General features: G+C 60.3%; 43 protein-coding genes and 9 pseudogenes. 35 read left to right on the top strand and 17 right to left on the bottom strand.

Annotation, left to right across the window (positions count from 1 at the left end; translation table 11 throughout):
- From J6497_RS41385 to J6497_RS32695, 3 genes are all read left to right on the top strand, one after another.
- A partial coding sequence (locus J6497_RS41385) for an amino acid adenylation domain-containing protein (protein WP_283845501.1) occupies positions 1–2196 on the top strand: 2196 nt, incomplete at its 5' end.
- A gap of 537 nt (positions 2197–2733) precedes the next feature.
- Positions 2734–3975 (top strand): cytochrome P450, encoded by a 1242-nt coding sequence (locus J6497_RS32700; RefSeq protein ID WP_225708328.1) that lies wholly within the window; start codon positions 2734–2736, stop codon positions 3973–3975.
- Positions 3976–4954: 979 nt separating this feature from the next.
- Positions 4955–5152: a hypothetical protein gene (locus J6497_RS32695; protein WP_225708327.1), complete on the top strand. Its 198-nt coding sequence runs from the start codon at positions 4955–4957 to the stop codon at positions 5150–5152.
- 146 nt (positions 5153–5298) lie between these two features.
- Here J6497_RS32695 and J6497_RS32690 read toward each other — a convergent pair whose 3' ends face one another.
- The 4 genes and pseudogenes from J6497_RS32690 to J6497_RS32675 form a co-directional block, all read right to left on the bottom strand.
- Positions 5299–6045 (bottom strand): hypothetical protein, encoded by a 747-nt coding sequence (locus tag J6497_RS32690; protein WP_225708326.1) that lies wholly within the window; start codon positions 6043–6045, stop codon positions 5299–5301.
- A 76-nt stretch (positions 6046–6121) separates the two neighbouring features.
- A complete protein-coding gene (locus tag J6497_RS32685) occupies positions 6122–6262 on the bottom strand; it encodes a hypothetical protein (RefSeq protein ID WP_225708325.1) in 141 nt (46 codons plus the stop codon).
- A gap of 292 nt (positions 6263–6554) precedes the next feature.
- Positions 6555–6889 (bottom strand): annotated as a pseudogene (locus tag J6497_RS32680) (hypothetical protein).
- Positions 6889–7975: pseudogene (locus tag J6497_RS32675) on the bottom strand (IS5 family transposase). The pseudogenes J6497_RS32680 and J6497_RS32675 overlap by 1 nt, the downstream one beginning before the upstream one ends.
- A gap of 911 nt (positions 7976–8886) precedes the next feature.
- Here J6497_RS32675 and glmS point away from each other — a divergent pair.
- The 7 genes from glmS to J6497_RS32635 all read left to right on the top strand — a co-directional run bounded on the left by glmS (position 8887) and on the right by J6497_RS32635 (position 16600).
- Positions 8887–10713, top strand: a complete 1827-nt coding sequence (glmS, locus tag J6497_RS32670; protein ID WP_225708324.1) for a glutamine--fructose-6-phosphate transaminase (isomerizing) — start codon at positions 8887–8889, stop codon at positions 10711–10713.
- Positions 10714–11422: 709 nt separating this feature from the next.
- The gene (locus tag J6497_RS32665; RefSeq protein WP_225708323.1) at positions 11423–11620 is read left to right on the top strand and encodes a hypothetical protein; all 198 of its coding nucleotides are present in this window, start codon (positions 11423–11425) and stop codon (positions 11618–11620) included.
- 619 nt (positions 11621–12239) lie between these two features.
- Positions 12240–12389, top strand: a complete 150-nt coding sequence (locus tag J6497_RS32660) for a hypothetical protein (RefSeq protein WP_225708322.1) — start codon at positions 12240–12242, stop codon at positions 12387–12389.
- 833 nt (positions 12390–13222) lie between these two features.
- On the top strand, positions 13223–13849 hold the full coding sequence (locus J6497_RS32650; protein WP_225708334.1) for a DUF2285 domain-containing protein: 627 nt from the start codon (positions 13223–13225) through the stop codon (positions 13847–13849).
- Between the two features lie 153 nt (positions 13850–14002).
- The gene (locus tag J6497_RS32645) at positions 14003–14221 is read left to right on the top strand and encodes a helix-turn-helix domain-containing protein (protein WP_225708321.1); all 219 of its coding nucleotides are present in this window, start codon (positions 14003–14005) and stop codon (positions 14219–14221) included.
- Complete coding sequence (locus tag J6497_RS32640; RefSeq protein ID WP_225708320.1) at positions 14211–14750, top strand: S26 family signal peptidase; 540 nt, start codon at positions 14211–14213, stop codon at positions 14748–14750. The genes J6497_RS32645 and J6497_RS32640 overlap by 11 nt, the downstream gene beginning before the upstream one ends.
- Positions 14751–15073: 323 nt before the next feature.
- Positions 15074–16600, top strand: coding sequence for a Fic family protein (locus J6497_RS32635; protein WP_225708319.1), 1527 nt, complete (start codon positions 15074–15076; stop codon positions 16598–16600).
- 53 nt (positions 16601–16653) lie between these two features.
- On the opposite strand, the gene J6497_RS32630 is transcribed toward J6497_RS32635, so the two are convergent.
- Positions 16654–16788 (bottom strand): helix-turn-helix domain-containing protein, encoded by a 135-nt coding sequence (locus J6497_RS32630; protein ID WP_225708333.1) that lies wholly within the window; start codon positions 16786–16788, stop codon positions 16654–16656.
- Positions 16725–17063 carry a LysR family transcriptional regulator gene (locus J6497_RS41725; protein WP_225708318.1) on the bottom strand — a complete coding sequence of 113 codons (339 nt, stop codon included), beginning with the start codon at positions 17061–17063 and terminating at the stop codon, positions 16725–16727. The genes J6497_RS32630 and J6497_RS41725 overlap by 64 nt, the downstream gene beginning before the upstream one ends.
- Before the next feature lie 402 nt (positions 17064–17465).
- Here J6497_RS41725 and J6497_RS32620 point away from each other — a divergent pair.
- Positions 17466–17585 (top strand): annotated as a pseudogene (locus J6497_RS32620) (nitroreductase family protein); the annotation flags it as partial.
- A gap of 73 nt (positions 17586–17658) precedes the next feature.
- On the opposite strand, the gene J6497_RS32615 reads toward J6497_RS32620, so the two are convergent.
- Positions 17659–18597, bottom strand: a complete 939-nt coding sequence (locus J6497_RS32615; protein WP_225708317.1) for a class I SAM-dependent methyltransferase — start codon at positions 18595–18597, stop codon at positions 17659–17661.
- An 851-nt stretch (positions 18598–19448) separates the two neighbouring features.
- On the opposite strand from J6497_RS32615, the gene J6497_RS32610 reads away from it, so the two are divergent.
- The 10 genes from J6497_RS32610 (at position 19449) to J6497_RS32570 (ending at position 32514) form a co-directional block, all read left to right on the top strand.
- Positions 19449–20399, top strand: coding sequence for an ArdC family protein (locus tag J6497_RS32610; RefSeq protein WP_225708316.1), 951 nt, complete (start codon positions 19449–19451; stop codon positions 20397–20399).
- 127 nt (positions 20400–20526) lie between these two features.
- A complete protein-coding gene (locus tag J6497_RS32605; protein ID WP_376708307.1) occupies positions 20527–22386 on the top strand; it encodes a ParB/RepB/Spo0J family partition protein in 1860 nt (619 codons plus the stop codon).
- The gene (locus J6497_RS42225) at positions 22316–22642 is read left to right on the top strand and encodes a hypothetical protein (protein WP_376708306.1); all 327 of its coding nucleotides are present in this window, start codon (positions 22316–22318) and stop codon (positions 22640–22642) included. The genes J6497_RS32605 and J6497_RS42225 overlap by 71 nt, the downstream gene beginning before the upstream one ends.
- A gap of 98 nt (positions 22643–22740) precedes the next feature.
- Entirely contained in the window at positions 22741–23214 is a 474-nt protein-coding gene (locus J6497_RS32600; RefSeq protein ID WP_225708332.1) for a UCP036055 family protein, read from the top strand.
- A 289-nt stretch (positions 23215–23503) separates the two neighbouring features.
- On the top strand, positions 23504–27835 hold the full coding sequence (locus J6497_RS32595; RefSeq protein WP_225708315.1) for a strawberry notch-like NTP hydrolase domain-containing protein: 4332 nt from the start codon (positions 23504–23506) through the stop codon (positions 27833–27835).
- The gene (locus J6497_RS32590; protein WP_225708314.1) at positions 27835–28881 is read left to right on the top strand and encodes a DUF7146 domain-containing protein; all 1047 of its coding nucleotides are present in this window, start codon (positions 27835–27837) and stop codon (positions 28879–28881) included. The genes J6497_RS32595 and J6497_RS32590 overlap by 1 nt, the downstream gene beginning before the upstream one ends.
- A 306-nt stretch (positions 28882–29187) precedes the next feature.
- A complete protein-coding gene (locus J6497_RS32585; protein ID WP_225708331.1) occupies positions 29188–30120 on the top strand; it encodes a DUF2493 domain-containing protein in 933 nt (310 codons plus the stop codon).
- A 204-nt stretch (positions 30121–30324) separates the two neighbouring features.
- Complete coding sequence (locus tag J6497_RS32580) at positions 30325–30876, top strand: hypothetical protein (RefSeq protein ID WP_225708313.1); 552 nt, start codon at positions 30325–30327, stop codon at positions 30874–30876.
- A 463-nt stretch (positions 30877–31339) separates the two neighbouring features.
- Positions 31340–31660, top strand: a complete 321-nt coding sequence (locus tag J6497_RS32575) for a DUF736 domain-containing protein (protein WP_225708312.1) — start codon at positions 31340–31342, stop codon at positions 31658–31660.
- 335 nt (positions 31661–31995) lie between these two features.
- Positions 31996–32514 carry a hypothetical protein gene (locus J6497_RS32570; protein ID WP_225708311.1) on the top strand — a complete coding sequence of 173 codons (519 nt, stop codon included), beginning with the start codon at positions 31996–31998 and terminating at the stop codon, positions 32512–32514.
- A 45-nt stretch (positions 32515–32559) separates the two neighbouring features.
- On the opposite strand, the gene J6497_RS32565 is transcribed toward J6497_RS32570, so the two are convergent.
- Complete coding sequence (locus J6497_RS32565; RefSeq protein ID WP_225708310.1) at positions 32560–32799, bottom strand: hypothetical protein; 240 nt, start codon at positions 32797–32799, stop codon at positions 32560–32562.
- A 107-nt stretch (positions 32800–32906) separates the two neighbouring features.
- Here J6497_RS32565 and J6497_RS32560 point away from each other — a divergent pair, with 107 nt between their 5' ends.
- On the top strand, positions 32907–33101 hold the full coding sequence (locus J6497_RS32560) for a hypothetical protein (RefSeq protein ID WP_225708309.1): 195 nt from the start codon (positions 32907–32909) through the stop codon (positions 33099–33101).
- A gap of 284 nt (positions 33102–33385) precedes the next feature.
- Here J6497_RS32560 and J6497_RS32555 read toward each other — a convergent pair whose 3' ends face one another.
- Positions 33386–34612 carry a type II toxin-antitoxin system HipA family toxin gene (locus tag J6497_RS32555; protein WP_225708308.1) on the bottom strand — a complete coding sequence of 409 codons (1227 nt, stop codon included), beginning with the start codon at positions 34610–34612 and terminating at the stop codon, positions 33386–33388.
- Positions 34605–35189, bottom strand: a complete 585-nt coding sequence (locus J6497_RS32550) for a helix-turn-helix domain-containing protein (protein WP_225708307.1) — start codon at positions 35187–35189, stop codon at positions 34605–34607. Before J6497_RS32550 ends, J6497_RS32555 begins: the two co-directional genes overlap by 8 nt.
- A 485-nt stretch (positions 35190–35674) precedes the next feature.
- On the opposite strand from J6497_RS32550, the gene J6497_RS32545 reads away from it, so the two are divergent.
- Both J6497_RS32545 and J6497_RS32540 read left to right on the top strand, forming a co-directional pair.
- Positions 35675–36037, top strand: a complete 363-nt coding sequence (locus tag J6497_RS32545) for a phosphoglycerate kinase (protein ID WP_225708306.1) — start codon at positions 35675–35677, stop codon at positions 36035–36037.
- A gap of 79 nt (positions 36038–36116) precedes the next feature.
- Positions 36117–36464, top strand: coding sequence for a hypothetical protein (locus J6497_RS32540; RefSeq protein WP_225708305.1), 348 nt, complete (start codon positions 36117–36119; stop codon positions 36462–36464).
- Between the two features lie 89 nt (positions 36465–36553).
- On the opposite strand, the pseudogene J6497_RS42220 reads toward J6497_RS32540, so the two are convergent.
- From J6497_RS42220 to J6497_RS32525, 3 pseudogenes are all read right to left on the bottom strand, one after another.
- Positions 36554–36667, bottom strand: a pseudogene (locus J6497_RS42220) (HNH endonuclease); the annotation flags it as partial.
- Between the two features lie 32 nt (positions 36668–36699).
- Positions 36700–36849, bottom strand: a pseudogene (locus J6497_RS32530) (metal ABC transporter permease); the annotation flags it as partial.
- Positions 36846–37472 (bottom strand): annotated as a pseudogene (locus J6497_RS32525) (metal ABC transporter ATP-binding protein); the annotation flags it as partial. The pseudogenes J6497_RS32530 and J6497_RS32525, both read right to left, overlap by 4 nt.
- A gap of 133 nt (positions 37473–37605) precedes the next feature.
- On the opposite strand from J6497_RS32525, the pseudogene J6497_RS32520 reads away from it, so the two are divergent.
- Together J6497_RS32520 and J6497_RS32515 are read left to right on the top strand one after the other, a co-directional pair.
- Positions 37606–38664, top strand: a pseudogene (locus J6497_RS32520) (DUF7146 domain-containing protein).
- Between the two features lie 334 nt (positions 38665–38998).
- Positions 38999–39346: pseudogene (locus tag J6497_RS32515) on the top strand (hypothetical protein); the annotation flags it as partial.
- Between the two features lie 224 nt (positions 39347–39570).
- Here J6497_RS32515 and J6497_RS41720 read toward each other — a convergent pair.
- Positions 39571–39831, bottom strand: coding sequence for a hypothetical protein (locus J6497_RS41720; protein ID WP_312010406.1), 261 nt, complete (start codon positions 39829–39831; stop codon positions 39571–39573).
- A gap of 822 nt (positions 39832–40653) precedes the next feature.
- Here J6497_RS41720 and J6497_RS32505 point away from each other — a divergent pair.
- From J6497_RS32505 to J6497_RS32485, 6 genes and pseudogenes are all read left to right on the top strand, one after another.
- Positions 40654–40974: a DUF736 domain-containing protein gene (locus J6497_RS32505; protein ID WP_225708303.1), complete on the top strand. Its 321-nt coding sequence runs from the start codon at positions 40654–40656 to the stop codon at positions 40972–40974.
- A gap of 388 nt (positions 40975–41362) precedes the next feature.
- A pseudogene (gene panD, locus J6497_RS32500) lies at positions 41363–41709 on the top strand (aspartate 1-decarboxylase).
- A gap of 335 nt (positions 41710–42044) precedes the next feature.
- A complete protein-coding gene (locus J6497_RS41375) occupies positions 42045–42170 on the top strand; it encodes a hypothetical protein (protein WP_283845489.1) in 126 nt (41 codons plus the stop codon).
- Between the two features lie 19 nt (positions 42171–42189).
- On the top strand, positions 42190–43011 hold the full coding sequence (locus J6497_RS41715; RefSeq protein WP_225708302.1) for a DUF2285 domain-containing protein: 822 nt from the start codon (positions 42190–42192) through the stop codon (positions 43009–43011).
- A 158-nt stretch (positions 43012–43169) separates the two neighbouring features.
- Positions 43170–43388, top strand: coding sequence for a helix-turn-helix domain-containing protein (locus J6497_RS32490; RefSeq protein WP_225708301.1), 219 nt, complete (start codon positions 43170–43172; stop codon positions 43386–43388).
- Between the two features lie 279 nt (positions 43389–43667).
- Positions 43668–43916, top strand: a complete 249-nt coding sequence (locus J6497_RS32485) for a S26 family signal peptidase (RefSeq protein ID WP_312010407.1) — start codon at positions 43668–43670, stop codon at positions 43914–43916.
- Between the two features lie 310 nt (positions 43917–44226).
- Here the strand turns inward: J6497_RS32485 and J6497_RS32480 are convergent, their stop codons facing one another.
- Together J6497_RS32480 and J6497_RS32475 are read right to left on the bottom strand one after the other, a co-directional pair.
- Positions 44227–44676 (bottom strand): transposase, encoded by a 450-nt coding sequence (locus J6497_RS32480; RefSeq protein ID WP_249793851.1) that lies wholly within the window; start codon positions 44674–44676, stop codon positions 44227–44229.
- Positions 44589–45377 carry a DUF3616 domain-containing protein gene (locus tag J6497_RS32475; protein ID WP_225708300.1) on the bottom strand — a complete coding sequence of 263 codons (789 nt, stop codon included), beginning with the start codon at positions 45375–45377 and terminating at the stop codon, positions 44589–44591. Before J6497_RS32475 ends, J6497_RS32480 begins: the two co-directional genes overlap by 88 nt.
- A 632-nt stretch (positions 45378–46009) precedes the next feature.
- Here J6497_RS32475 and J6497_RS32470 point away from each other — a divergent pair.
- From J6497_RS32470 to rlxS, 3 genes are all read left to right on the top strand, one after another.
- A complete protein-coding gene (locus J6497_RS32470; protein ID WP_225708299.1) occupies positions 46010–47149 on the top strand; it encodes a DNA/RNA non-specific endonuclease in 1140 nt (379 codons plus the stop codon).
- A gap of 21 nt (positions 47150–47170) precedes the next feature.
- Positions 47171–47452: a hypothetical protein gene (locus J6497_RS32465; RefSeq protein ID WP_225708298.1), complete on the top strand. Its 282-nt coding sequence runs from the start codon at positions 47171–47173 to the stop codon at positions 47450–47452.
- A gap of 500 nt (positions 47453–47952) precedes the next feature.
- Positions 47953–49920: a relaxase/mobilization nuclease RlxS gene (gene rlxS, locus J6497_RS32460; RefSeq protein WP_225708297.1), complete on the top strand. Its 1968-nt coding sequence runs from the start codon at positions 47953–47955 to the stop codon at positions 49918–49920.
- Between the two features lie 99 nt (positions 49921–50019).
- Here the strand turns inward: rlxS and J6497_RS32455 are convergent.
- Positions 50020–50305: transposase (locus J6497_RS32455; protein ID WP_312010403.1), on the bottom strand; the 286-nt coding region annotated here is incomplete at its 5' end.

Below are 50305 nucleotides of genomic sequence, written 5' to 3'. Positions count from 1 at the left end.
GTGATCTACACCTCGGGATCAACAGGCACGCCAAAAGGGGCGCAGAATGAGCATCGGGCCATTATCAACCGCCTGATCTGGATGCAAAACGCCTACGCTCTCAAGGCAACGGATGTCGTGTTGCAGAAGACGCCATTTGGCTTCGATGTCTCGGCCTGGGAGTTCTTCTGGACCTTGCTTGAAGGCGCGACCCTGGTGCTGGCGCCTCCGGATGCGCACAAAGATCCCGATGCATTGGTGGACTTGATCATCAGCCACCGCATCACCACGGCACACTTCGTACCATCGATGCTGGTCAGCTTTATCGATGCGAAGGGGGTTGATCGCTGCACATCGCTGCGGCGTGTTTTATGCAGCGGTGAGGCGCTCCCTGCCGCCAGTGTGCACAAGGTTCGGCGCGTATTGCCTTGGACGGGCCTGCACAATCTCTACGGTCCGACGGAAGCTGCGATCGACGTGACAGCGTGGAATTGCCCGGCTGATTTTGATGGGACAATTGTCCCGATCGGGCGTCCGATTGCGAACACGCGTGTGTACCTGCTCGACGGTCATGGTGCGCCCGTTCCGTTTGGCGCGGTCGGGGAGCTCTACATCGGTGGGGCGGGGGTGGCGCGCGGCTACCTGAACCGGCCCGAGCTGACGGCGGAGCGGTTCATCGCCAGTCCCTTTGTGGAAGGCGATCGGCTGTACAAGACCGGCGACCTTGCGCGCTATCTGCCGGACGGCAATCTGGCGTTCTTGGGCCGCAACGACGACCAGGTGAAGATCCGCGGCTTCCGGATCGAGCCGGGCGAGATCGCGGCGCGGCTCTCCGAGCACGCGTTGCTGCGCGAGGCGGTGGTGGTGGCGGGCGAGGACCGCGCGGGCGAGACGCGGCTTGTCGGCTATGTGGTGTGCGCGCCCGAGGCAGGATCGGATCGGCTGGATGGAGGTGAGCTTGCTGCCACGTTGCGCGCGCACTTAAGTGCGCGGCTGCCCGAGTACATGGTGCCGGCCGCGTTTGTGCACCTTGCGGCGCTGCCGCTGACGGTGAACGGCAAGCTGGACCGCAAGGGGCTGCCGGCGCTGGAAGATAATGCGTATGCGCGTCGCGCCTACGAGGCGCCACAAGGCGAGATCGAGACGGCGCTGGCGCAGCTCTGGGCCGAGCTTCTGGGGCTGGAGCGGGTCGGACGCCACGACCACTTCTTCCAGCTGGGCGGCCACTCGCTGCTGGTGGTGCGGCTGCTCAGTCGAGCGCTCGACCTTGGGCTGACGTTTAGCGCGGCCGATCTCTTCCAAGCTCCTGTTCTGAAGGAACTTGCATCGAAGATTCATTTGGAGCGACAGCCAAGCAGTCCGGAAGTGATTTCCGTGCTGGCAACGGGATCACAGCCACCGCTCTTCTTTGTTCCCACAGGTTTTGGCGATTGCTCCTATGTCCCCGGTTTGGTGAAGGAAATGGACGTAGACTGTCCGGTCTATGCTCTGCCATGGCCGCCTTTCAATGACGTTTGTCTACCAACTCTTGAAGCCATGGCCGCGGAGGTAATCCTGCAAATTAGAGAGATCCAGCCACAGGGTCCATACCGCTTTGCTGGATACTCATCAGGAGCAATCCTGGCTTACGCAATTGCGGAGCGCTTCCTAAGTCTCGATGAAGCTGTGTCATTCATCGCCTTCAGCGATGTTATCTTACCTGCGAATCGATCAAGCATGTCGGCCATCCAAACGATGCGAGAAGTGCTGCTGGATTCTTTTGAATCCTTAGATGATGAGAGCTTCGAAGTCTTGGCACGCTTTGCTGAGAAAGATTCAGTGGCCGAGCTGCTTGAAAAAGCACAGCAAATTGGAGCGATACCCCAGGATTGTGATCTCCAAGATCTCGTTCTGATGTACGAGAAAACCGCGCGGTTCCAAAAGGCGCTAGACTTATATCAAGTCCCATCTCTGCCAATTGAGATCCATCAGTTTTATGCCAATGGGCCTCTTCGGCGGGTAAGAGCTCGCAAAAATTCAATAGGTCCGGAGGCAAGTTCGCCCTTGCGGGGTTGGGATCGGGTCTTGAGTGCGGGAGCCATTCATGCCGTACCGATTCCAGGCGATCACGTGACGATGATGAACGTTCCAGAGAACCGCCGGGTTCTCGCTCGAGCCATTTCAATGGCCTTAACCAATTCACCGCGAACACCGGGGCAATCGCAGGCGCCACGATAGCGGAACCACCTCGTCGATGCGCTGCTTTCCTGGTCTGGCACTCAGTTCGGAAGCGGATCCCCTACTTGGCAAGATGTGCCTTCTTACGAGCTTGCGGTTGCCTGATCGCCTCGCCAATGTTCGCCGCCAGAAGTTGCGGCCAGCTGACATCCTCTTAGTTGCCAATCGGGCAGCGATGCAGCTGCGACCTGGCGAGAGCCTGTGTGACGAGCAATTATACAAAGTGAAAGCGAACCTTGCGCTCCTCCCGGAAGTGGTAGGGAGCCTCCGATCCGTTTTCGAATATTCTTCGCCAATTCGAATGACAACTGTTCGCAACTAAAACGCCGAAGCAAGCACGAAACCACGGTTCGAGACATCCAGAAATCGTGAGCTCTCCAGAGGCATCTACGCCCAGGGAAATCTCAGAATGTTGCCTATTACTGATGGCCGGCTCAAGTTCTATTAATCGTTCTTTTTCGACGGAGTTGTAGGGAGAATTCTCAAAAAGGGCGCCTAGGGGGCGAAGCAAGAGTTAGAGGCCCAAGGGAGACGATCATGAAAACGTTATTGGCAGAGCGCGGACGCGAGAATGCGTGTGTTATCCCGCTGAGCGATCTGGATGTAAGCGAGACCAAGCGCTTTCAGGATGATAGCATATGGCCTTGCTTCGAGCGGCTGCGAAGGGAAGATCCCGTTCACTACTGTCAAGACAGCCCGTACGGTCCATATTGGTCCATAACAAAGTACCACGATATCATAGCCGTAGATACGAATCATAGAGTATTCTCGTCAGAGCAAGGTGTCACCATCGTCGACTTGCCCGAGGAGCATCGGACTCCGAGTTTCATTAAGATGGGGCCTCCTAAACATGGCGAGCAGCGCAACACCGTAAGTCCGATAGTGGCACCGGCAACTCTGACCGAGCTCGAAGGCTTAATCCGTTGTCGCGTCAAAACGATTCTGGACGGCTTGCCGCGCAATGACACCTTCAACTGGGTCGACAAGGTCTCGATCGAATTAACGACGCAGATGTTGGCCACGTTGTTCGATTTTCCGTTTGAGGATCGGCGACTCCTGACGTATTGGTCGGACGTAGCCATTACAACTCCGCAAATGGGCCACGAGATCGACAGCTGGGACAAGCGAAGCGCAATCCTGTCCGAGTGCTTAGACTATTTCGCACGGCTTTGGCGGGAACGGATAAATGCCGAGCCGCGCGTTGACCTGATTTCGATGATGGCGCATTCACCCGCGACTCGGAATATGGAGCCACGTGAGTTCCTCGGAAACCTCATTCTGCTGATCGTGGGCGGGAGCGACACCACGCGCAATTCGATTAGCGGAGGCCTCTTGTTCATGAACCAGAACCCGTCCGAACTACGAAAGCTACGGGACAATCCCATGCTGGTGTCGAGCGCTGTGTCCGAGATTATTCGATACCAGACGCCCATCGCACACATGCGCCGCGACGCCGTGGCCGATATCATGATAGGTGACAAACAAATCAGGCAAGGCGATAAGGTCGTCATGTGGTACATCTCTGGTAATCGGGACGATGAGGTCATCGAGAACGCCAACAGCTTCGTCATCGATCGCAAGAACGTACGGCAACATCTCTCGTTCGGATTCGGCATCCATCGCTGCGTTGGTAGACATCTTGCGGAGCTGCAGTTGAAGATCCTTTGGGAGGAGATGCTGAATGGACGCCTGGACGTCAAGGTCGTCGGCGAGCCGGAACGAGTCGCGTCTAACTTTGTGCACGGTTATTCCGCACTCCCGGTGCAGATTGTAGCTTAGGTCGTGGTGTCTGAGATGGACTGGAGCCTTGAACTTCCTCCGAATGAGTGGACAGCTGAGTAGGCTCAGAGAGCCCGGAGGTGTCGAATGTCGGCACCCTTCGGACGCCTCCGTTTGCGTCGCGTTGATGCATTTTCCCGGTGCTGCGTTGCAGCTGGGTGGTTCGCATATGCAGGCTGTTTGTCTTCTGTAACGTGCCTCGGATCTCTCTGATGACGCGGATATCGGTGAGCTGGAGGCGACGTTTCAGCTCCATCGCACAAACGCGCAACCGTTGCGCGTTTGGCCCCTCAGCCCCGTAACGCGCTTTGCGTGTAGCCATACCCGGATGTCCTTTGGACCGGACATTACAGATTGTAGCTCGTTCGGTGGCATAACCCGCCGCGACTTTGCCTCTGCCACATCCACGCAAACGAGCTACTCGAGGAGATCAACTTCAATGGCTGCCTGTGAACGGAAGCGACGCAAGGTTCGCATTCCCAACGAACGGTCTCTTCAAATATCTACATGCTGCGTTCCCCCCGCCGATCGTAAGGGGTAGCCCCATGCTGACAAGCAATGCGCTTATTGTTGATGCTTTGCTGACGATTGGGTTCGGGCTCCAGCATTCCTTGATTGCGACGTTCGCAGTAAAGGAGCGGGCTAGTAAGTGGTTCAGAATTGATCCGTTGGGCTGGCGGTCGGGGTCGAATCCCTCACCAACGTTCTCTATATTCTGGGCGCAGCGATGACATGGCAGCCGGTGGATATCGTTGTATGGCGTCTGGAAGGGTCCCGGCGGCGATCATGCGAGTGCTGTGTTGCCTGTCCTGGATTTGGTACTGGCAGCTGCATCTGTTTGCATACAATTGCGGTTTGGCATTCGGCTCGACGACTTTCGTAGTGGCTGAGCGGCACGGCAGGCAAACCGAAGCTGGTGCCCTGGAAGGTCGGAAGCCCGCGCTGGATCAGATTTCCGGTGCACACGGCTTTCTTCGGAATGTTCTTTTTGCTTCCGACCATGAAGCTGGATCTGCTGGTCCTCGCAATCCTTCTCAACATCTACAACGTGATCGGCAGCATTCTCTATGACAAGCGACTGGTAAAGATCGGTGGGAGTGCCTATGCCGACTATCAGGCGGTCACCGGGTTGATCTGGCGCCGATCTATCGCGCGCCCTACGGGGCGTGGATGGTAAAAAGCCTGAGCCGCAGCATTGGCGACGCCCGCAGATGCACTTTATGGGCGTCGTCGTGGGAATCGGGCCGGTCATGTACGAGCCGAAGGAGTAGGCTGGGCGCTCGGCGCCGGAATCACTCCGCAGCGAGTGCGACGGCGTTGAGGTCAACTTGGCCGATGGTTCCGTCCGTCTCGCGCTGCGGTCGTGAGCGGCTTGGCAACATTTCTCAGGATCGTGCCGCGGCAGTTGGCTAGCATCTCCTTCGTGTACTTCTCGCCGAAGTAATCCAGAACGAAGGTGCCGCCATAGTCCGACTCATCGGCGACACCGCTGGTTAGGCCGTCGAGGATTGCACCGACTTCGTGGATGCGATCGGAGTACCGGGCGCGGATAACGTTAACCGCGTTCATCGAGTGAACTGCCTCATCGGCAATCACTTCCTTTAGCCAACGAACGAACCTATTGCTCCCGAGTCCGGCATAAAAACCCTTATCCGCAGCATAGGCGTGGCAGGTGCACATTTCATCAAAGGCGATCATAACCATCACAGAGAATTCCTCTTTCAGGTATTCATTGATCGCATTAAAATTGTGTGATCGAGCGTCCAATCTCCCCCAAAGGTCCTTTTCGGATCCATCAGCGACGAGCTCCATAATCTGGATAAAGCCCTCGGTGTGACGCTCCTCGTCCGCGGCCCAGGCATCAAAGAATGCCGCGGCTTCCTCGCTAGCGATCAAGTTGCGGATGGACAACTCCTTCTTCAGATGCCTCGCGTCATATTCAGTATACAATTCTGGCCATAACTTGTTCCAACGTGCGCGCACAACTGATGGCTCGGCGGTGAACATCACTGGCGTCAGAGCTTTGAACAATTCTTGGGGACTCCAATTCCGTCGAACCGGCGTGATCATTCGACTCCTCCGAATCACGAACGGTGCGAGCGGTCTGGCAGACGCATTTCTTCCCGAACGCTCGCAAAGCACGTTGCTACACACAGAGCATGCTGTCGCCTCCTTGTTTTGGTGGATGCAATTCCTGGCCGCACTCCTTCAGCGTCGCCTGAAGCATCGGGCCTTGGCTCAATAGAAGCCCAGCGCCGCCGTCTTTGATCTCGATCAACTCGATCACCAAGACGAATCCGAGTGTAGTGTCGAGCGCAGCGTCGCATGGCGTTTTTTTCGCAAACCGCTCTCGTCAATTGCTCGGGGGCGCTCCGGGCAGGTATCTTCGATTAAATCAATGCAACGGCACTTCGCAGTGGTGTTGACCCTCGAACGTGCGGGCCTCATCAAGCGCCAACCCGGCTCGCCGCGCAGCATCGAAGTGCTGGTCCTCATGAGCAGCTACCCGTCTTGGAAAGCCCAAATCAATCAGTCAAAACCTCTGCGTCGAGGTACTAGCTAGCAGGCTGTTGAAGAACTCAGCCGCGTTCGCAAACGAAGGCTGAATCGTCGCCATTGTGTATATAGAAATGGCCGATGAGCCTGCCCGCAGTGCCGATCATAGCCCATCCGCAGGTGGGATATTCCCGTGCCCTTCCCACGAGAACTCCGCGCCGGCCGAACCGTCTCGCGTGGCGTAGCGGACGTCGAGAAAGCCCTTCAGCGCACCGAAGGCAATTTCACCGTCGGACATGCTCACGAAGGTGAGATGCGCCTCTTCGACGAGATCGAGGAAGTCGCTGTCCCAGTTGTCCATTTCGACAATGCGCCAGCCGCCGGCAAAGGCCTTGGCGAAGCCGGGCACCTTGGCCATCAGCCGGCCTCCGCTATCAGCTTGGGCAGCCGCACCAGATTGTAGGCGGCGGCAGCGAAGGTAAACGTCCGACACGATCACGGCCACGGAAGCTCGTCTTCTCTTGCCCGGCGACCGTCTTGATCCAGCCGAATGCCTCCTCGATGCGCTTGCGGATGCGCTGGCTGACGGCATAGCCGCCGTGCCGGGTCGTTCGCCCGTCGATCGCAGAGCTGCGGCCACTGGTGTTCTGCGCAACATGCGGCGTCACGTTCATCGAGCGCAGCTCGTTGACGAAGTCTTCTGCGTCGTAGGCTTTGTCGGCGCCAAGCGTGATCGCTGTCGGCCGGTCGGCACGAGGCTCGATCATGTGCAGCGCGGCCACTCGTTCGGCATGCCCGTCAGCCAGCGTCAGGCAGGCGTCGACCAGCATGTGGCGGTTCTCCATCAGCCCATGCCCGATGAAGCATAGCTTCGTCTCCTTGCCTTTACCTTTGCGGTAGAGCCTGGCATCCGGATCGGTGGTCGAAGCATGGGTGTCGTTCGAACGTTTCTGGCCGTGGAAGTTCGCTTCCGTATTGCGCCCGCCGCCTTGAGCCGGCGGCTCGCTAGAGCCGTCCTTCGGCTTGACGCTCTTCATCGAGGCCCAGGCCTCGATCAGCGTGCCATCGACCCAGAAGTGATCGTTCGACAGAAGCTTCTTTACCTTGGACTGCGCCAGCACCGCTGCCAGGAACTTCGCTGCGATGTCGCCTTCCAGCAGCCGGTCGCGGTTCTTCGAGAACACCGAATGGTCCCAGGCCGCGTCGTTGATGCCGATTCCGACGAACCAGCGGAACAGCAGGTCGTATTCCAGCCGCTCCATCAGAAGCCGCTCGGAGCGGATCGAATAAAACGCCTGCAACAGCATCGCTCGCAGCAGCTTCTCCGGCGGGATCGACGGCCGCCCCGATCGGCGAATAGAGCGCGGCAAACTCACGCTCCAGCGCCGATAGCGCCTCGTTCACGATCGTCCGGATCGCTCGCAGCGGAATGATCGCGGCGAACCCGCGCCTCCAGGTCAACGTAGCTGAACAGCTCGCCCGTTCGATTGTCTCGGCCGCGCACGCACCATCTCCGAATCTCGTCGGAGTCAATGAATCACGGACTCCGGTCCGCGGCGAGCGCCTTTTTTCAACAGCCTGCTAGCTAGGCCAGCCCACGAACAACCTGGCGTTCAACTGCGGAACAGGTACCGCAGCTTAGGTGGCAGGGCAAAATGCGCGAGGGTAGTCATGACAAACTGTTTCCGCTAATGGATCGCGCAAGCTGGCCGCGCAAGCGTGGACCGCTGACATCAGTACTAACGGAGGAGGGACGGATCACAAACTTTCGTATAGTTCTCCAAACCCTTTCAATATCGAAGACTTACCTACGTACAATTGAGCCGTCAATCGCAATAGTTTTAGTCTCGTCGAGAATCGGGCCAGAGCGTCCTCAATGGCTCTCGGCGCAGGAAGCAAGACGAGCTGACCGACAATCATGAAGTTTTATCGCAAGACGCCATGCGGTCCGTCGATCTGCAGCGAGTGTCATCGATCCCTTGAATCAGTCTACCGGCGAGATATCTCCACGCGGCAGCCCTATCGCGACTACGATTTGCTCTCTTCGCTACCGGACGAAGAGTCTTCTTGCGCCATGGATCGCTGTCGCACGGACCATGGAACTCGCGCCTGACTATTCGGCTCACCCCGAAACCCTCAGTTCGTTTGCTGCGCTTGCTGCTACTGGTATCGATCGTGCTCGCCAAAGCCGCGCTGCGGTCGGGCGAAACCGATGACGGCTGAAACTTCTAAGACCTAGCTCACGCGCGTGCACGCGGCGAGACTAATTGCTCGGACCGCGAATCCCAGAGTCGAACCGCTAACGATGTCGCAATCCGCAATAAGTATTGAATACCTTCATACGAGTGAATTTGGCTAAGAGACTTCGGCGATTTTGAAGATGATTTCCTTAAAAGCTGGGGGGCATTGATCGGCATGTGCGGGATTGTCGGCATCTTGGGGCGTGGTCCGGTCGCGGAGCAGTTGGTCGAGTCACTCAAACGACTGGAATATCGCGGCTACGACTCCGCAGGCGTCGCGACGCTTGAAGGCGACCATCTCGAGCGCCGACGCGCCGAGGGCAAGCTGAAAAATCTCGAGGCGCGGCTAAGCGGCGATCCGCTGTCAGGTCATACCGGTATCGGTCATACGCGCTGGGCCACCCATGGCAAGCCGACCGAAAGCAATGCCCATCCGCATGCGACGGACAATGTCGCGATCGTCCATAACGGGATCATCGAGAATTTCCGCGAGCTGCGCGCTGAGCTGGAGCAGAATGGCGCTAGCTTCGCCTCCGAGACCGATACCGAGGTGGTGGCGCATCTTGTCGAATCCCATCTAAAGAATGGCTACTCGCCGCAGGACGCAGTGAAAGCGTCGCTGCCGCGGCTGCGCGGCGCGTTCGCGCTGGCATTTTTGTTCAAAGGTCACAACGATCTCATGATCGGCGCGCGCAAGGGGTCGCCGCTTGCGATCGGGCATGGCGACGGCGAAATGTATTTAGGATCGGATGCAATCGCGCTCGCGCCCTTCACCGATACAATCACCTATCTTGAAGACGGCGACTGGGTCGTGCTTACCCGCACGATCGGCGTCATCTATGATTCGAACGGCGCCGTCGCTCACCGGGAAACGCTGAAGTCCGGCGCTTCATCGTTCCTGGTTGACCGGGCGAATTATCGCCACTTCATGGCCAAGGAAATTCACGAACAGACGGAAGTGGTCGGGCAGACGCTGGCGCGTTATGTCGATATGACCGCCAAGCGCATCGCGCTACCGTTCGAACTGCCATTCGACTTCAATGACATTGGGCGCATCTCGATCACGGCTTGCGGCACCGCAAGCTATGCCGGGCACGTCGCGAAGTACTGGTTCGAGCGGCTGGCGCGTATGCCGGTCGAGATCGATGTCGCCTCCGAACTCCGCTACCGCGAGGCGCCTTTGCGCAAGGGGGATCTCGCGATCGTCATCTCGCAGTCCGGCGAGACCGCCGACACGCTGGCCGCGTTGCGCTACGCCAAGGCGCAGGGTCTGCACACAGTTTCTGTGGTCAACGTGCCGACGTCGACGATTGCGCGCGAGAGCGAAACCGTACTGCCGACACTGGCGGGGCCGGAAATCGGTGTCGCCTCGACTAAAGCTTTCACCTGCCAGCTGATGGTGATGGCCGCGCTTGCGATCGCCGCAGGCAAAGAGCGCGGAGAATTGTCCGACATCGATGAAATGAAGTTCGTGGGTGAGCTGATCGAAGTTCCGCGGCTGATCGCTGCGGCGCTCGCGATCGAGCCGCAGATCGAGAAGCTCGCGCTCGACATCGCCAAATCGAGCGCTGTGCTCTATCTCGGCCGCGGCACGTCGTTCCCCTTAGCGCTGGAGGGCGCACTGAAGCTGAAGGAAATCTCCTATATCCACGCCGAGGGCTATGCCGCCGGCGAGCTCAAGCACGGCCCGATTGCGCTCATCGACGAGAGCATGCCGGTGGTGGTGATCGCTCCTTACGACCGGGTTTTCGAAAAAACCGTCTCGAACATGCAGGAAGTTGCCGCTCGTGGTGGCAACATCATCCTGATGACCGATGCGACAGGGGCTTCGGAAGCGACGGTGGATTCGCTCGCGACCATTGTGCTGCCGGACATGGCTTCAACTTTTACGCCCATGGTCTATGCCATTCCGGTGCAGCTTTTAGCCTACCATACCGCTGTCGTGATGGGAACGGACGTCGATCAGCCACGCAATCTCGCGAAGTCGGTGACCGTCGAATAGGCGGGCAGGGCCAAAGTCGCAGCGGTCGTGAGCCTCCAGCCAGTAGGCGTTCGTGTTCGGTTATTAGCCAAAACCAAGCAGATCCTTAGTTTCTCTCCTATCCATGTTGATGCCGATCGTCGCTGCTGCATCGCGGGCATTGCGTCCAGATCGTCTTCCGGACATGAACGGTTCGCATCTCGATATCGCGCCGAATGGCGCCAACCCCCGCACCACCGTCCGGATGCTCGCGTTGACTCGGCCCTGCAGCCGGTGCGGAACTAGTGCATATCCAATGGGGACCTGCTGCACGTTGTAAATCCCTTGGCCAACCGATAGCAGGAACTAGGACAGTCCCACGCATACCACCGCGTCCGCCACGGCTGGGTGAACAGCGACCCAAGCTCATGCCTCCGGCGCTGAGAACTGCTCAGAATCAGGAAAACCTGTGAAAGGGCACTTTCCCATCGTCGGCGGTCATGGTCGATATCCGCCGTGTGCAATCCTACTAGAGGTGCCCCGATCACCCTGGAAGGTGCGGCATCCATTCGTGCTTAGCTCTACGACGAGATCAGGGAATTCCCCGAATTATCGAAGGTCGGAAGGCCAATTGCTCATAACTACCGCCTCGCGACGATTCAGACAGACTCATTGTGCCGCTGGCGCGATTTGAGCGACTCACGCTAGGCTATCATCCTCCAAAAGCCCCCAATGCGAGACGAGAAACGAAATGGTTGCTGCCGCCCGCGAACTGCCCACGTCAGGCTACGCGCTCGAAGTGGATGGTCGATTGAAAGCCGAGTTTATGACCAGAGACGGAGCAAAGGCAGGGGCAGAAGATCTCAAGAAGCGCTTTCCAATGCTTCAGGTCAGAATTTACGATGCGCAGACGATGACTCGAGAAGAGGTATCGCTTCCGCGAGCTTAGGTGCTCATCGAATGGGTTTTTGATGCGCGTGCGGCAGGGGCTGGCTCTGAGCCGCACAACGTTTCGACCCTATGGCTTGGTCCCTCGCGGATTGATCACACATAATGCGTCGTCCATGAAGAACTGTCCAAGCCATTGTGTGGGAGTCGTTTTTTGGAACGGAGCGCGATTTGAGATTGCAAGCTTTTTGGGTTTGAAGGCCGGAAAGCTTGCAATTTCATTTTGCGATTCCCGCGAATCACGGGTCGCAATTCCGTCGTCGCATCGGAGGAGACGATGCGACCCAAGGAACGATGAGACAGCGGACAGGTCGATCTTCTGCGCTCGCGGCTGGTCGCGGCCGCGGAAGAACGGCGACTGAGGTTCTCTCCACCGAGCCCCACCCGATCCCACTCGGGCGGGGGCTTAGCCGTGCGACGGAAGCCGTTAACCTTTTTGTTTACCCGAACTTAGGCCAACCGATTCGGGCGCGGCGTCTCAATTCGTGCCCCCGAGTTTGCCGCAGCCGAATCGGTGAAGAGTCAACCTTACAGGCGACGAATATACTGCATCGCGATCGGCGCGACTCACCCTATTCCTCGGCCACTACAAACGCGTTCACCGCTTCATGGAGCTGACGATGGCGAGTCCGTTCAAGGTGTTTCCCGATCCACAAGCGGTGACGCTCAAGCGCACTTGCCTGGCGCAAATGATCATTAGCCTTGCCGCGCTGATGTCGACCGGCGTCCTGCTATCGAAGGTCGTGACGGTGATAAATGGATTGCATTAGAGGCCTCGGCCAACTCAGGGCAGAGCTGCCGGAAACGACTGTAAGAATTTGAGGCCGGACTGCACGGCGCCCAAGGCGCCATGCGGTCCGGCCCAACCATTGATGCGGTCCATCCAGACCAAAGCGAGGTCGACAAGCGCGAACGTTGCCGCAGCAGGCACCTTGGTCGCAATGAGCAGCAGGCCGTCGAAGACTTACTTCTTCACCTTTTTCTTTTTGGCTTTTTTCGCGGTGGTCTTCTTCGCCTTCTTTGCTTTCTTGGCCATATGGCCCTCCGTTAAATCTCAAATGAGATCGCTTACTGTGCAGACCGGACTCGGCCCGCACACGAGAAAGCGTACCACTGAATTTACAAGATAGACATTGAGACGTCTTGTTCGTGGGGCTACCGCGTTCGAGTCGTTTGTCTGCCGTGGGGCCAGCACGGGAGCGAGAGAAGTGCTCTCGCAACGATGGCCGATTGGCACCGTGTAATCAGGTGTTGGGCGATCCGCAAAGACGCAGCAGAAGCTTGCGCGGGTATGATCTGGACACTGGCGGACTGATGTCAATCGGCGCCCCCGAAAGTACCCGCTGGGCCGTTCTGTTGCCCCATTTGGCCGAAACGATCAGCGTCGGAAGTGCTTTCTAGCTTGGGGCAGGCCCTGAACCATCCCGTCATGTCTTCGCACCGTCGTACGCGCGATGGCGCCGCTCGCCTTGATCCGGCGGGCTATGACGCATGCGACTGGGCGTGGGAGTTCTTGCGCCGGAACAAAGACTATATCGCCGAGTGGCGAGGCTCCGTTCCTCGCCGTCTGCCGTACATCAGACTTAGCGATGGGACGTGGCTGTTGCGGCTAAGGCGACGCTTTCCTCGGGCCGAACGATGGGGACTTTATGCCTTTGCCGACCCCGCGCTATGCGCCCGGCAGGCACCGGTGTTCTGGCACGTCGATGCCCTGAAGCGGGTGATCCGCCTCAACGCCCAAAGGCGAAATGGCGAAAACACGCCGCCGTTCACGCTTGCGGACTTCAAGGTCAATCGAATGGCCGTCGTCGATGTCGACGAGGTCCCGTTGGTGTTGGTGAAGGGAGCGGGCGTTCATGTCCCCCTCGAAATCCGCGGTCTTCCTGTCCTGACTGCGCCCTTCGCGCCGGTCTTTGAGGTCCATGGCCTCGGCGACCTCTCCGCGCAAATCGAGCTTCTGAAGCGCCTGAAGCGTTTCACCGAGCCTGGCCTGAGGACAATTCAAAGGCCGCCGTTTGCAAGCGACGAACGTCTGCATCACGCCCTGATCGCGCTCGATGAAAGCCTGAAGGGCAAGACCTACCGCCAGATCGCAATCACGATCTTCGGGGAGAAAAAAGTTGCGGAGGAATGGCACGGGCATAGTCAATTCTTGAAGGATCGCACGCGACGGCTTGTTGCCAAGGGAACCGAATTGATGAAGGGCGGCTATCGCGATCTCCTGAGCTAGCCGCTTCTTGTCGCGGCTGCTTGACGAGACTTGCTTTCGCAGGATGGCGAAACAGACTCTGCCGCGTTCGCCACTCCCAATCAGGTTGCCGATGTGACGACGCTTCTTCTCACGCCTCGCGTTTGACGAGGTAGGTGACAAGGAGCCTCGGAAATGACGAAGAGTGACGACAAAGAGCCCGATAAGCCGTTTCTCAACACAGTAGAAGCTGCCGCCTGGCTGCGCCTCACCAAGAATACACTTGAGAAGATGCGGGTAAACGGCCGAGGACCCGCCTACCGCAAGCACGGACGCTATGTCCGCTATCACATCGAAGACCTCGTCGAATATTCGCTGGCGAACAAGCGGAGGTCGACCTCCGATGCTGATTGAGCGCGCAAGTCTTTGGCGCCAACTGGCCGTGCTCTCGGCCATGTGCGCCAGCATCATCGCAGTGCTGATTTCCTTCGCGAACGGGATACCGCTTTTGATTTACAATGCCTCGGGCAGCGCGCCACTCGGCTTCTATTACTTGGAGCAACGGCTGCCCGCGCGCGGTGAACTGGCGCTGTTCAGGCCGCCGCCCGCGATCGAGCTGTTGATCGCCGCGCACAAAGTTCTTGCGGTCAAAGTGCCGCTTCTGAAGCAGATTGCCGCAACCGGCGGCGATGAAATCTGCCGCGCCAATGAGCCGGAGGGTACCCTATCGATCAATGGAAAGGTCGTGGCCGAGGTGCTCGCCAAAGATTGGGAAGGGCGGCCACTGCCGGTCTGGGAGGGCTGTTTGAGGCTGGTGGAGGGGGAATTCTTCCTGCTCCAGCCGCATCCGCATTCGTTCGACTCTCGGTATTTCGGTCCGGTGCTTCGATGCGACATTCTCGGCACGGCGCATCCGCTGTGGACCTTTGACCGGCCGGATTAGGCGCGCATCGATAGCCGTCCAGACCCGATCGACCGGCTCTTGCGGCATAGCGCGCGCTACGCCCTGGAGTGGACGCGGCGCTTTTGGAATGGAAATCGACCTTCTGAAGCTGTTTTCGACCTTTTGGTGGGCTTTTCCGCGAGTGTATAAAAGTCAAGGCATTTTTCGACATTGATGACGGTTTTGCTGAGAAATTCGTCGGATTCCATTGATTTTCGACTTTATCTCTTGTACGTTTCTCGACGTAAATCTAATTTTTACGGCAGTTTTCGACGGCCAAGAAGGATTTTCGACCGGTGCGGCTGAATCTATCTGGAACCAGCATGTTTCAGGACAGGCTCCTGAATGACCAGACCAGGCTGGTGGGGCTGGCGGCGCTCGTACACGCCCTGTCGGTCAAAGCACCTGTCCGCCGGCCAAGCGCCGTGTCCGAAAAGCACATCCGCGGCAGCCATCGGGACGAAGGCGGCTGGCGTCTTTACGACAAGAGATATTGGGCCGGCGAGAACTTTGCAGATCATCTCACCTTCGCGTTACGTCACGAGAGCCTCGACCTGCTCGTGCTCAAGCGAATCTTCCAAGCCGTCCCCAAAGCGGAGATCGAAGCCTTCGTCAAAGCTGCTCCGACGGGCGTGCCGACGCGGCGCGTCTGGTTCCTCTACGAGTTTCTGACGGGCGATACGCTCGACGTTTCTGATACGCCGAATGCCGCGGCCGTCGATCTGTTGGACGAAGATGCCTATTTCACCGGCAAGGCGAAGCTGTCCAAACGGCATCGCGTCCGGGACAATCTTCTCGGGACAAACGATTTCACCCCGATGATCAGGAAAACGCCTGCGCTCGTGGCCTTCACCGCAAGTGGCCTTGCCGCCAAGGCCAGTGACACGGTGGGACGTACCGGGGCGCATGTCGTGTCGCGGGCTGCGAACTTCCTTCTGCTCGCAGATAGCCGTGCCAGCTTTGCGATTGAAGGCGAACGCCCGCCCCGAAACCGCCTTGAAAGATGGGGACGTGCCGTCATTCAGGCAGGCAGGCATCCGCTTACGGTCGACGAAATCGTTCGCCTGCACGGCGTTCTGATCGAGGACACCAGGCTGATCCATCCGGGAATACGGCCGGATGGCGTCTTCCTCGGCGAGCGGGACCACGATAACAATCCGCTGCCCGAGTTCATAGGCGCGAGGCCCGATGATCTGGACAGCCTGATGAGAGGTCTGATCAAAGCGAATGCGCGGATGCGTGACGACGGACTCGATCCCGTTCTGCAGGCGGCAGCAACCGCCTTTGGGTTCGTGTACGTCCATCCTTTCCAGGACGGCAATGGCCGCCTGCACCGATGCCTGATCCACCATGTTCTTGCAGAACGCAAGTTCACGCCGCCCGGCATGGTGTTTCCGGTCTCCTCGGTCATGCTCGACCGGATCGACGATTACCGCACCACGTTGCAATCGCATTCGACGCCGCTGATGGAGTTCATCGATTGGCGGCCGACGCCGGACAGAAATGTCGAGGTGCTGAACGACACCGCTGATCTGTATCGCTATTACGACTGCACCGAAGAGGCCGAGTTCCTCTATGGCTGCGTCAAACGGACGGTGGAATACGACCTGCCGCACGAGATCGACTATCTGCGCCGCCACGACGAGGCGCGGCGCAGTATCATGGAGGTGGTCGAAATGCCGGACCGCCTCGCGGACGATTTGCTGCTCTTCATCCGCCAGAATAACGGGACGTTGTCCAGGAAGAGAAGGGAGCGGGAGTTCGAGGCGCTGAGCGACAAGGAGGTCGCGCAGATCGAAAAGGTCGTGCAGGACGCGTTCGACGGATTTGAGACTGCTTCACATGAGTGAATCCATCTCCGAAATCGATGTCCACTGCCAAGAGCTGCACAGGGTTGACGCGGTTAGTGGCGATGACACTCAAAGAGAGTGCCGCCCAACGTGGATTCGAGATTTCGCAGGCAGCGGCTAAGGGTCAATTGCTTGATTGTGAGCGTCTCTGCCGCTTGACGTAGGCTTCGGTGTTGGGACGCGGCGATCGCCCAGCGTAGATCTCGAGTTCCACAGGCGCGGTGGAGGCCCATGGCGAGTTGCCGGTGACCAGATTTTGTCTTGAATGCGTCGCTCCATTTGCTTGCGCTGCTTCAGAATCCTCCAGTTCGGCCCTGAAGCCGACACTGTAGGCGTTGTTGGTCGGATGCGTGCTGCCATTGCTGCGTAAGAATAGGTCCGCGCCGATCTGCTGTTCGATGTACCGAAGACGCCGGCTGAGAGTGGATTGGCGAATGCTGAGGACCCGCACCACTTGCCGCAAGCTGCCGTGCCGTCATGCGATGCCATATCCACCAAGCATTTCCCTCCCGGCATCGTTTGCGACCATTCGATGCATCTAGTCTAACCTGCCGCCGCGACCACTGCATGCAGCGCCGAGTTAGCTTGGCGGCTAGCTCCTCCCTAGTGGCGTCCATAGGGGACGACGAAGTCTCCCGATGGCGTTCGCTCCCAAAGCGCTGATTTCTTCCTAGCCAAGCTTGCCGATCGCGTCGTGGTCAATATTGACGTCTGACGGTGTCCGAGGGGGAGAGCGTCGTGAGTGACACGAGATCCAAGGCGAATTGAAGGTTATGCCCGGATTGTTCGGAATTGATGCCGCTGCGGCGGGGCTGCGCGCCCTATGGCGAAGGCCTGCCAGGATCAGCGAGGCCTGGACCGCGTGCTGGCCAATCTCCTCGCGCATCGTTCGATGCGCGCCTACCGCCCGGACCCGGTACCGCCGCGCACGGTGGAAACGCTTGTCGCAGCCGCGCAGTCGGCCTCATCATCCTCCAACCTCGAAAGGATGGGAGCATGATCTACTTAGGTGCGTCGTTCCGGGGGCGCACGCGCGGCTATCTTAAAACACGAACGTCTCACGGCTCCAGTGCGATCTGCAAGCCCCCGTTGCCTCCAACGTGAACGTAACGCGGCCCGATCGGCCGACCTCGACCGCTGGCGACAGTGACAATGTCTTCCAAGGGAGCGGCGCGCGCATCCGATTCAGGGCGGGACAAGATCAGATCGGCGTGGAACAGACCTTCCGATTCAAGTCCGGTCGCATCGACGCCAAGCGCTGCCAACGCAGCCAAAGTACTTTCAAATTCTTCAGCATCGCGAAAGCGACGCTGAATAAATGTCGCGCCGGTAAGACGTTCCGTCACAAGACCACGCTTCGCGAAAGTCGCAGCCAAGGAATCAAATGGGAACATCCGCAGTACGAAAGAGATGATCCATGGAGACTTCTCTGTCGCATCGAGAATTTTGCTGAACGTCTTTTCGGTGACGTAGCCGATGCAGCCCGTCGACATGACGACATCAGTGGAGCGGATAATACGCGCGCTTTCCGTCGATAGCGGCTCCTTTTCAAGGTCAGCGACAATGCCCTGCTCAAGGAGACCAACGCCCATTGCATAGCTGATTGCCGGTGCTGATACATCGAGACCGATAAACCGCGCCAGGCCAACATCAGGCCAAGCCGCATAGAAATAGCGATCGAGACGCACCAGTGTCTCGGAACTGATCGCTCTCATCTCGCGTCGGGCATAGCGGTGACGCAAGCCGCCGAAGGTCAGTGGAAACCGATGCACCGCCGCGTTGATGCCGTATGAACAGCCGACATCAAGCACGATCGGCTTAACGCTGGTTGCCGAAGCTTTCGCTGCCAGAATCTGACGCACGACCGGCTCAGCCACGTCCGGGATCATATAATCCAAGTCTCCCAGGACGGAGAAATACGCCCTTGGATCATCCAAAGCATAAATGTCATCGAAGACAGCTTTATCCCGATTGATACGCGAAAAATCTGTTCGCAACCTAACGTCTCCACATTTCAATTTGCACGCAAGCCCAGGGCTCTTGCCTCGACCAGTACTCGGCTTATCGCAGATGTTGGCCGACATATAAACACATATAAACCCCACAGTACCCTTGCGGTCTGCCTAACCCCAATTTCTTGATAGATGAGCCAGTCATTCTCCCTCCGTGAGACCTGCAGTTTGTCTCATTGATGCTGACGCTGGACATTCAGGCAGGGCGAAGACGTAGAGCGACGGCCAAATCCGCGGCGACAAGCGTGCGCAGAAGTACGCTTTCCAAGATGTTGGGGGGTGACCCGGCTCGAGGCTGGCTGCGAGCATCTTCTCGAAATAACGCCAAGTGCAGTAGTCGTTCCACTAGGCACTTCGCCGGCAATACGGCCGTGCCTAACGTGCAATTTGCTTTGTCAGGCGGCAGGTCTATCCCGCAGTTCGTCATGGATGCACTAAGAGCTCAAGCTCATGACGATCCGGAACTCCTGCGTTTCGCAGAATACAATGTACCGGTCTCGCGACTGCACTCGGTCCCGGGTCCCGCCGCTACGCGTCGGCGCTACGCTGACCCTCCTGCGGGTGCTTTTTTCTCTGGCTCCGCTTCACTTCGGAGCTCCGCCCTTTACTGGTCAGATCGCCATGTCAGCGACATCGCCAAGCGGGGAACGATTGGGCCGTAAAACCAAGGACCATAAAGCGCGAGTCCGACTCTCAGAACCCTCAGAGATGACCATCGTTCTCCGGCGGAATTCCGCGTCAACGCGCTTTTAGACTAGAGTGAGAGTGACGACGGGTTCGCGTGACGGGTTGAGGGTTGGGAGAGAGGCTCCCGGCGCCCGTCGCGGAGAACCGCGATGCTTAACCAGAAATCACACGCCCGCACCGGTCAGGATCGGGCAAGCCTTTACACCGAAATCACCGACAAGATCATCGACGAGCTGGAGGCCGGCCGCATCCCTTGGGTGCAGCCGTGGGGGAGCGCGGCAATCAAGGCGCCGCTCGGCATGCCGCGCAATGCCTCGACTCAGCGCGGCTATGCTGGAATCAACGTGCTGATACTGTGGGGCGCCGTCCTCGAACGCGGATTCTCTTGTCAGAACTGGCTGACCTTTCGCCAGGCGCTCGGGCTCGGCGGCCACGTCAGGAAGGGCGAGCGGGGTACGACCGTCGTATTCGCCGATCGTTTCGTACCGGAGGGCGAGCGTCAGCGTGCCGCGGAGACTGGCGAAGAGCCGGGCGCCATTCCGTTCCTCAAGCGCTTCACCGTTTTTAATACCGACCAGTGCGACGGCCTGGCAGAGGGTGTCGCTGGCTCAGTTGTCCCCCCGCTCGCGGACCAGATTGAGCCGCAGGCCCGTGCCCTGATCGCGGCCACCGGCGCTGACTTCCGCATTGGCGGCGCGCGCGCCTACTACAACACAACTGGCGATTTCGTTCAGGTGCCGCCGCCGGCTTCGTATTTCGAGCCGATCAATTGGCATCGCACCGCATTTCACGAACTCTCACATTGGAGTGGCGCTGCTTCCCGACTCGGTCGGGATCTCTCGGGCTCGTTCGGCTCCAAATCCTACGCACGCGAGGAGTTGGTCGCGGAGATGGCCGGCGCGTTCGTCTGCGCCTCGCTTGGCATCGTGCCGACCATGCGCCACGCCGACTACATTGGCTCGTGGCTGGAGGTGCTGCGCGAGGACAACCGCGCTGTCGTGCGCGCGGCGAGCGCGGCATCGAAAGCCGCCGATTTCTTGCTTGCCTTTCTACCGCACGTGATCGCCGCTGACGGCGAGGGGAATGAGCAGGCCGCGTGATGTATCTCCGGCCGTCTCGGCTGGCGCTCGCGGCGGTGCGCCGGAGAGTGAGAGAACGGCCGTGATTTTCGTGACGGGTTGGAGGTCGAGAGAGAGTCTTTCGGCCGCCCGTCGCGGAGAATCCGACATGGCAAGCGCCGTTCAGAAGATCAAACTCAGTCCGTCCAGGGACATCCCCTTCAACAAGCTGGTCTTAAGCCAGTCCAACGTTCGCCGCATCAAGGCCGGCGTCTCTATCGAGCAGTTGGCTGAGAGCATTGCGCAGCGCACTTTGTTGCAAAGCCTCAGCGTCCGCGCCGTCGTCGATGCCGACGGCACGGAGACCGGCATGTTCGAAGTGCCTGCCGGCGGGCGGCGATACCGCGCCCTTGAGCTTCTGGTGAAGCAGAAGCGGATGGCGAAGACGCAACCGGTCCCTTGCGTGGTCAGGGACGGCGGTATTGCCGAGGACGACTCGCTTGCAGAAAACGACGAGCGCATCGGACTGCATCCGCTCGATCAGTTCCGCGCGTTTCAGATCCTCCGTGATGGCGGTATGAGCGAAGAGGATATTGCCGCGAGGCATTTCACGACGCCGGCGATCGTCAAGCAGCGCCTGCGTCTGGCATCCGTGTCGCCGAAGCTGCACGACGTCTATGCCGACGATGGCATGACGCTGGAGCAACTGATGGCCTTTTCCGTCACCGGCGACCAGGCGCGTCAGGAGCAGGTCTGGGACAATGTGAGCCGCTCCCAACTTGATGAACCGTACCAGATCCGCCGAATGCTGACGGAAAATACCATCCGCGCCTCCGACCGCCGCGTCCAATTCGTCGGGCTCGATGCGTATGAGCAGGCGGGTGGCATCGTGCTGCGCGACTTGTTCGAACACGACGATGGAGGTTGGCTGCAGGACGTGCCGCTGCTCGATCGCCTGGTCACCGAGAAGCTCAAGACCGAGGCCGAGGCGATAGCGGCCGAGGGCGGGAAGTGGGTCGCCGTTGCCGTCGAGTTCCCCTACGGTCACACCAACGGCCTGCGCGAACTCGACGGTCAGCCGGCAGAACTGACGGAGGAAGAGCGGACGACACTCGACGCCTTGAACGCCGAGTATGCGAAGATCGAGACCGACTACCAGGACGCCGACGATCTGCCCGATGAGATCGATCAGCGTCTCGGCGAGATCGAAGCCGCACGCTCCGTATTTGAAGCCCGATCGCTCATCTACGATCCGGCCGATATCACCCGCGCCGGCGCCTTCGTCAGCATCAATGCTGAAGGGATACTCTCGATCGATCGCGGTTACGTACGGCCTGAGGACGAGATGCCAAACGTCCCCGACAGCAACACCGACGCTGAGCAAGAGACAGCTGATAACCGAGAGACCAGCACGATTCAGCGTGCGGTCATCACCGTCGGTGGTGCGCCAACTGAGCCCCTCGAAGAGGACGATGACGAGACCATCAAGCCGCTGCCAGACCGGCTCATTACCGAGCTGACCGCACATCGCACGCTGGCGCTGCGCAATGCACTGGCGAATGATCCCGCTGTCGCCTTCCAGGCAGTCCTGCACAATTTCGTACTGGCGACCTTCTATCGTTTCGCGTCGTCGAGCGGCTGCCTGGAGATTTCGATCCGGACCCCGACGTTCCCCGCCCAGGCTCTCGGCCTGAAGGAGAGCGCATCGGCTGTCGCCATCGATGCCCGCCATGACGAATGGAAGGCCCGTCTGCCAAAGGATGAGGCTGGCCTTTGGGAAGCGCTCACCGCACTCGACGGGACAGCGCAGGCGGCCCTGTTCGCGCATTGCGCCTCGTCTGCGGTCAACACGCTTCATGAACCTGCCAACCGGTACAATGAGGGGGCGCGTCTCAGCGCACGGTGTTCGGCGTCGTCTGGATCACGCCGATGTCCTCGCACGCGCTGTCGGGCTCGACATGGTGACGGCAGGCTGGAAGCCAACGGTCGACAACTATCTCGGCCGGGTCACCAAACCCCGCATTCTTGAAGCGGTGCGCGAGGCTAAAGGTGAGTCATTGGTGGGGCTGATCGACCACCTGAAGAAAGGTGACATGGCGCGCGAGGCCGAGCGTCTGCTCGACGGTACGGGCTGGCTGCCCGAGCCGCTGCGTCTCGCTGACATCGACAGCCCACAACAGGATCCGGCTGGGGCTGCTGAGACGCTGCCGGAGTTCCTCGCTGATGACGACGAAGCGCATGCCGACCTCGAAGATGACCAGCCGCGGGTCGTTGCTGCCGAATAGTCCCGCGCGGTGAAGCGGCTAAGGCCGCTGCGCATCCGTCCATTCCATCTCCGAGCCCGGCCATCGTGCCGGGCTCTCTTCTTTTCAGGAGAACCATCATGTCTGCTCACACCATATACGAAAATGCACCGCTCGGCTCACTCATTCGCTATTCCGACGGCACACTGAAGCCGCCTGCGCGCTTCAAAAGGAAACTTGCTGCTTGGGAACATCGCAACGGCGCCGGGCGCCTTGTCAGGAAAGAGCCAGCCAGAGACCGGCCGAGTTTGACCTCGGCTGCCAGCATCACACTCCACGAGGGCGATTTCGGAAGCGGAGGCGTCGTGGTGCTAACGGTCAGGCGTACATATTCTCTTGACAGCGATCTCTGCTTCGAGATCGCCGAACGCCCCGCCGTCGGCGCGGTACGCATCCTCCAGGAATATGGCGACAATACCGAACTGCTTCATCTGGCCGAAAGCCACGAAGCAGCCGAGCGCTGGTTGACGCAACATCACTATTCCAACGTGCTCCTCAAAGAGGTCACCGAGGATGAGGTCGGCGCTGATGTCGTCGAGGGTCGGGCCGCCTGACTTTTGGTCCGATCCACTGAACTCGTTCACTCGTCGGGCCCGCCATCGCGGTGTCTCGCTGAGCGGGCAGGGCCGGTCGATCGTGTCTACAGCGTCAAGAGCCCACCAAAGGTGCTGTAGGTGCTGCAACCGGTTTGATCGCGGGTATCTCAAGGGTCCGACGCTGACACGTTGGACCCTTGATCCATGAAGGGTCAAAGGAAGAGCGCGGCCGGGACGGGTTTAAGCCAGCGGGGTCGAGAGAGAGCGCCCGCGGCTCGGCCCTCTCCGCTCTCCCGAGGTTACCTCCATGACATACGTATCCGCTTCCGCCGCCGCATCCGCGTGCTTTGAGGGTGCTTCCGATATCGCAGGCCGATCTGCCGCGATTGGCCGCGCCGCGCAACTTCTCCTTCCTCATCTTGAACGTGGCCATCGCATCGATGCGGCGCTCCTGCGCGCCGTCATGGACACCGCTTTTGGCGGGACCGACGCTTCGGGAGCCTGGAACTGGAAAACCGGCTACGACGCTTGTGAAGCCGCCACGGTATTGTTCCTGCGCAAGTTTGGCCCGGCCCTGCGCACACGTGCTGCATCGCCTGCCGCCATGCTGCCGATCCTGGCCAAAATCACCGGCCACCTTCCCACCCATACCCGCCGATCCGAGGAGAGCGAGACTTTCCACCAGTTCAGCACGCCCATTCCCCTCGGTTTTGTTGCAAGCGTCGCTGCCGCGATCACGTCGGATGACGTTGTCCTAGAGCCTTCCGCCGGCACCGGGCTCCTTGCCGTCCTTGCCGCCGAACTGTCGGGCGGATCGCTGGTGCTGAACGAGCTTGAGGAGACCCGAGCGGGGCTTCTCGGTCATCTCTTTCCCGGCATCGCCGTGAGCTCGTTCGATGCCGCGCACATCGACGATCATCTCGACGCGGCCATCATCCCGAGCGTCGCGTTGATGAATCCGCCATTCTCGGCTGCGGCAAATGTCGATCGCCGCGTGTCCGACGCGGCGTTGCGGCACGTTGCGTCTGCCTTGGCGCTGCTCCCGGACGGCGGCCGGCTAATCGCGATCACTGGGGCGAACTGTTCCCCCAACAATCCGATCTGGACTGACGCCTTTGTCCGATCGCAGGAGCGCGGGCGTGTCGTCTTCACTGCCGCCATCGCCGGCTCCGTCTTCGCGAAGCACGGCACCTCGGTCGAGACGCGCCTGACCGCAATCGATCGGTTGCCCGCGGACGATACGAGGGCATTTCCGTCGTCTCTAGGCGTGGCGCCGGACGTTGCCACGCTGCGTGGCTGGGTCACGATGCACGTTCCAGCACGGCTGCCACTCGCGGCGATCGTTGCCGCTCCGCCGGTCAAGCGTCCGGCCATTCCGCGGACCGGGCGCACCTCAGCTACGCGCCCGTCCGCCGCGGCGGCTCAGACGTCTGTGCCTGAGGCGATCGAACTCACCTATGAGACCGTCGCATGGACACCGGCTGAGGCCGACCGGATCACAGATGCGCTGTATGAGGAATACGCACTTCAGTCGATCCGGATTCCCGGATCGCACATACATCCGACCAAGCTGGTGCAATCCGCCGCCATGGCGTCGGTAGCGCCTCCGGTCCCCGCCTATCGGCCGCACCTTCCGGCAAATGTCGTCACCTGCGGCCTGCTGTCCGACGCGCAACTCGAATCCATCATCTATGCCGGCGAGGCGCATGCTGGCTTTCTCGCGGGATCATGGACGATCGACGAAACTTTTGATGTCGTTTCCGCAGCCCGCGATGATGCGGAGAATGCCGTCCAATTCCGGCGCGGCTGGTTCCTTGGCGATGGCACCGGCGCGGGCAAAGGACGTCAGGTGGCCGGCATCCTACTCGACAACTGGCTGAAAGGCCGTCGTCGAGCCGTCTGGATCAGCAAGTCTGACAAGCTGATTGAAGATGCCCAGCGTGACTGGTCAGCCCTTGGCATGGAACGCCTGCTCGTGACGCCGCTGTCGCGTTTCCGCCAGGGCACGTCGATCCGACTGGAGCAGGGCATCCTCTTTACCACCTACGCCACGCTGCGGTCCGACGCCCGCGACGACAAGGTTTCCCGCGTCAGACAGATCGTCGAATGGTTGGGTGCCGACTTCGACGGCGTCATTGTCTTCGATGAAAGCCACGCCATGCAGAATGCCGCAGGTAGCAAGGGCGAACGCGGCGATCAGGCTGCCTCGCAGCAGGGGAGAGCGGGGCTTCGGCTGCAGCACGCACTGCCGAATGCGCGCGTCGTCTACGTTTCGGCAACCGGCGCTACCACAGTGCATAATCTGGCCTACGCCCAGCGCCTTGGATTGTGGGGCGACAAGGACTTTCCATTTACGACCCGCTCGGAGTTCGTCGAGGCCATTGAGGCTGGCGGCGTCGCCGCAATGGAGGTGCTGGCGCGCGACCTCAAGGCACTTGGGCTCTATGCGGCCCGCTCCCTTTCATACGAGGGTGTCGCGTACAAATTGGTCGAACATCGCCTGACCGGCGAGCAGATCCGCATTTACGATGCGTATGCGGGGGCCTTTAGCGTGATCCATAACAATCTCAACGCCGCCATGCAGGCGGCGAACATCACCGGCGAGACCGGGACGCTCAACGCGCAGGCGAAGTCCGCGGCCCGATCGGCATTTGAGTCCGCAAAGCAGCGCTTCTTCAGCCATCTACTCACGTCGATGAAGACACCTTCCTTGATCCGCTCGATCGAACGCGATCTTGGGGAAGGCCACGCCGCTGTGATCCAGATCGTCTCGACCGGCGAAGCGCTGATGGAGCGCAGGCTTGCGGAGATACCAATCGAGGAGTGGGGTGACGTCCAGGTCGATATCACTCCACGGGAATACGTACTCGACTATCTCGTCCATTCCTTTCCGGTCCAACTGTACGAGCCGTTCACCGATTCGGAAGGCAACCTTTCGTCCCGGCCTGTGTACCGCGATGGTCAGCCCGTCGAAAGCCGGAAAGCCGTTGCGCGGCGCGACAGGTTGATCGAGCATCTCGCTTCGCTCTCACCCGTGCCCGGCGCGCTCGACCAGATCGTGCAGCGGTTTCGGACGGATATGGTGGCCGAGGTCACCGGACGCTCGCGCCGCATCATCCGCAAGGGCGACCGCCTCACGGTCGAGAACCGCGCCGGTTCAGCAAACCTCGCCGAGACCGCGGCCTTCATGGATGATGCCAAGCGCATCCTCGTCTTCTCGGACGCCGGCGGGACGGGGCGCAGCTACCATGCCGAGCTGTCTGCTCGGAACCGGCGCTTGCGCGTCCACTACCTGCTCGAGCCCGGCTGGAAGGCCGACGCCGCGATCCAGGGTCTCGGCCGGACGAACAGAACCAACCAGGCCCAGCCACCGCTGTTTCGTCCCATTGCGACCGATGTGAAAGCCGAGAAGCGCTTTCTCAGCACCATTGCGCGGCGCCTCGACACGCTCGGTGCCATTACCCGCGGTCAGCGTCAGACCGGCGGGCAGGGGCTGTTTCGGGCCGAGGACAATCTGGAGAGCAGCTACGGTCGCGATGCTCTGCGTCAGCTCTATGTGCTCCTGGTCCGGGGCAAGGTGGAAGGCTGCTCGCTCGAGATATTTGAGGACGCAACCGGTCTGAAGCTGACTGACAGCAATGGCATCAAGGACGAATTGCCACCGATCACCACCTTCCTCAACCGGCTGCTGGCGCTGACCATCGATCTGCAGAACATACTGTTCACCGCCTTCGAGCGGTTGTTGATCGCTCGCATAGAAGGCGCAGTTGCGTCCGGGATCTACGATGTCGGTCTCGAAACGCTCCGGGCCGAAAGCTTTGTCGTCACCGACCGGCGCACGATCTACACGCATCCCAGCACCGGCGCAGAGACCCGGCTGCTCACCATTGCCCAGCGCGAGCGTAACCTGCCTTTGACTCTGGATGACGCGCTCGGCCGTCTCTCTGATCGCCGTCCCGTCCTGCTGGTCAACGAACGGTCCGGCCGTGCCGCCGTGCAGGTCCCTGCGCCCAGCCTCGTGCTCGATGATGGTGAGATCGAGCAACGCGTGCGATTGATCCGGCCTATGGAAAGCCTGAGCGTTCCGCTCAACGCAATGGCCGAAAGCCGTTGGATCGAGACGGATCGCGAGCGATTCAGCGTAGCCTGGCAGGCTGAGCTTGCGGAAGTATCCGCGTTCACCGAGAGCACTATCCAAGTCGTTGCTGGGCTCCTCTTGCCGATCTGGAAGCGGCTGCCTAACGAGTCGACGCGCGTCTATCGCCTTCAGACCGACGCCGGCGAGCGCATCATCGGCCGGAAGGTCTCCGCGGCCTGGGTCGCCGGCGCGCTGCTCGGCGAACAGCCGACGCTGCCACCCGCGGACGCTTTTGCGGCGCTGTTGGAAGGTCGCACGGTTCTCGATCTTGCCGAAGGCCTGAGACTTCGGCGCGCCCGCGTTATGGGCGCGCATCGCATCGAGCTCTCTGACTTCACCGACACCATGCGCGATCGTTTGCGCACTTATGGACTCTTCAGCGAGATCATTTCCTGGAAGCTGCGCATGTTCGTGCCTGTTGACGCAAGTGGCGTCGGGGTCCTTGCCAAGCTGCTCGAATGCTATCCGATCGAGCGCATCGGCGTGCGGGAGGCCGCGTGATGCCCCGCGATGCTTCCGAACTGGCGCGCCGCCTCGCACGCGAGGCGGAGGCGGTGTGTCGACACTATCTCTCCAACGGACGCCGCCATGGTCGTTATTGGCTGGTCGGCGATAGCAGAAATACACCCGGGCGATCCATGTTCGTGCGGTTGAATGCATCGCCCAAAGGACCTGCGGGCAAGTGGACGGACGCAGCGACCGGCGAGCATGGCGACCTGCTCGACATCATCCGCGAAAGTTGCGGCCTTCTCGATTTCCGCGATGTTGCCGACGAGGCGCGACGATTCTTAAGTCTACCTCGCCCCGATCCCGCACCCAAATTGATGTCCGGGCACGCCAGAGCCCAGACCGGATCCCCAGAAGCAGCGCGGCGACTGTTCGGCATGTCGCAGTCAATCAGTCGGACCGTTGTCGAAACCTATTTGCGCCGACGAGGCATTCCATCCGTGCATCACGATGGTGCGTTGCGCTTCCACCCACGCTGTTACTACCGGGCGGACGACGACTCGCCGACTGAAGTCTGGCCGGCGATGATTGCCCGAGTCACCGACCTCGACGGCCGGATCACCGGCGTCCACCGCACTTGGCTTGACCCGTCCGGACGGGGCAAGGCGCCGATCGACACTCCTCGACGCGCCATGGGCGACCTCCTCGGTAACGCCGTCCGCTTCGGCATCGCGAACGATGTGCTCGCGGCGGGCGAGGGAATCGAGACCATGCTTTCGATTCGCTATGTGCTGCCGACCATGCCGATGGTCGCGGCCCTCTCAGCCAACCATCTCGCCGCCCTGCTGCTCCCGTTGACGCTACGCCGACTGTATATCGCCCGCGACACCGATCCTGCCGGAGAGGGCGCCGCGACGACCCTGACGATGCGCGCGGAAGCGGCCGGCATCGAGGCGTTCATATTGTCGCCCAGGTTCGACGACTTTAACGAAGATCTACGCACGCTCGGCATTCAAGAACTCGAGGCAGCCTTGCGCGTGCAACTCGTGCCGCAGGACGTCGCCCGCTTCTTTCCTCTGGCGACGACCGATACGGGATAGCAGCGGGCGTTTCGAACGCGATCGCATCGCCAGTCAGCGCGAGCGTTGCCGGACAGAGCCGCGTCCCCGGCCTTCTAGAGGGCGATCGGACAGCAAGCGGTCCGGCCCGGCAATGGCTGAGGTGCGGCTATTTTCCGCCGGCGCTTACGCGCCTTTGCATCGCGAAACAAAATAGCCGCACCTCTGCCATCCTCCGCTTCGCTCCGGCCCTGCGCTGCGCTTCGGGTTCTGGTCCGGTCCGCCTGCCGTCTGGTGATCGCCACGAAGGCCGCGATGGGCGCGGCCGATCCGGCAAAGGACCTCTCCATGACGACCGACTATGACGATACCGAGTTCGAGCCGCAGCACAGCTCATCCCCGACCGATCATGTGCTCAACGAGCTTCAGCTCTACGGCCACCGCCCTTACCACGACGAGCCCGATCCGAGGCCGCTACCCGAGCCGAAAATCATCGCCGGCGCGATCGCCGATATCTTCGACGCTTTCGTGGCGACCCTGAGCGACACACGGCTCGAACCCGACCTGGAGAATCTGCTCTGGTCGACCGTCAACCTCTTTTACCGCGCCACGGGTCGCATCGAGCGCGAACTCGACGAGAACGAACAGGCGCAGCAGAAGAGCCAGCGCGAGCAGAATGGTTCGGAGGTGCGATCGGTCGAACTGGAAAGGCTCACGGCCGAAGGAATCACGTTGGTCGAGCGCCGTAACGCCATGGAGCTGTTCCGGGACCTGGCCACTGAGCAATTCGAGCTTCATACCGGCTCGCCCTGGCGTCCCCGTTCCGGGTCACTCGTCAATCATCACACACTCACATCAGCGATGATCGATAGCCGCGATTTCCTGGCTGCCAAGCGCCGCGCGGAGACCGAGGCGGTGCTGCCATCGGGACCCAAGATCGCGCTTACCGGCGGACTCGAATTCAACGACGTCTCCTTGATCTGGGACCGCCTCGACAAGGTCCACGCCAAGCATCCGGATATGGTGCTGCTGCACGGTGGTTCGCCGAAGGGCGCCGAACTAATCGCCGCCAAATGGGCCACCAACCGCAAGGTTCCGCAGATCGCATTCAAGCCGGACTGGACCAAGCATGCCAAGGCAGCTCCGTTCAAGCGAAACGACGCCATGCTCGCGGTGCTGCCGATCGGCGTCATGCACTTCCCCGGCACCGGGATACAGGACAACCTTGCCGACAAGGCTAAGAAACTCGGCGTTCCCGTCTGGAAGTTCGGCGGCGCGTAAGCGCCGCCCCACGCGCGCTTCTTCATCGAGCGCCGAGGCTACTAAGTCACAGGTCTGCAATTCTCTCATCTCGACCAATTGAGCTTTCGGGAGCAACTAATTGAGGATAATTCCTCCCACAGCGGCTCGTTCTCCGTATAATCTCGACCGCGCCGTGGTGGTGGAAGGCGCAACTGTCATATCTTTTGTCGCGGAGCCACCACCATGCTCATCCTTGGACTCATTCTCAATATTCTTGGCATCGGCCTGTTCTGCTGGCTGATTTTCACCCTCGCTGTTTATGCGCTGCCATTCTTCGTTGCGCTTTCTGTGGCTCAGGCGGCGATTAACGGTGGCGCGAGCATTGCCGTCGCGGCTTTTGTTGCCATTCTTGCCGGTATACTCACCCTCGTTACTGGACAAACCGCGTTTTTGCCTTCACTCGATCCCGCGCTTCTTCGTGCCATGATCGCTGCTGCATTTGCGGTTCCGGCAACTGTCGCGGGCTATCACGTCGTTCACGGCATATCGCAAGTTGGGGTGGCCTCATTGCTATGGCGCGACGCATTTGCCTGGATCGGCGCTATAGCGGTTCGGCAGCACGGCCTCGGCACGGATGGCCATCTTTGCCGAGCCCCCGGCGACCGGTCGAGGTTCTGTCGCAAGGACCTCAGCCGGCTCTTACTGCCACGACGCAGCAGGGATGAACCTCTACCTCGTCCGGCGAGGTTATCTGCAATTCAGGCGTTGGTAGGCCGCGCGATTGACCATCGGTAACGCGGTCCGTTCCCGAAACGCTTGGGTCCTGGCACCTGACATCCCCGGCACAAGGCAACGCAGGCAGGGGGCACCTTATCGTGGATTGTTCAAGGCGATCGAATCCGCCTATTCCTTCGCTTTTGTTTCCATCTCTACGCCTGAACGCGGCAACATCTTGTGCAGCACAACCGACATTCGCCACAACTTCTCCGAGGATGCTGTTCAGCGCACGGACCACGTGGCCTCTTGATGGCTTGATCTGGCCGAAGAGCGGCTGCGCCTCGAATCGCCTGAACGCAACGCCGCGGGTCGACTTTCTTCCCCTGGGCTACGCCCATTCCTCGCGAGACAAGAAAGTCGCCCCGCTGGCGTCCTCCGCTGCGCTCCGGCCCGCGGGCGGGTGCGTCGTCGATCGTCTTCGGCCTGTAGATCGCCATCGAGGCCGCGGTCGTCGCGGCTCGAAACAGCAAGGAGAAGTAACATGGCTAACATCGGTTCTTTCAAGAAAGTCGGCAGCGACTTCCAAGGCGAGATCGTCACCCTCAGCCTCCAGACCAAGGGCGTTCGGATCCTGCCCGAGACCAACCGCTCCAACGAGAATGCCCCGAGCCACCGCGTCTTCGTCGGCCGGGCCGAGATCGGGGCCGCCTGGTCGAAGCGCTCCGAGGAAGGCCGCGACTACCTCTCGCTCAAACTCGACGACCCCTCGTTCAACGCGCCGATCTACGCGAACCTGTTCGACGACGAGGAAGGCGACGGCTACACCCTGATCTGGTCGCGGCCGCGCAAGAACGGCGACTGAGGTTCGCCGACCAAAAAGCCCCGTCCGGTCCGCCGGGCGGAGCTTCTCAATCTCACGCGCGCATCGCGCAGTGCGGACATATTGCCGGCAAATCGAGCCGCTCGGCCGCAGTCGGCTATTCAGTCTGTCCGCGGGTCCTTTTCTTGGCGCCTGTACCGGACGGCCAGGCCAAAAGGTCCGCTGCTTCGACTCCCAAACTGCGCGCAAGCCGGACGACAACGTCGATGCCCGCCGCATATCCAACGAGCAACGACTGCGTGTCGTGACGGACAACGAAAAGACTTCCTCGATATCGAGGTCGTCAACCCAATCAGGGACGGCGACGAGGGGCGGGAATGACAGGACCAGTCGCAGCGCCGTTGGAATACCAGCTCATCGGTTTAACCGAGAGCGGTGATGTTGGTGATATCCTCTCAGCGCTCGATCAAAAGCAAGGCCGCGTCCGTTTGCAGGCGCTGATCGCAGAGTGGCTGCGCATGGACAACCTTGTTGTCCTGACCGGGTCCGGAACATCGGTCAGTTCCGGCGGCAAGACGATGGCTAATCTCGAAACTGCAGTCTTTGCAACGATCGAAGCGCTTCCCGACCTGCCAGCATTCATCAAACCGATCATTGCCGCCCGCAAGACCGATGTCGATTACGCGAACATGATGGACGAGACGGTCATCGGTTTCGAGGGATGGCTGTCTTTCATTGCTAACGCGCTTGTTGTCACGGAATCGACCGGCGCCCCGTTCAAAGGCGTGACTTGGCCTGCCACCCCGGCACCGACAATCACCGAGCTTCCCTGGTTCGTCGATCGCCTACGCATGGCGATCTTCGCCGAATGCGCTCTATCACTCCCAGATACGTGAGGCGCCAAGACCGCTGGCGAGATCGCGCCGCAGCTCGCCTTCCTGTCAAAGCTGGTCGCCCGCGACAGCAATCTCGGTCGCACCCATCTCTTCACGTTGAACTAGAACACACTGTTCGAATAGGCGCTTGAGATTCTCGGCATCCAGTATTTCGACGGCTTCACGGGCCGTGCCGAGGCCCGTTTCGATCCATCGGTGTATGGCCTCTACGTCTACTACCCGGGCGAAGTCGCAGAAGGCCGCGTTCGCCGGTTCGACAAATTCCTCCACTTTTACAAGCTTCACGGATCAATCCATTGGTTTGAACAGGACAGCGAAATGCGCGCAAGGCATCCGGGCTTAGCGCCGTTTCGTGCCTACGAAGCCTCAGCCCGGCCGACAAGGCAGCGGTAATGTCGAAGCTGGCGACGGACACGCCATCGGTTGGTATTCTTCCCACCGCGAACACGTTCGCTCAGACCCTGACGATGCCCTACGTGCATCTTTTTCGCTCATTTCAGGTTCGTCTCGGTATCCCACAGACTTTCCTTCTCATCCTCGGCTATGGGTTCGGCGATGAAGCCGTATCATCGAAAATGCCCTCATGAAAACAGAATGTTGACGCAGCGCCTGAGGCGCTGCGTGTCGGGCTATCACCATTTGTAACTGAACAGATGAAGTAGCGGCATGGAGCAAACTGGCGGCAGTTTGCGAGCCGCGCCGTGGGCGGTGACAGCAAGGGCGAGCTTGATGTGTATGGTCTGCTGAAGACAATCCTGGACAACTATAGCGAGGTCCTTCGGCATGACGTTCGGATCAGAAACCATTCCTATATTGCTACTTCGACTGGCCCTTCGAAGTGGTGGAGTAGCTCGAAAAAAGCGGCGATCGCTTACACATTTTCGGTGAGGAGAGCTAAGCTCTTCATGTGTGTTTCGACTGCCTCGGCGACCTTTGGGTCTATGGGCAGGTTTTTCTTCGAGGCTGGCCATTCATCGCGGAAGCGCGTCACTGTTTCAGAAGCTGTATTGACGACGAGCTTTTCGGGCAGGTGCGATTTCGCGGCGAGATAGCGGAGCTCGTCGAACGAGAATTCGCTCATTCGTTTGGTACGAGCGTACTTGATGGCCGCGAACTCGTCCGGAATGTAAGGTATCGTCGAGACGAAATCGTATGCTGGCGCGAGCGCGGCTGTCCTGCGGTCCGGATAAATCAGCGACCAATTTTTCAAGTGCATGTCGGCATTGCCGATCAGCGTATTGAAGACCAGCCTGCGAACAAACTCCGCCGCCGCGTCGTCGCCAGCTTCGACGCCGATCACCGTTGCGATATTTTTGGCGCTTGCGCGCTTGTACTTGTCCTCGGGCCAGACGCTAAAGACCTGAGCGAAATCCTCGATATGGACTGGCCCGGTTTCGGTGCGGTCGAATCGCCGAACTGCTAAAGCTTGGCCGTTTAGATGCCCGATTCCGTCCGGAAGTCCTTCAATGGCATCCATCTCGATAAGCTGCACTTCCGGAACATTCATGCCGAGTTGTCCCGCCAGCGTCATCATGGAGAACTCGTTGTCCGGCACGGCCGTATAGCGCTCGGACGGAAGCTTGACGATCCATGAGCCGCCGACACCTTCGGCAGGGATAGTCAGGCCGCCGTTCTTCCCGGCATTCTTCACCGCCGAAAACTTCAGTTGAACGCCAGCAAGAGAGAACCTGAGAACGTTGCGCCGGCGAGCTTCACGGGCCTCGTTGTCCGCGCTAGGGGGCATAGCCTCGCCATCTGCGGGACGGATCGTGAGCGCACCGGGAAGATCCTGTCCAAGGACCCAGAGCAGGAAGAACTCGCGTTTTTCGTTCACTCCCGCCTGCTTGGCGAGATAATCGCGAAGCGGGCCTTCCGGCAGCAGGTTTGCGAAGAAGGGCGGCACCCTTGTGTTCGTGGGCGGAATATCCGTCAGCAGCTTGCCGAACTGATCTTTAAAGGAAAGGCTCAGCGTGGGTCGTTCAGGGTTGTCGATGTAAGCCTTGCTGAAGGCGAATAACGTCCGGGTGCCCTGAACGAGGGTCAGGGTTCCGATCTGTTCGCCGTACAGCAGCACTTCGAGGACGGATACGTCAGGCATCCTCGTCCTCCTCATCTAGTGCGTAAGCCGGGCGCGGTGCTTCCGGCACAGCGTGAGCAATGCGGTTGCGCAACTCTCGCAATTGATTTGAAGCACTCTGAATGACCGGCAGCGCGTTCCGATTCATTGGCAGCTTCATCAGCCGGTCCGTGACGCGCCGAATAACTTCAAGTTCTGAGTTTCCGAGCTGGAAGTTTGAAAGCTCGCGAAACGCTTGGTTAAGGCGGTCCAGCCCAGGCGCATCCTGATGCAATCGGTTGAGCCTGGTAACAGCAGCTTGTGCGCGGTTCAGCACACTTGAGCGCAAGCGCGCGTCGTCGGATAAGGCGGACGAGGCATTCCGGACAATGGCCTCGACAGCCGGCAGAAGCTTGCGGGGCACGAGGACCACTTCATGGTCGAGCGCGCGCGCAAGTTCAACAAGGCTGGAGAGCCGGAGATCAGTCCCGCCGCTCTCGATCTTGGAAATGTGGCTTTGAGGGACCCCTATCCGCGCGCTGAGGTCGCGCTGGCTCAAGCCGGAGCCCTCGCGGGCGGTCCGGAGCGTCTGTAGAATCTCGTCAGTAGCATAGGCCAAGATATGCCTCCGCATATCAAAAGTCAAAGTCGATATGTTTATATATATATATATATCACACGCACCCGCCGAGCGCAATATTGATCTGCAAACGCAGATCGCTTAACCCTAATGATCTATTATAACATATCAGGGCCAGCAGTCCACATCCAGGGTCGTGGTCGGGGCAGCAGGGTTCGAATTTGCGACCTGGAGTTCCCGAAACTACCCCCGCTGCCAGACTGCGCTATGCCCTGTGGCATAGGCTCTACTCTGGCTCCGTGCAGTCGTGGTCGCCGCAAACTGGTCAGCCCGTTCGTTCGCTTTCGTGGCGTTGCGCCCTCGGCAGGTTCGCCTTTTGCCGGGCGGCGCTTTGCCGTCAATGACCTGTCCGCACCGCTCGCGCCGCGGGCGCGACCGTGTTGGTCATGACGGCGCCAGCTCGTTCCGCCCGGCCTTTCGTCGGCGTCCTTCGGGACGACAACAACCAACGAAAGGAAACGAAAATGGGACTCGATATGTATGCTCTTGCTACCGATAACGCCTTGTCCGCTGCCGTGGATTTTGACGCTCCGGACTCAGTGAAGATTTACAACTGGCGCAAGCATCCCAACCTGCATGGCTGGATGGAGCGGCTCTATCGAAAAAGGGGCGGCAGGATGAGAACTTTCAACTGCGTAAACGTCGCGCTCACGGCGGACGATCTGCAGCAGCTCGAAGCCGACATCCGCACAAAGTGCCTGCCGAAAACCGGAGGCTTCTTCGGCGTATCGGATGGCTCCGAGCTTGAGGATGATCTCGCATTCATCGCGAAGGCGCGAGAAGCTCTCGCGGCAAATCGGGCCGTCTACTACACATCCTGGTGGTAGCGGTCTGGGCCGGAGCCTTCTCACGGCTGCGGCCACGCGACCGACTCTCTCGGCCAATCGTCAGCCGAAGGAGGCCCAAGTGCCCAAGGCCAAGAGACCACGCTTCGAACTGCCAAGCGTCAAGCCCGGAAACTGGCGGGGAGAAATTCTGGGAGGCTGCGCTCTCAATTTCGGCCAGGTTGTTCAGCCGGGTCCGCCGCCGCAGTCCGTGGAATTTAGCTACATGATCATGCCCGCGGCATTTACGATGCCCGAGCCTTACTTCACGTGGCCCGGCATCATGATGGCCCCAACGCCAATGAAGACGGAGTTTACGGACGCGGGACATCTCTTCAAGGCGGAGCACCTTCCAACGCTGCACCTTTCGCTGGAGGTTACGCGGAACCGTTTTTCGATGTGCTCAGGATGTTGGAAGCAAAGCGCCTAAAAAATTTCGATTTCACCGTAGAGGAAGAAGCCGATGGATCATGGCCGGTCCACAGCTGGGGTATGGCGATGGCACTGCCCTGATCGGCGCTATCTGGTACCCCTATTTAGCGCTCCCGCATTCTTCCTGAAATTGCACTCGTAGCATTCGGCCTGGATGTTACTGATGTTGTCCGTCCCGCCGTGGTACACGGGGAGTTTGTGACCTTTCGTCCATACTGTCTTGTATCGCGGATCATGGCGTCGCCGACCAGGCTCATGCGGCGGAGCATCAAGAGCACGCCGACGGGTACAGAGCCCAGCCCGAGTGCAACGCAGGCGATAAGCGCGCGGCGCAGGAATCCGTACTCGACGAATGGCAAGATGAATACCTGGTAGACTGTCATGCTGCGCTCTGGTCCGGCACGTCACAGATGGCAGCGTTCTCATCCCATCGCTCGGCCATCAGCCAAGCTCGCAGCAGATTGTCGGCCGTCATAGTTGTCACGGTCGGGCCCCATGCGATGGGCTCGCGCGCGAGCAGAAGCGCTTGAGGAAAATGCGCGCGCACTTGTTCGACATCATGCAGCACCGCAATCACCGTGCGTCCGTCCTGGTGCCATCGCCTCACGACGTGGAGAAGGTCGTGCGTGGTGCGAGCGTCGATGGCGGTGAAAGGTTCGTCGAGCAGGATGAGCTTGGCATTCTGCAGCAGCAATCGTGCGAACAGGACGCGCTGGAACTGCCCAGCCGACAGAGTGCCGATAAGTCGCTGTTCAAATCCGGTGAGTCCAACGGATGAAAGCGCGCGTCGCGCCTCCGACCCGCTCCCCTCGGAGACTGCGTGGAAAGCCCCGGCCTGGCGCCATGCACCGAGCAGGACCACGTTGCCGACCGTTATCGGGAAGCGACGGTCGATGTCCGCCGCCTGCGGCAAATATCCGATATCGGTCGGCGCCACGTGGCCGCGATTGATCCTTCCTGACGCAAGCGGGAGCTCGTTCATCAGTGCTCTGAGCAGGGTCGATTTACGGCCTCTTCCATGAGATCATCTCCTGGAAGCTGCGGATGTTCGTGCCGACAGATACAAGCGGCATCAGCGTCCTCGCCAAGGTGCTGGAGCGCTATCCGATCGAGCGCGTCGGTGAGCGGCAGGCCGCGTGATGCCACGCGACGCTTCCGAGCTGGCGCACCGTCTCGCGCGTGATGCCGAGGCGGTGTGCCGCCACTATCTTTCGAACGGCCGTCGGCAAGGCCGCTACTGGATGGTTGGCGACGTCCGCAACGCGCCCGGCCGCTCCATGTTCGTCCGATTGAGAGAGTCCTCCAAGGAACCAGCCCGTAAATGGACCGATGCCGCCACGGGTGAGCATGGCGACCTGCTCGACCTCATCCGGGAAAGCTGCGGCTCCTCGATTTCCACGACGTCGCCGAGGAGGCGCGACGCTTTCTTAAGTTGCCTCGCTCAGAGCTTGAGCTATCGCCGGGGGCCGCGCGCATCCGACCGCAGAGCGGGTCGCCGGGAGCGGCGAGACGACTGTTCGCCATGTCGCAGCCGATTGCTGGGACTCTCGCGGAAAGGTATTTGCGTAACCGTGGCATTACGGCTTTACGCCACGATAGCGCGTTACGCTTTCACCCGCGCTGCTACTACCGACCCGATGAGGACGCGCCGGTCGAGACTTGGCCCGCATTGATTGCGGGTGTCACCGATCTCGACGGCCGAATCACAGGCGTACATCGGACCTGGCTCGATCCCGACGGCTTCGGTTCCGCAACCCTCGGCAAGGCGCCGATTGACACGCCGCGGCGGGCCATGGGCGACCTTCTCGGCAACGCCGTCCGATTCGGCACGGCGAGCGACGTGCTCGCGGCGGGCGAGCATCGAGACCATGGCGTCACTGCGCTGTGTGCTGCCAAAGCTGCCGATGGCTGCTGCGCTCTCCGCCAACCATCTGGCCGCGCTTGTGCTCCCACTGACACTTCGCCACCTCTATATCGCGCGCGACGCCGACGCGGCCGGCGAGTTGGCGGCAGCAGCCCTGACCGAGCGCGCCATGGCGGCCGGAGTTGAGGCGATTGCCCTGTCGCCGCGGCTTGGCGATTTCAACGAGGATCTGCGGACCTTCGGCCTCGATGACCTTCGTGAGGCCTTACGCGTACAACTCGCTCCGCAAGACGTCGCGCGCTTCATGTCCTTCGCGGCTGTCGAGACCGGTTGAATGCGGGTCGGTCGCACGCCGTCGCGATCGGTCGGTGAGAGGCCGTGCCTGCCCGACAGAGGCGCGCCCCTGGCCTTCTAGAGGGCGATCGGACGGCAAGCGGCTCGGCCCGGCAATGGCTGCGGCGCGGCTATTTTCCGCCGGCGCGTGCCCCGCGCCTTTGCATCGCGAAACAAAATAGCCGCGCCTCCGCCATCCTCCGCTTCGCTTCGGCCCTCCGCCTGCGGGCTTCGGCGGACGTGTCACTTCGGGTTCTGGTCCGCCCCGCCCGCCGTCTGAGTGATCGCCACGAAGGCCGCGATGGGCGCGGCCGATCCGGCAAAGGACCTCACCCATGACGACCGACGGCGACGACACCGACTTCGAACCGCTGCACGCTTCATCCTCGACTGATCACATCCTCCAGGAGCTTCAGCTCTATGGTTACCGTCCCTTGCAGGATAGGCCCGATCCAAGGCCGCTCCCCGAAGGCAACGTCGTGGCCGGTGCGATCGCCGATATCTTCGACGCCCTGGTCGCGACGCTCTCCGACACCCGCCTCGAACCAGACCTCGACGACCTGCTCTGGTCGACGGTCAACCTGTTCCACCGGGCGGTGGACCGCATCGAACGCGAGCTCGACCAGAACGAGCAGGCGCAGCAGAAGAGCCAGCGCGAGCAGAACGGCTCGGAAGTCCGGTCCCGGCATCCAGGACAACCTGGCCGACAAGGCGAAGACACTCGGAATCCCGGTCTGGAAATTTGGCAACGGCGGCGCGTAAGCGCCGCCCAAAGGGCTTGAACAGATTGGGACGACAGGACTGGGCAGGCTCCATGTGTCGATAGGCCGGTTGCCGAAGATGAAATCGCATGTCCGTTGCGAAGGCGGGCTTGCGTCCCATCTTCGCCTTAGTCTCAGCTATACGTTCAGTTGCGCCGTGGTGGTGGTGGAAGGCGCGACCCGTCACATCCTCGAACGGAGCCACCACCATGCTCGCCCTTGGAGTCGTCTTCAATACACTCGGGATACGCTTGTTCTGCTGGCTCGTGTTTGAGCTCGCGGTATATGCCCTTCCATTCTTCACGGCCATCACCGTCGGCATAATGGCATTCCACGGTGGTGCCGGAGTCGTTGGTGCGCTGCTCGTAGCTATCGCGACGGCCGCGGTGACGCTCGCCGTTGGCCAACTTGCCTTTGCTAAGGCAAGGCCGAGGATCTTGCGCGGTATGGTTGCCGCGGCATTCGCGGCTTCCGGCGGGGATCGCCGGTTATCACGTGATTTTCGGGTTATCACAGGTCGGCGTGCCCTCGCTGCTGTGGCGCGAGGTCTTCGCCTGCTTCGGTGCAGTGTTCATCGGAGCTACGGCATGGACGCGGATCGCGGTCTTCGCGCAGCCACGACCGGAGCCGGGCAGTGCGAGTGGGAACAAGTCTCAGCCAGTTCTCACGACCGCCATACGCGAGCGATAATCCTTCTCCTCGCTTGGGGGCCACACTATCGGACGTGGCGAGATCTCTTGTCGAGGCGCATCTTCGGCAGGTGCGGTCTTTCGGGGCGCCAGATGACCATGAGCCGCCGAGATAATTCGGCCCACCGCGCGTGGTGGTGGAGGAGGTGCTCTATCGCAGGCATTCGCGGCAGACCGTATCGCCATTTCCTGCACGCTGTTTCTTTCTCCACGCTGGACCTCGTCGACCTCTTGCCTGGCACGACCGCGGTCGGCCACGTCATCTCCTGGGGCTGTTTAGCGCGCGGACGCACTTGGCCTCTTGATAGCTTGATCTGGCCGAAGACCGGCTGCGCCTCGATCGCCTGAGCCGCAACGCCATGGTTGAGACTTTCTTCCCCTGGGCTTGCGCCCATTCCTCGCGAGGCAAGAAAGTCTCAATCATGGCATCCTCCGCTGCGCTCCGGCCCGCGAGCGGGTGCGTCGCCGACCGTCCTCGGCCTGTTCATCGCCATCGAGGCCGCGGTGGTCGCGGCTCGAAACAACTCAAGGAGAAGTGACATGGCTACCATCGGTTCTTTCAAGAAGGTCGGCAACGATTTCCAGGGCGAGATCATCACTCTGAGCTTGCAGGCCAAGGGCGTCCGCATCGTCGGCGAGCCCAACCGCGCAAGCGAGAACGCTCCAAGCCACCGCGTCTACTGCGGCCGAGCCGAGATCGGCGCAGCCTGGTCGAAGCGCTCCGAGGAAGGCCGCGACTACCTCTCGCTCAAGCTCGACGATCCCTCCTTCAACGCGCCGATCTACGCCAACCTGTTCGACGACGAAGGCGGCGAAGGTTACACCATGCTGTGGTCGCGACCGCGCAAGAATGGCGAGTGAGACTCGCTCCACCGAGCCTCGCCCGATCCTCGGGCGGGGCTCTTCTCTTGAAGCCCACCGCAACGCGCCACCATGCCAATTTCTTGTACCGGCCGATGCGGCCGGACAGGTCAGCAGATCTGGTATCTCGGATCATGGAGTGCGCCTCCGACGCTCGCCGAAACTTCGGCTCGGCTCGTGAACGGTCGTTCTGTTGCTTGCGGCACCCATTACCGACCGAAATTTTCTCCAGGAAATTGGTTTGCGAGAATGTTTGCGCTCAATTGCCCATCAGTCGGAGAATACCCCAGCCGCGGGTAATCTAGCTTGGGCCTCCCGTTGACGTGCAGCCTCTCAGCCCCATATTGGCAGCGCCGAAATTCCGGGACAACGATACGGGATACTCTCGATGCAAGTGACCTTGATGAAGGGCAAAATCCATCGTGCGCACGTAACGGAGGCCGACTTGCACTATGGGGCTCGATTTCCATCGATTGAAACCTCATCGAGGCCGCCGGCTTCCTCGTTAATGAGCGCGTAGACGTGTACAACATCGACAATGGTGCTCGATTTTCAACCTACGTCATAGAGGCTCCCGCCGGCTCGGGCATGATCGGTCTCAACGGAGCCGCGGCGCGTCAGGCAATGGTAGGCGACAAGGTCATTATTGTCGCATACGCGAATTTCGACAGCGATGAAGCTCGGAGGTTTCAGCCGCGCATCGTGATCGTTGACGAGAAGAATCAGAAAACCTGATTCTATGCCGGCACGTCCTCCAGTCCTGGGGCAAGAAATAGGAACACCAAATTTCGGACGCTTTCTCCTCGAGTAAATCTGCAGTCGATTTCGAAAGGCTGAAAAATCTCCTAAATTTGTTAAGGAGGGTTGCGTTTTGCAGCCCTCGCTCCATGCCATTGATGAAGGTGCGACGCGCGAACGATTCGGCGCGGCGGCTCCAGTCCCGCTCACGCGCGGGGCAGGTCGAATAGCTGAAGAGTCAAGATCCAAGAGCAAATTAAGCCCAGAGCCGTCGGTCGACTCGCCCTATGCCTCTGCTTAGATGAAAGAAGATCACAAGATGGAGCCGACCGGTGGCGCGTCCGTTCAACGTGTTTCCCGATGCGCCAGGCGCAATGCTCAAGCGCATCTATCTTGCCCAGGCCCGCCTTGAGGCCGTTCTCTTGCCCGATTTGGCCGCAACGGTCGGTGTCGGGTAGTTCTCTGCGGGGGCGGCTAGTGAATCATTCCGTCGTTTCTCCGCGTGGTCGCACCGACGACCACGCCGCTTCCTGCGATTCTGCCGATTATGCTGGGGCCGACTGGGCGTGGGAGTTCTTACGCCGAAATGATGACTATATCGCGGACTGGCGAAGCTCCGTTCCCCGGCACCTGCCATGCGTCACGCTGAAGGATAGGACGCAGCTGTTGCGCCTCAGGCGACGCTTTCCACGTGCCGAGAAATGGGGACTCTACACCTTCGCCGATCCGAAGCTTTGCCCTCATCAGGCCCCCGTGTTCTGGCATACAAGCGCGCTAAAGGGGGTTGTTCGGCTAAACGCACAGCGGCCAAACGACCCCGATAATGCCTCCACAGCGCGCACGCTGGCCGATTTCAACGTCGACCGAAGGGCGGTTATCGGGATCGATGGCGTCACGCTAGTCCTGATGAAGGGAAGGGGCTCGCAAGTCCCGGTCGAAATTCATGGGCTTTCCGTCCTGACCGCTCCGTTTGCGCCAGTGTTCGAATTGCACGATCTTGCCGATCTTGCGGGGCAGACAGAGCTTCTCCGACGCCTGCAGCGCTTCACCGAGCAACGGCATGGAGCGATCCAAAAGCCGCCGTTCACAAGCGACGCACGTCTCCGTCATGCCCTGATTGCGCTCGACGAAAGCCTGAAGGGCAGGACCTACCGACAGATCGCGATAACGATCTTTGGTGAGAAAAAAGTTGCTGAGGAATGGCACGGCCATAGTCAATTTTTGAAGGACCGCACCCGACGCCTCGTCGCCAAAGGCACCGAATTGATGAAAGGCGGTTATCGCGCTCTTCTGAGTTAGTTGGCTCGCTCTGCCATTGTCGTTTTGACGACCCTTGCTTGCGCGGGATGGCGGAAACAACACCTCTCATCTTCGCCACTCCCAAAATAGCTCCCAATCGGACGACGCTTCCGCTTGCACCCGTGGGTTGTGTCTGGTGCGATAGGAGTGTTCGAAATATGACGAAGAGTGACGATAAAGAACCTGACAAGCCGTTCCTCAATACGGTGGAAGCAGCCGCCTGGCTGCGGCTCACCAAGAACACGCTTGAGAAGATGCGGGTGAACGGCAGGGGACCAGCCTACCGCAAGCACGGCCGTTACGTCCGCTATCACATTGAAGACCTCGTCGAATGGTCGCATGCGAACAAGCGGAGGTCTACGTCCGATGCCGATTGATCGCGCAAGACTGTGGCGCCAGGCCACAATCCTCTCGGCCATGTGCGCCGGCATTGTCACTCTTCTGATATGGTCTGTGCCCGCAGTACCGCTTCTGATCTACAACGCCTCAGGCAGCGCGCCGCTCGGCTTCTATTACATGGAGCAACGGTTGCCGATGCGAGGCGAACTCGCCGTTTTCAAGCCGCCGCCGGCGGTCGAGCTTCTGATCATTACACATCAAATCCTGCCGGTGCCGGTCCCACTGCTCAAACAGGTCACCGCTATCGGCGGCGATGAATATGCCGCGCCAAGGAGCCGATCGGCACCATATCCATCAATGGACAGGTCACCGCCGAAGTGCTGGAGAAGGACCGGGAGGGGCGCCCGCTGCCAACCTGGGAAGGCTGCATGAGACTGGTCGAGGGGGAGTATTTCCTGCTGCAGCCGCATCCCAATTCGTTCGACTCGCGTTACTTCGGACCGGTCCTGCGGTGCGATATTCTGGGCGTGGCGCGGCCGCTGTGGACTTGGAATCCCGACGGCTAGATTGGAAAAGACGAAACGAACGTCAGCAGTTGTGCCGGAGCCGCTTGCCGCGGTTTGCCGGCGTTCGGGGCTCCTCCGCTCGTCCAAGCGCCGTCGTCTCTCGTTACCTCCCTGATGCCCGAGGGCAAGCTGAGATCGGCACAATGACGTCGAGAGCCCTTCCGACGAGCAAGCCGAGCTCCTTGTGAACTTGGGAAAAACTCTCGAGCAGTCTGCTGAAAAACCCAGAAATTTAGGCATTCGCGGTGTCTTTGGGTCGGTGATGTGTTTGATGGTGTGCGCTTGCCGGTCGCCCGAGCGACGGCATTGGCTATGCCGTGACCAGTTTGGGGATGCGGATCAGATTGTAGGCGATCAGGTTAAGTGTGAAGTCGGCGGCAACGCGCCAGAGGCCGCGATGTTTGGTTTTGTGCATCGTACCGTGCTGCTTGCCCCAGCCGAAGATGCATTCGATCATCGCCCGGCGCGATTGCGACATGGCATAGCCCTGGTCGCGCGTGGTCCGTTCGTCGATGGCGCTTCGGCGGCGCTTGCCGGTTTTGGTGACGGCATTGTTCTGCGTCACGTGCGGTGTGACGTTGATGGCGCGAAGATTGGCCACATGATCGGCCGTGTCATAGGCCTTGTCCTCGCCGGCGGTGATGCGGTGGCCAGCGTTCTTGGCCTTGGTTTTTAGCATCCGCTCCGAGGCGCGACACTCGGCGGTGCCGCCGGCGCGCGTGACCATGCCGGCCACAGCCAGCCCATGGCGGTTCTCCATGGTGGCGTGGCCGATGTAGCAGAGCTTTGCCTCCCGTCCGGCGGCCTTGCGGTAAAGCCGACTGTCGGGGTCCCGCCAAACAGGGTGTCGACCTCGACGGAAAGGATTGCGGCGCGATTATCGTCAAGAACGGGGCCGCGAAAGCCTGCATACAGCCGGCCGTCTTTGACCGCGACCCCCTCGATGGTCAGCCCATTGTCCTCCAGCCGCCGGTCCAGATAGGGGGCAAGAACCTGATCCGAGGCGATAATGTCCCTCAGCTTTGATGTCCGCTCGATGTCGACCGCGGCTGTTTGATTCTCGTCCGGGCGAAAGCGCACAATCTGACTGCTTGCCAGGATGCGCGCCGTGATTTCCCCGGCGTCCTTGGTGGGATCTAGCTTGTGCTTCTTGTCACGCGGATGGCCGTGCGAGCCAATCACGTAGTAGTGGTCGCCTGCAAATGCGACGCCCTCGCCATCGAGCTCGAGAGCCCTGCGCTTGAACGTATTGTCGATGAGCTTGACCGGCGCGCCCGCAACGAGCTTGCCCTGCTTAAGCGTCACGAATTGACCGTCTTGCAGATTGTCATCGATCACAAGGCACGAGCGCGGAAAGCAATGCCCCGTCGTGCACGCGATCCCACTGACGTCCTTGGACTTTTTGCCGTCTTTGCCGCTGAGCTCGTGCTTGACCGGCCAGCTCTCCTCGGCCCTGGCCACAGAGGATGCCGCCGCGACGGCGGCAACGACGATGCAGAGAACCGCGGGCCGCAACGCCGCGGCGAATGAAAAACGTATGACGGAAATCATTTTAAGCGACAAAAAGTCGTAGTTGCATTTGACTGCGATACAGCGAATACTCGATTACACAACCTTTCGTTTAGGGCGTTCGAACCATGAATTTATTGATCGCGGCGGGCGGGATTGCCGTCCCGACCCGCGCCTCTGACCGTTCTCCGAGGGTACCCTGAAATAGCCCGATGCGCGGTTGGCAATCATTTGCTCACGTGCCTCTGCCAAGCTCCGAACGCATTCCCAATCAGGCTTTGAGCCCACCTAGGACAATCACCATGGCCGCAGAAATGGACAATGATCCCGACTTCAATTCCGTATTTCTGGAGCGGGCAGCAGAAGCCGCCAAACGGTGGCGCGCGCACTGAAGTCCGCGAGAAAAAAACCGAAGCTCTCGAGGAAGGACGTGCGCTCGCTGCAGATACGCCGCCGCGTGTGGCGCTTCGACTGAATCGACTGATTGAGCAGGTGCGAAAGAGCGCAAGCGGCGGTCGGGTATCATCGCTTCAGTATCATCATGAACGAGCAGCGACGCATGGCCTATGTGTCCGCATGCAACGGTGAACTTCAATCCGCCAGAGTCAGTTTCGCGCGACGAAGGCAGTCAGTCCTGGCGTATTGATCCGCAGGATCAGCTCGGGGGTGCGTACTACAACGATAATGACTACGACAAAGGCCATCTTACTCGGCGTGACGACGCCGCGTGGGGCAGCGACAAGGACGATGCCCTGGCTGCGAATTGGGATACGTTACACTACACCAACGCTGCGCCGCAATACTATCTCCTCAACCGCTCGACCGATTTCACCAGTGCGAATCTCGATCTATGGGGTGATCTGGAAAACTTCAGCTCGGAGCAGGGCGGCCAGCAGAGAACGCGCTTGTCGATCTTCAACGGCCCCATTTTCGGGGACCGCGACAAGAAGTTGGACGACGCTCGCGTCCCATGGGCGTTCTTCAAGATCGTCATCTGGCGCGACCGGAACGAACCGCCCGGCGCCATCGGATTCGTTCTCAGCCAGCGTGACCTGATCGAGAATTTACCTGAGGAAGCTATCGACCCGGGGCGGTTCTCGATACGACAGAAGCGCATCAGTCAGATCGAACGCGATCTCGACATTAGCTTCGGCCCGGTCACGGAATGGGACCAGATGCCGGAACGCGCTGCAGAGGAGAGCCTGGACGAAGAGGGCATTGAGATCACGCGTGTCTCGGACATCCTAATCCGCTCCGACAGGTCGACGTCGACCGGCGTTGCCGGGACGCTGGCGGCTAATGCTCGCAATGGAGTGCTCGGTGAGGCCATTGCCGGTCGCGAAGAGGTAGACACGTCAATGCCCCAAGGCGCCGACATCCAGGCCGGATTCGCCCAACTCGATCAATTGGCGAGAGCAGAGTACCACCAGAGTTTGCAAGAGGTCGTTGATCAAAACGACAAGGAGAAAGCAGCTCAGCGCCTCGGACGGCTGGTGGGTGTGCTGCTCAAAGAGCCCTTTGCAATTTCCTCCGACCTGAAGGCAAAATCTCAACGCAGCTCGGCATACCGTACCTGGGCGCTCAAGTCGCAACAGGACTTCGAAGCGGCGGCCAAAATGCACCCTCACGCCTTGAAGAGGCTGGAATGGCTGCGTGAAGAGCTCTCGAAACAAGGAATGACTACCGCCGACCCGTATCAGCTCGCGCTGCAGGCACACCATTAATCCGGCTTCTTCGCGCTGCTGATGCGAGTCGTGCGCGGCTATATCTGCGGCGATCCCAAGATACGAAAGATGGTCGACGATGCGTTCAAGAAGATCGGAAAGTTCGGCAAGGCGCCGACGCCGGAAACCGTCGTCGGGGCCGGAGGACTGACACTCGGTGCCTACCTTGTGCAGTTGATCCCGGCCTTGGGCATGCTGGGGTCCCCCGTCATTGCCGCGCTTATTCTCATCCTCTATCTCCTTGGCAGCAAGGCGTTCTGCGGCTGGTCGAGCCAGCTCAAGACGAACGAAAACGAGAGCTAGTTCCGGAAGGTCGGGGGGTCCCCAAGAAGACTTTGCCGAATTCAGGTGGCGCTCTCGCCGTCGATTTTAGCGGCGATGTAGGATACGACTTCGCGTTGCCGCGCGCGGCTGCCGCGGCGATATTTTGGCTTTCAATCACGGGTGCGGTCGAGCGGGTGCAGCGTCGGAAGTCCCAGGGCGCAGACTAGTTCGTGCGCCATCGGGCATCCACCTCTATGTAGTTTGCTACGAATTTCCACCGGCCTATCGGTCCAGACTTCAGCAAGGTGAGCGAGCTCTAGGAAGGAGGCTGTCAGATCGGCGGGAGGGCAAGATAAAAGCACTGGCGCTTCGTGACGCCCAAGCCCTTGCCTGCACATCCAAGATTTGTCGCTGACACGGCGCGCGATGTCGCCACGCCAGTTGCAAGGTGATGGCGTCCTTGGCGCGTTACGTCTGCGTCTTGGCACGGCGCCGGCCGCACCACATATCGGCGGCTCCCTGGATTGCGAGCGCCCGCCATGAAAGAGATCGACGACGAATTCGACGTGAAGCTCGGGCGGATCGGCAACCGCAAAGCCAGGCGAGCAACGAGCTATCTACGGCGTGTCCGTCAGGAGGCGCAGAAGGCGGTTCCGAGTTCGCGGCGAGCGTCGTCGTTCACCGGTGCCTGCATCGGACGAGGTGGCGCGCAGGGTACGGTCCTCGCGGGGCGGCGTCGGGATGCGGGACGGCGCCGGGTCGTGATCAAGGCGCGCATCGTGAGCATCAAGGCAGGCGAGACGAGCGCTACCCAAGCGCATCTGCGCTATGTGCAGCGCGACGGCGTCACACGCGCCGGCGAGCCGGGCGAACTCTACGCCGCGGGAAGCGACCACGCCGACGGCAAGGCGTTCGCGGAACGAAGCGGTGTTGACCGCCACCAGTTTCGCTTCATCGTGGCGCCGGAGGACAGCGCGGAGCTAACGGATCTGAAGCCCTTCATCCGCGACCTGATGCGGCAGATGGAACAGGACCTCGGCACCAGGCTCGACTGGGTCGCGGTCGATCATTTCAACACCGGCCATCCCCACAGCCACATCGTGCTGCGCGGCAAGGATGACGCCGGAGATGACCTTGTCATCGCCCGCGAGTACATCGCCCACGGCTTGCGAGCGCGGGCGTCGGATCTCATCACCCGGGAGCTCGGCCCGGAGACGGAAATCGAAGCCACCCGCAAGCTTCAGCAGGAGGTCACCGCCGAGCGGTTCACGCGCCTCGATCGCGCCATCCTGCGCGATGCCGTCGAAGGGAGGCTGGACGTCGGTGCAAGACCCACAAGCGAACCCGCCTGGCAGTCGGCGCGGATAGGGCGGTTGCGAACCCTCGAGCGGATGGGCTTGGCGGGCGAGGAGGCGCCTTTCCATTGGCGGATCGATGCCGAGCTCGAAGCAAAACTCAGGCGAATGGGCGAACGCGGCGACATCATCAAGACCATGCATCGGGAGCTTGGCGCCGCCGGACTTTCGCGGGCAGGAGGCAGCTACGCGATCTTCGATCCGGAACAAGGCGGCCGGCGCTTGGTCGGCAGGGTTGTCGGCGAAGGGTTTTCGGATGAATTGAGTGAGCGCCGCTATGTGGTGCTCGACGGCATCGACGGGCGAACGCATTACGCCGAGATCGGTGGTCTCGCCGCCAATGAAGACGCGCCTGTCCGGAACAGCATTGTCGAACTCAGATCGCGCACCGTTGAGCCACGCGAGATCGATCGGACCATCGGCAAGATCGCTGCTGCGCATCATGGCGTCTACAGCGATCGCCTGCACCGGGCGTTCGATCCGCAAGCCTCTGGCGAATATGTCGCCTCCCATGTGCGGCGCCTGGAGGCGATGCGACAGGCGGGGTTGGTGAGCCGGCAAAGTGACGGGAGCTGGAAGGTCGGCGAAAACCATCTCGATCGAGCGTTGCGGTATGAGGCGTTTGACCGCTCGCGCAAGCCGGTGCAGGTTGCGGTTCTTTCCTGGCATCGGCTCGAGGATTTGCCGCAGGCGCTCGGGGCGACCTGGCTCGATCGCCAGCTCGTTGCCAAAGTGCCGGAAGCGCTGGCGCCAAGCGGAATGGGGGCGGAGGTCGAGACAGCACTGCGGGTAAGGCGGCAATGGCTGATCGAGCAGGGGCTCGCGCGGGAGCAGGATGGTCAGATGCGCTATGCGCGGACTTTGCTGCGGACGCTGGAGGGCCGAGAGCTTGCCCGAACAGCTGCGGATATTTCGGCGCGAACGGGGCTTGAGCACTTCGAGATCAAGGCGGGCGACAACGTCACCGGCGTTTATCGGCGCATGCTGACACTGAACAGTGGACGATTTGCCCTGATCGAGCGCGCGCATGATTTTGCGCTGGTGCCATGGCGGCCGGTTTTGGAGCGGGCGCACGGGCAGCTCGTCGCGGGCAGCGTTGGTGGAGAGGGGATTTCCTGGTCGATCGGCCTAAAGCGGGGTATCGGGCGTTGAAGGCACGAGCGCGAAAGTGAATACCTCGGTAAATCAGTAGCTTATGTTGCGACAGAATTGTTATACTACTTCCGCAGAAATAGTATAATACCAACGGCCTTAAGGGCTGACCGTTGCCCAATGGCGTGTGGTGATGGCAGCGATCCGCGGTGGATCTGTTGCAAAGAAGTTCCAAGCGTCGCAGGTTTTGTTGACGATGTCGTCATAGTCATCGAACACGGTGATGGCGAGTTTGTTTGCACGCAGGTAGGCCCAGACGTTTTCGATCGGGTTGAGCTCGGGCGCATAGGGCGGCAAGCGTAGCAGGGTGATGTTGTCTGGAACGGAGAGGGCACCGGCACCGTGATAGCCGGCGCCGTCGAAGACGAGGATGGCATGTGCGCCG

This window comes from Bradyrhizobium cenepequi (genome assembly GCF_020329485.1).
Lineage (GTDB): Bacteria > Pseudomonadota > Alphaproteobacteria > Rhizobiales > Xanthobacteraceae > Bradyrhizobium > Bradyrhizobium cenepequi.
Note: the sequence above shows the minus strand (reverse complement) of the source record. Positions and strands in the feature narration are given on the sequence as shown.

Excerpts from the sequence above, each read along its gene's own strand:
- J6497_RS32560 (WP_225708309.1), top strand. The coding sequence starts at position 32,907 with ATGTCGAAGCTGGCGACGGACACGCCATCGGTTGGTATTCTTCCCACC.
- J6497_RS32580 (WP_225708313.1), top strand. The coding sequence starts at position 30,325 with ATGCTCATCCTTGGACTCATTCTCAATATTCTTGGCATCGGCCTGTTC.
- J6497_RS32505 (WP_225708303.1), top strand. The coding sequence starts at position 40,654 with ATGGCTACCATCGGTTCTTTCAAGAAGGTCGGCAACGATTTCCAGGGC.
- J6497_RS32665 (WP_225708323.1), top strand. The coding sequence starts at position 11,423 with ATGGTTGCTGCCGCCCGCGAACTGCCCACGTCAGGCTACGCGCTCGAA.
- J6497_RS32645 (WP_225708321.1), top strand. The coding sequence starts at position 14,003 with ATGACGAAGAGTGACGACAAAGAGCCCGATAAGCCGTTTCTCAACACA.
- J6497_RS32555 (WP_225708308.1), bottom strand. The coding sequence starts at position 34,612 with ATGCCTGACGTATCCGTCCTCGAAGTGCTGCTGTACGGCGAACAGATC.
- J6497_RS32600 (WP_225708332.1), top strand. The coding sequence starts at position 22,741 with ATGTCTGCTCACACCATATACGAAAATGCACCGCTCGGCTCACTCATT.
- J6497_RS32695 (WP_225708327.1), top strand. The coding sequence starts at position 4,955 with ATGTTCTTTTTGCTTCCGACCATGAAGCTGGATCTGCTGGTCCTCGCA.
- J6497_RS32465 (WP_225708298.1), top strand. The coding sequence starts at position 47,171 with ATGCGAGTCGTGCGCGGCTATATCTGCGGCGATCCCAAGATACGAAAG.
- J6497_RS32700 (WP_225708328.1), top strand. The coding sequence starts at position 2,734 with ATGAAAACGTTATTGGCAGAGCGCGGACGCGAGAATGCGTGTGTTATC.
- J6497_RS32570 (WP_225708311.1), top strand. The coding sequence starts at position 31,996 with ATGACAGGACCAGTCGCAGCGCCGTTGGAATACCAGCTCATCGGTTTA.
- glmS (WP_225708324.1), top strand. The coding sequence starts at position 8,887 with ATGTGCGGGATTGTCGGCATCTTGGGGCGTGGTCCGGTCGCGGAGCAG.
- J6497_RS32690 (WP_225708326.1), bottom strand. The coding sequence starts at position 6,045 with ATGATCACGCCGGTTCGACGGAATTGGAGTCCCCAAGAATTGTTCAAA.
- J6497_RS32610 (WP_225708316.1), top strand. The coding sequence starts at position 19,449 with ATGCTTAACCAGAAATCACACGCCCGCACCGGTCAGGATCGGGCAAGC.
- J6497_RS32490 (WP_225708301.1), top strand. The coding sequence starts at position 43,170 with ATGACGAAGAGTGACGATAAAGAACCTGACAAGCCGTTCCTCAATACG.
- J6497_RS32480 (WP_249793851.1), bottom strand. The coding sequence starts at position 44,676 with ATGGAGAACCGCCATGGGCTGGCTGTGGCCGGCATGGTCACGCGCGCC.
- J6497_RS32660 (WP_225708322.1), top strand. The coding sequence starts at position 12,240 with ATGGCGAGTCCGTTCAAGGTGTTTCCCGATCCACAAGCGGTGACGCTC.
- J6497_RS32595 (WP_225708315.1), top strand. The coding sequence starts at position 23,504 with ATGACATACGTATCCGCTTCCGCCGCCGCATCCGCGTGCTTTGAGGGT.
- J6497_RS32605 (WP_376708307.1), top strand. The coding sequence starts at position 20,527 with ATGGCAAGCGCCGTTCAGAAGATCAAACTCAGTCCGTCCAGGGACATC.
- J6497_RS32635 (WP_225708319.1), top strand. The coding sequence starts at position 15,074 with ATGTTTCAGGACAGGCTCCTGAATGACCAGACCAGGCTGGTGGGGCTG.
- J6497_RS32585 (WP_225708331.1), top strand. The coding sequence starts at position 29,188 with ATGACGACCGACTATGACGATACCGAGTTCGAGCCGCAGCACAGCTCA.
- J6497_RS42225 (WP_376708306.1), top strand. The coding sequence starts at position 22,316 with ATGGTGACGGCAGGCTGGAAGCCAACGGTCGACAACTATCTCGGCCGG.
- J6497_RS32640 (WP_225708320.1), top strand. The coding sequence starts at position 14,211 with ATGCTGATTGAGCGCGCAAGTCTTTGGCGCCAACTGGCCGTGCTCTCG.
- rlxS (WP_225708297.1), top strand. The coding sequence starts at position 47,953 with ATGAAAGAGATCGACGACGAATTCGACGTGAAGCTCGGGCGGATCGGC.
- J6497_RS32575 (WP_225708312.1), top strand. The coding sequence starts at position 31,340 with ATGGCTAACATCGGTTCTTTCAAGAAAGTCGGCAGCGACTTCCAAGGC.
- J6497_RS32590 (WP_225708314.1), top strand. The coding sequence starts at position 27,835 with ATGCCCCGCGATGCTTCCGAACTGGCGCGCCGCCTCGCACGCGAGGCG.
- J6497_RS32545 (WP_225708306.1), top strand. The coding sequence starts at position 35,675 with ATGGGACTCGATATGTATGCTCTTGCTACCGATAACGCCTTGTCCGCT.